Raw genomic sequence first — 57,537 nt, forward strand, 5'->3', positions numbered from 1 at the left:
GCAGCAGGCATGACTACCTTCAGGACGATGCCCGCCGACGGTGGACCGCTGCGCGTGAATGAACGCCGTACCGGCCCTTCTCTATGGTCTGCTCAGGTGGCCGCTTCAGGTGTGGGACCAGGAGCCGCGTCGGCCTCGGACTTGGCCTCGGCCGGCTGCTCGTCGGGGCGGCGCATGCCGATCCGGGCGCAGACCGCGGAGAGGATCGCGACGCCGGCCGCCCAGAGCCAGAACGTCTGGCCGACCTTGTCCCACAGCCAGACGCCGACGGCCGGACCGACCGCGTTGCCGAGACCGAAGACGCTCAGCATGGCGCCGGAGTACCGGCCGCGCAGGTGCGGCGGTGCGACCATGCCCGGGTAGGCGAACGTGGTCGGCGCCCCGATGATCTCCGACATCGTCCAGATCAGCGTGCCGATGATCAGCAGCACCGGGATCAGCGCGATCGCGTAGACGCCGTACCCGACCGCGACCAGGCCGAAGCCGGCGATGGCGGTCAGCCGCAGCGGCCAGGTCTGCACGTACTTGGTCGCCGGTACTTCGCACACCGCGACGACGACGGCGTTCGCCGAGACGACCAGGCTGTACCACCACAGGCTCAGGCCGTCGTCCACGATCGCCAGCGGGAGCACCGCGATGTACTGGCAGTAGACGATCGTCACCAGGAATACGGCGGCCAGGTAGAAGTCGTAGCGCCAGTCGGCCAGCACCGCACGGTAGCCCTGCTTCGGTTCTGCGGCCTTGGCCGCATCGGCTGCCGGGTCCCTGTCGGCCTTGCCGGGCAGGAACTTCCAGGCGATCGCGCTGTACAGGACGGCGGCGAACGCCTCGGCCCAGAACAGCAGGTTGTACGAGACCGACACCAGCGCGACACCGACGATCGGGGTCACCGCGGTGCCCAGGTTGATCGCCAGCCGGTACATCGCCATCGTCATCACGAGCTGGCCCGGCTTGGTCAGCTCGGCCAGCATCGCCTGCGCGGCCGGGCGGTTCAGCTGGCTCACGGTGCTGACCGTGAGGATCGCCAGCAGGATCACCCAGTAGACGTCGATGTACAGGATCGAGACGATCAGCGCGGCGGAGCCGAGCATGCTGATCAGCGTCGCCGCCCGGGCACTCAGCCGGTCGGTGAGCCAGCCGCCGACGAACGACCCCAGCACGTGGCCGGCGCCGTACACGCCGAGGGCGAAGCCGGCCTGGCCGGCGGTGAACCCGCGGTGCGTCATGAACAGCACCAGGAAGATCTGCAGGAAGGCGCCCAGCCGGTTGACGAAGACACCGAACAGCAGCGCCTTCGACGTGACCGACGTCTGGCGCCAGGTGGCGATGGCGCCGAGCCCTTCGCCTGGCTGCTTGGTCGTGCCCGGTTCGCGTTCTTCGCTCATCAGATGTTTCCCCTCGATGCCGGCGAGCGCCATGCTCCGGCAGGTCATTGCCGGAAGGCATTTGGTCCCGCAGGCTACCGCTCCGAGCGGCTCACGCACAGGGGTCGAAGCCAACAAAACAAGGCGTATCAGAGCCGGGCCGGCCACGCCTCTGATGAGGTGACGGCGACGCGTAGCCGAGCGCACGTGCGCTCTTGTCGACATGCCTGCAGCCAGGAGGATCGGACCTTATGACCACAGAAACGACGGAGGCCCTCCAGCGGATCCCGGACGACTTCATGCAGAGGCCGTACGAGATTCTCGAGCCGTACCGGAAGGCCGGCCGGGTGCACCACGTGATCTTCCCGCACGGCGCCGACGTCTGGCTCGTGACCCGGTACGCCGACGTGCGCGCGCTGCTCCAGGACCCGCGGGTGAGCAAGGACGGCCGGCGGATGAACGAGATGTTCGCCCGCCACACCGGCACCTACGTCGAGGACGAGAAGCCCGACGTCGGCTTCGACGACGAGCTGTCCCAGCACATGCTGAACAGCGACCCGCCCCGGCACACCCGGCTGCGCTCGCTGGTCAGCAAGGCCTTCACGCTGCGCCGGATGGAGGCCTTCCGGCCGCGCATCGAGCAGCTCGTCGACGACTACCTGTCCAAGCTCGAGGGCCGCGACGACGTCGACCTGGTCGGCGAGTACGCCCAGCCGCTGCCGATCGTGATCATCTGCGACGTGCTCGGCATCCCGTTCGAGGACCGCGAGCGGTTCCAGCAGTGGGCGGTCGAGCTGGTCGGCGCCGGCCACCCGGCCGAGGTGGTCGAGAACGCCTCGAAGAACGTGATCGAGTACGGCCACCGGATCATCGAGATGAAGCGCAGCAACCCGGCCGACGACATGGTCAGCGCGATGATCGAGGGCTCCCCGAACGGCGACCGGCTGTCCGACGACGAGCTCGTCGCGATGATCTTCCTGTACACGGTGGCCGGGCACATCACCTCCCAGCACACGCTGTCGAACGCCATCCTGAGCCTGCTCACCAACCCCGACGCGATGGCCCGGCTGCGCGGCGACCTGGAGATCATGCCGCAGGCGATCGACGAGCTGATGCGGTACGACGGCGGGGTCGGCGTGGCCACCTTCCGGTTCACCGCCGAGGACATCGAGATCGGCGACGTCGTGGTGCCGAAGAACAACATCCTGGCGCTGTCGATCCTGTCCGCGCACCGCGACGACGAGCAGTTCCCGAACGCGAACACGCTCGACCTGGACCGCCGTCCCAACGGCGTTCTCGGGTTCGGCCACGGTCCGCACTTCTGCATCGGCCAGCCGCTGGCCAAGCTGCAGACGAACATCGCGCTGACCCGGTTGCTGGAACGCTTCCCGGACCTGCGGATGACGGCGGACCCGAGCTTCCTGGAGTGGGAGCCGAGCACGCTGCTGCGCGGCATGCACCACCTGCCGGCCGCCACCATCCCGCCCAAGTCCTGAGATCCGAAGCAGGCAACGAGAACACCGCCCCGGCCGACTCGGCCGGGGCGGTGTCTCTTCGTTGCTCGGAAGCGGGAATCACTCCTCGACGTAGAACCAGTCCTCGGGGGTGATCAGGCCGTACGGGTTGACCGGTTCGACGCCGCGCAGGTTCTTCGCGACCTCGAACATCCGGTTCGGGAAGCCCGGCGACCAGATCGTCGGCACCTGCTCGGCGATGTAGTCCTGGTACTCGTACATCGCCTCCGGGTCGTCGCTGTGCACGGTCCGGTCGATCAGCTCGTCGGCCTTCGGGTCGCTGTAGTCGCCGAAGTTGCTGCCGCCACCGGTCGCGAACAACATCTCGCCGGTGAGGTGACCGTAGTACGACCAGCCGCCGTTCCAGGTGTTGATCTCCCACAGCCGCTTGCTCGGGACGTTCGGGCTGTGGTCCTCGGCCACCATCACCGAGCCGTACACCGGCTCCAGCTTCAGCTCGATGCCCGCCTTGGCCGCGTCCTCCTTGAACATCTCGAGCATCCGGGTCAGCGCGACCTTGCCCTCGACGTACCGGACCGTGAACGACAGCCGGTCGCCGATGTCGACGCCCTCGCCGGCGCAACCGGCCACCTCACCCGGCTGGACGCAGCCGGCCGGCAACGTGCTGGTGTCCCAGCCGTGCGCCTCGAGCAGCTCGCGGGCGGCGTCGACGTCGAACGGCATCGGCTCCTTGCGCTGCTTCGGCGACACGTGCGGGTTGGCCGGCGACGGCGGCACCGGCCCGTCCATCCGGTACGCGTTGCCGTGGTAGATCTCCCGGATCGCCCGGTCCTGGTCCAGGCACATCTGCAGCGCCTGCCGGACGTAGGTGTGCTTGTAGATCCGCGCCGCCGTCGAGTCGTTGTCGAAGTTGAACGGCATGTAGCGCACCACGAACAGGTCCTGCGGCACCAGCCGGTACTTGTCCGCGAGCGGGTCCGCGCCGTCGTCGGTGAGCCCCATCCCGAACGGCAGGTACCCGATCTGGATCCCGTCCGGCGCGTCCGGCCCGGCCTGCAGCCGCTCGTACATCAGCTCGTCGGTGTCGTTCTGCACCTGCCGGAACTCGTCCAGGTGCGGCTTGTTCGGGCCGGAGTACTTGTCGTTCGGGACGAAGGTGACCACGCCGTCGAGGGTGTAGCTCTTCAGCCGCCACGGACCGTTGACGACGCTCCAGACCGGGCTCTCGGCCCAGCCGCCCCGGAAGTGGTTCGCCTCGACCGTCCAGTCGCCGTTCTGCGAGACCAGGTAGTCGTAGACGGCCGGGATGTCGGCGACGTCGTACGACGCCCGGGCCGGTCCGTCCTCGGTCCGGTCCCAGGCCTTCGGCATCGGCGTGATCAGCGACAGCTGGTTCATCTCCACCCAGGTCTTGGAGTACACCTCCTGGAAGGTGAACCGGACCTTGTCCTCGGCAACCTTCTCGTACGACGTCAGGTTGTCCGGGAAGTAGCCGGGCACGTAGTAGCCGAGCCGGTCGCCCTTGACCGCCATCATGTTCACCCAGAACATCACGTTGTCGGCGCAGATCGGCTCACCGTTGGACCACTGCCACGGCTTCAGCGTGACGGTGACGCTGAGCCCGTCCTCGCTCCACTCCGGCGGGTAGGCCAGGCTCAGGTCGGGGTTCACCTCCGGCCGGCCCTGGTAGCCGAGCCAGTACAGCGGGCGGAACATCAGCACCTGGAACTCGTACAGGTTGCGGATGCCGATCCGCTCCCGCGGCGTGAACGGGAAGATGGCGGCCGGCGGGAAGCCGGGGTTGCAGGCCCAGGTGACCGTGCCACCCTTGATCGGCCGGCCGTCCTCGGACGGCTGGTCGGACTGCTGCTCGCTCAGCACAGTGGACATCCAGGTCACCTCTCGTCAGTTGAATCAGGCCGTCAGGCGGGGAGCCGTGGCCGCTAGGCGTACGTCGATCTGCGCGGCGAACTCGAACGCCGTCCGGATCGCCTCGTCGAAGGTCGGTCCGCTGGTGCAGAGGAAGCCGAGGATGTTGTTGCCGTCCGGCGGGCGCCGGACCACGTCACCCGGCTTCGCCGTGATCTTCAGGAAGAACACCCGGTCGGACTCCGACACCGCGGGCGGCACGGTGATCTCCTCGATCAGGCCGGGTCCGCCGATCAGGCAGGTGCCGGCCAGGTGCACACCGGTCGGGCGGTAATGGTGCACGTCGGGCTTGATCCCGGCAGCGACCGCCATCGTCGCGCGGATCGGGCAATACCCGGCACTCAGTCGGGCGAAGTAGTCCAGCCCGCCACCACCAGGTCGTACGGCGATCTCCAGCAGGTGCGGCTTGCCCTGGTGGAAACGGACCTCGGCGTGCATCACGCTGCGCCGTAGGCCCTGCGCATGCGCCGCCTTGGTGACGACCTCGTGCACAGCGGCCAGCTGGTCGGCATCGAGCGCGGTCGGCGCCCGGTGCGCGTCGTCGTCGAACGTGTTGCCCTCGATCGTGATCCGGTCGACGATCGAGCCCAGGTACACCTCGTCGTCCCAGGCGAGCGCCTCGATCTGCATCTCGTGCCCGTCCAGGAACGACTCGACCAGCAACCCGGCCGGCCCGAGGTCGATGCCGTCGGCCTCCATCCGGAGCCACGACATCTGCGCCATCCCGGCCAGCGCCTGCGGGAACGTGGTCCGCAGCTCGTCCGGGCCGTCGATCCGGAAGACGAAGTTGCTCGCGGCACCCAACGTCGGCTTGAGGATGACCGGGTAGCCGAACTCGCCGGCGGCCGCGAGCGCGGCGTCGACGTCCGGCGCCAACCGGAACCGGGGCACCGGAGCGCCACCGCGCTGCTGGGCCTCCCGCATCAGGAGCTTGTTCCGGCTGACCCTCGCCGCGTCCAGGCCGACCCCGGGCAGGCCGAGCGCCTCGGCCACCGCGGCGACCGTGAGCACTCCCGACTCGGAGAACGTGAGTACGCCGTGGAACTGCTCGGTGGCATGCCAGTCGCGAGCGACCGCGATGATGTCGTCGATGTGCTTCGAGCCGGCGATCCGGTAGCGCGGGGCCGGCCAGTAGTCCGGTTCGCCGAGGCCGTTGAGCACGAACAGGGTGCCGCCGAACTCCTCGACCTGGCGGTAGCGGGACTGGTAGTAGCCGGCGTTCTGCACGGCTTCGAGTGCGAGCAGCTTCATGGTCCTCTACTCCTCACCGACCGCGGCGAGGTGCCGCGGCCTGTCGACCGAGTCCAGGCCGGTCGGGCGGGGTGGCGCCCCGACGGCACGATCGGCGATCGCCCGCGCGATCTGCGGCGCGAACTTGAACGACATCCCGCCGCAGGCCGCGTACGCGAGAACCGTGCCGGCGCCGTACGTCGCGAGCATCGGTCCACCGCGCGTTCGCTCGGCGAGGTAGAAGCCGTCGGTGGAGTCGACCACCGCGGCAGGATCGAAGTCCGGGAACAGCTCGGAGAAGACGTCGACGAGGTGTGCGCGCCACTGGTCGGGCGTGACCCGGTCGGTCATCTCGTCGACCGGCCGGCAGGCGCTCGCGGCGCTCAACCGCAGCGGCGCGTCCGACTGTGGCACGGTCGGCATCAGCCAGGCATCGCGAGCAGGGCCGAGCCCGAGTACGGCGGGCATGCCGGTCGAGTCCCGAAACCACTTCGGCGCCCGGTACGACAGCACGGTCTGCCGGTACAGCGTGAGGTCGGAGGAGATCGCGGCAGGTACTAGCTCGCGGGACCACGGCCCGGCCGCCATCACCACCCGGTCGGCGGTATGGGTCCCGCCGTCGGCGCAGCGGATCAGAGCGCCCTGGTCGTTCTGACTGATCTCGACGACCCGCTTGTGCGGGTGCAGCCGGACCTCCGGCCGACGGCTCAGCCAGCGCGCCAGCGCGACCAGCGCGTGGTCGGCCAGGACCACGCCGGCCGTGGCCTCCAGTACGGCGCCGGTCCCGTCCGGGAACCGGATCCGCGGATACCGGCCCGCCAACTCGTCCGGGGACAGCGTCCAAGCCTTCGCGCCGGCCGCGGTGAGTACGGCGAGCTCGGCCGCAGCGTCCTGCACCGGCATCGCGGTGAGTGCGCCGGCCGGGTGGTAGAAGCGTGAGCCGACTTGGTCCTCGACGTCCATCCATCCGGCATGCGCTTGTGCGGCCGCCCGCGTCAGTGCCGGTTCACGGCGATGCAGCGCGCGGACCACACGGAGCCGGTCGTTCGAGGTGGCCGACGGCGAAGGGATCGGGCCCGCGTCGACGAGATCGACCGCGTCCACGCCGGCCGCGCGGACGCACTCGATCGCCGTCAGCAGTCCGATCACGCCGCCGCCGACCACGGTGATGCGCATCCGGGATCACCGGCCTCCGGCGAGCTCGCCGCCGGCCGGGCCGGCCGCGAGCAGCGGTGGCGCGAACGGCGTGACCTCGGCGACGTCGAAGGCTCCGGCGACCAGGGGCCCGGCGTCCGGCGAGTCGTCGAAGGCGCCGGCTCCACGTGCCGCGTCCGAGAGGTCGATCAGGATCGGTGACGCCAGCGCCAGCAGTGCCTTGACCTCGCAGAACAGGTCGCCCCAGCTCTCGGGCTGCTCGTCCAGCCCGACGCCGTCGAGTGCCGCCGCGCGCCGCCGCAACCGGTCGATCTGGATCAGCACGGTGTCGGCCGAACGGTTCAGGTTGAACGTCGGCATCTCGTAGCCGAGGTCGAACCGCTCGAGCATGATGGTGATCCGGCTCCGGGCAGCGTCCGACACCGGCAGCCGGCTGCTGTCGTCGCCGGCGTTGGCGATCGCCTTGGCGAGCGTCCCGGCCAGCTGGTTCCAGGGGCCGACCAGCCGCTCCTCGGCCATCTTGTCCAGGCCGGCCCGGCTGAACGTGGACCGCTGGTACTCCGGTGCGGTCAGCGCAAGGTAGAGCCGGGCGACATCGCGCGGCACCTCCTCGAGCAGCTCCTGCGGCGTCAGCACGTGTCCCTTGCTGGTGGAGAACTTCGAGCTCTCCAGCTCGTAGAACTCGTTGTTGATGATCGACTCCGGCCAGACGTACTTGTCGCCGTGCGCCATCAGCATCGCGATGTGCGGCAGGCAGAAGTAGTAGGCGTTGTCGAAGCCGAGGAAGTGAACGATCCGCAGGTTCTCCGCCTTCCGCCACAACTCACCCGGCACGGTGTCCCGGCCGAGTTTGTTCGCGGCGTACGACGTGGTGAACATGCCGGCCGGGATCAGCTCGAGCCAGGCGTTCAGCACCTGCCCCGGAACCTCCGGGAACGGCGCCTGGATGCCCCAGGACAGCGGGAACGTGATCGGCACGTCCTGCAGCGGCCGGGCCAGCAGTTCGGCGATCATCTGCCGGACGTGCGGCCGCCGGTGCGCGGCGAGCTTCTCGTGGTACGCCGTCAGTTGCTCGCGGTACTCCTCCAGCGGCAGCACCATGATGGTGGCCTCGCGATAGGTCAGCTTGTCGCTGGGGTCGATCGTCGAGTGCGGGTCGATCAGCTGGTCGTAGTTGTTCGGGTGGCAGCAGGTCTCGCACAGTCCGCCGCGGCTGGTCGTCAGGCAGACCGGGCAGTCGCCCTCGATCAGGCCCTCGACCATGAACTCGCCGGTCCGCTCCAGGTAGGGCAGCCGGACGGTCTTCAGCCGGAACACGCCGGCCGCGTGCAGCGCGCTGAAGTACTGCAGCACGGTGGCACGGTAGGTCTGGTCGAACGGGCCGAACCCGTCGATCGAGATGCCGATCGCGCTCAGCGCCTCCTGGATCCTCGCCGTCGAGCGCTTGCACAGCTCCTCCGGCGTGATGCCCTCCCGGCCCGCCGAGGCGACCACGTAGGTCTGGCTGTCGTCGGTCTCGGAGGTGAAGATGACGTTCCGGCCGCGGGCCCGCTGGTACCGCGCGTACACGTCGCCGGCCAGGTACGGCCCGGCGATGTGGCCGAGGTGCATCCCGCCGTTCGGGGTCGGGTTCGGACCGAGGACGAGGACGGGACGGTCGTCCTCGGACGGCAGCACACGGGTCATTCGCTGGCTCCTACTCGCTCGGCGGTCTCGATGGCCTCGGCGGCCTGGGCGTTCTCGGCGACGTTCGCGGCGGCCTTGGCGGCGAGCGCCTCGGTGTCCGAGCCGGCGTACTCGGCGAGGAACCGGTGGGACATCTCCGGGTCCCACCAGATGCTGCAGAAGACGAAGTCCTCGTCGTTGTGGTTGTGCACGCGGTGCAGCTGGCCGGGCGTGAAGTAGGTGACGTCGCCGGCCCGGAACGGCTGCCGGTCGCCGCCGCACTCGACGATGCACTCGCCGGAGACCGCGACGAAGATCTCCTGCTCGTGGTGGGTGTGCAGCTTGGACACCGTCCCCGCACGGCAGACGGCGTAGGAGACCTCGAACGGCGCGTTCAGCACCGGCCACGGCTGCAGTCGCTGCGTGTCCACGCCGTACTCGTGAAGCAGGTTGTCGCGGTCAAGCCGGGAGATGTGTACGACCATGGTTACCGTCCAGAAATCTGCTCGAAGGTGTTCGGACCGTCCTGGGTGTGCCGGGTCTCGATGACGGCCTTGTGCGGGTCGCCGGCCAGGATCAGGTCGATCACCGGCGCGCCACCGCCGCCGGGTGTCTGCACCGACCGGCTGTACAGCACTCGCAACTGGCTCGGCTCGAGGCCGCTGATCCGCTCCAGCTCGGCGGCCAGCTCCGGATCGTTGGACGCGCCGCCCAGCAGGCGGTGGATCTCGCCGAGGCGGGCGGCCAGGCTCGGGTGTTCGCGGTTCAGGAACCGCTCGAGCCCTTCGCCTTGTCCGGCGAACGGGGAGTACGTCATGCAGACCAGGTGCTCCTCGGTGAGCCCGAAGGTGTCCAGCGCGTACTCCTGGGCGGCGAGCCGCATCCGCTTCAGCGCGTCCGGGCTGTCGTAGCGGGCGCGCATCATCTCCACCAGCCCGTCCGGGATGTCCTTCTTGCGCATCAGGCCGAGCGCGAACTCGACGTACTCGGCCAGGCCCTCGTCGTACGAGCGCTGGAACAGGTGCTCGGCCTTCAGCCCGCGCAGGTGCGCCATCAGCGCCGGGTTCGCGCAGTCGGACTCGGTGAAGCTGAAGGCGAGGTCGTCGAACTGGAAGCCGAGGAAACCGGTCAGCAGGTCGAAGTGGTCGCCGGCCGCGTACGCGGTCTCGCCGTAGATGGTGAAGAACTTCAGCCGCTCCGGCACCTCGGTGCTGACCCGGCGGTCGGCGATCGCGTCGATCGCCTCCGGGCCGTGGATGTCGGCGAAGTACGACTGCGCGATGCCGTCGAGCTGGCCGAGCACCCGGCCGAAGCCGTTCTGGCCCTCGCGCCGGGCCGGCGCGGTCTTCAGCCGGCGCGACAGCCGGCCGACCCAGAAGGTGTACTGGCGCTGCTCCTGCGGCGAGTCGCCGGTGATCAGCACGTCGGCGCCGTCGCCGTACGCCGCCGCCAGGCCGAACGCGTTGAAGACGCTGAGGTTGCACGAGTTGCAGAACGTCGGCCGCCCGTCGGCGAACGTGCGGTGGCCGGTCATCAGGATGTCGAGCCGGTTCCGCCGTACGACGTGGTCGCGCTGCGGGGAGTCGACGTCGAACTCGCTGATCTCGTCGCCGTCCACGAGCAGCAGCTCGCAGTCTGGGTCGTCGTTGAGCCGCAGGGCGCGGTACTCGCGGTCGATGTTCTCCATCACGGCGCGCGGCATGCCGGCGTGCCGGTTGGTCGCCACCCGCATCCGGAACGTGCGGCCGTGCACCTTGTACAGGATCAGCTGCATCGCCCGGACGAAGGCCAGCATGTACGAGCTGTCCTTGCCGCCGCCGAACGCCACCAGGACGAGGTTCTTCTCCAGCTCCGGCCGGTGCGGCAGCTCGGCCTCGAGCCGGCCGCTGCAGCGCAACGCCTCGGCCATGATGTCGGGTGGCATCGCTGCTCGCAGACCTGCGAACGCCTGGTCCCGTGCCCGCGTCACGTCGTCGGCCGGGGCACGATCCAGTTCGAGTGTTGTCATCCGGCTCTCCCTCGAGGGCTGGGTGGTTCTCCCACGCGTTAGAGCCCGGACGGCCGCTCCGCTGATACAGCCGCGGGGACCCGGTCGCGGTGCGCGAGGATGTCGCGGCAGATCTCCTCGGCCCGCTGGGCCAGCACACTCAGCAGGGAGTCGGAGATGCCGTGGGTCTCCTCGTTGACGCCTTGGAGGTAGCAGGCCGCGGTGCTGTCGGCGCCGAGCTCCAGCCGGTACTGCCGGGAGACGTCGATCCGGTCCAGCTCGAGGCTGCTCGCCAGCTCGCGGACCATCCGCGGCATCCGGGTGTCGAAGCCGGTGCCCAGGAAGACCAGGTCGCGGTGCAACTCGGTGACGGCGCCGGTACGGCGGTCGGTCAGCTCCAGCACCACCTCGTCTCCGGCCTCGCGGGCGGCGGTGATGTCGACCATCGTGACGAGCCGCCGGTCGGTGCGCTCGTTGAACTGGTCCAGGTACAGGTCGGCGTACAGGTGCTCGAGCATCGGGGGAGTGACGACGGAGTAGTTGGTCCGGTACATCTCCCGCAGGATCTGCTCGCGCGCCGCGGGCGGGGCGTCGTAGAACTCGTCGACGTACGACGGGTAGTACAGCTCGTTGGTGAACTTGCTGGACTGGTCCGAGCTCAGCCCGATCGACCGCATCAGCCAGCTGATGTCGCTGTCCGGCAGGTCGTCGCGCAGGGCGCGGAACATCTCCGCGGCGCTCTGCGAGCTGCCCACCAGGGCGACCCGGTAGGGCAGCTCGCCGGACAGCTCGGCCACGCGGCGGCGGTAGTCGGTGCTGTGCACGATTCGGTTCGGCGGCAGGTCGGCGAGGACGGGCGGGATGTTCGGCTCACGGCTGCCGCCGTACACGAGGAAGCGGCTGCTGATCGCCTTACCGTCGGCCAGCGTCGTGAGCCAGCCCGTGACCGCTCCGGTCTCGTCCCGTCGCGGCGCCACCGCCACGCACTCGCGGCCGAGCTCGATCCGGACCCGGGTGAGCGACTCCGCCACCCAGCGCAGGTACTCGGCGAACTCGACCCGGTACGGCGTGAACGTGCTCATGTTGACGAACGAGTCCAGCCGCCCGGTCTCGTACAAGTGGTTCAGAAACGAGAACCGGCTCCGCGGGTCCCGCTGCGTCACCAGGTCCTTCAGGAACGACACCTGACTGGTGGCCCACGGCATCAACATCCCCGGCTGCCACTCGATCGCCAGGTTCCGGTCGATCAGCAGCGACCGCTCGGCCAGCTCCGGCGCCAACTCCTCGAGCGCCACCGCCAGCCCCAAGTTGGACGGCCCGGCCCCGATGGCCAGCAGTTCGACTTCCACCTCGGACAAAGACCCCTGCTCAACCATCAGCCCGCCTCGTCTCTCGCCATCACCTCCTTTCGAGAGCGCCCCGCCGGTCCCCGGTGATACACCGGTGGTTGCATCTTGTTGCGGTCCCGTGCGAGTGCTTTGCTGATGAGTGGGGGTGCGGTGCGGACGGGCTGGGTGCCCGCGATCACCGCAGCGGACGATGACCGATGGATCGAGTACGCCGTACCTCGTGGTGGAGACCGGATCGCACGAAGGGCAGCGGATCAACCTGACCGGCAGCCGCCTGACGGTCGGCCGGTCGACGGGCTGCGACGTACGGTTCGAGGACCCGTACCTGAGCCGCACGCACGCGGCGCTGTGGCAGCAGGGCGGTGTGGACTACGTCGAGGATCTGGGCTCGGCCGGCGGCACCTTCGTGAACGGGGAGGCGATCAAGGCGCCGCGGCGGCTGAACCCGGGCGACCACGTGACGTTCGCGGACCTGCGGCTGCGCTACCGCACCGACGGCGGCCCGCCGACCGCGGTCCGCTACGACGTCGGCGCTCAGCAGGCGCACACGATCAACAACGTGGCGCGGGACCAGTACGTCATCCAGCAGCGGGAGAACTTCTTCCGCGAGATCGCCGCCACGAAGACGAAGGCGCGGGGACTGATCTGGACCGGTGTCGTGGTGTTCCTGATCGGGCTCGGCATCGCCGCCGTCGGCTGGTACACCTACTTCGGCCAGATCCTGGACTTCTCGTCCGCCTCCGGCATGCCCACGCAGGACGACTTCAGCGGCTTCCTGGTGTTCGCGCTCGGCGGCCTGGTCAATCTCATCGGCATGCTGCTGATCGTCGCCGGGATCGTGCTGCACATCGTCGCCACCGCGCGCCGCCGCCGGGTCGACCGGGAACTACCGCCACCCCGCGGATGAGATGAGTCGCGATGACCTTCAACATCGGCAACCAGAACGCCGCCAACATCAACAACGTCGGCCGCGATCAGCACATCACCGGCGGCCAGACCGGCATCGTGGTGACACCGGAGCAGGCCCGGCAGGCCTTTGCCGACCTGCGCGCGGGCGTCCAGGCCACGCCGCTCGACCCGGCAACCTCCGCCGCTGCGCAGACCGAGCTCCACGAGGTCGAGACCGGCCTCAGCCGGCCCGAGCCCGATCGGCAACGGATCGCCGGGAGGCTCGAGCGCCTGACCCGCATCCTGATCGCCGCAGGCTCCCTGACCTCAGCCGCATCGGCCCTGTTCACCCCCCTCCGCACCCTGGCCCAGTGGCTGGGAGCAGCCGGGGCGCCGATTCTCGGCCTGCTCGCAGCACTGGTCTGACCGCTATCCGTTGAGTTTGGCCTTGAGGGCGGGAGACACGCTCTTGGCCAGGAGGTCGTCGCGGATGGTGTCGGCATTGCTGTTGGCGGTTGCCGCGAGGCCTCGGTCCGTGGCGGTCAGCATCGCTTCGAACCGGCGGTAGAGGGCGGGGTCGGTGGCGAGGTGGAAGGCGAGCTCCTGGCCGACCTGGCCGAGGTCGACCGGGACCTTGTCGGTGGTGGTGTTGAGGACGGTGGCCAAACCGGCGTTGAGTCCGTCGAGCGTCGTGACGGTGTCGCCGGCGTCGTAGAGGTGGCCGAAGGTTCTGCTTCCACCGCGGTCGACGGCCGCGTGCTCGTCCGCGGTCGGCGCGAGTGTGGGCACCGTGCGGCCGTTGGGGAGGGGCGCGGACAGGAGTGCGTCCGCGTCGACCAGGCCACCGCCGAACTGGCCGGTGGGCCAGCCGGGCATGGGCGCCGCGGTGGACCGGAGCAGTTGCAGGAAGGTCGGGGCGATCTTCTCCCGGCCGCCGCAGGCCTGGATGACGGTGTTGCGGCCGTGCTTCGACAGCCACAGTGCCGCGATTCCGGCGACGGTCGCGACGGCGTACGAAGTACCGGAGCCTTGAGTCACGTCGGCGCGATTGTCGTTCTTGTGCGCCTTCGCATGCCAGACCCGGTCGCCCGGCGCGGTGATGTCGACCGCGTGACCCCTCGACGAGCCGCTCCACGGGTTGCCCGCGGCGTCGCAGGCGGCGACGGCGACCACTTCGTCGTACGCGGCGGGGAAGACGACGAAGCGGACGCAGTTCCCGGCGGCCGCGAGCACGATGACGCCCTTGTTCCGGGCGTAGACGACGGCGTCGTGCAGGCGGTCGCTGCCGAGGCCGCCCATGCTCATGGAGATGACGTGGGCGCCGCGGTCGGCGGCCATCTCGATCGCGCGCGCCAGATTGAGGGTGTCGAGGACGACAACGCTGTCCGAGACGCGGTAGGGGATCAGCTTGGCGAACGGCGCGGTGCCTGACACACCGTTGTGCGCGTTGGCCTGGGGACTGACGATGACGCTCGCGGTCGCGGTCCCGTGGCCTGGCGTTCGCCAGGGCAGGCCACCTCTGAGCTCGTCCAGCGCGTCGCTGTCGTTGCGGAACAGGTCGAAGCCCTGGTCGGCCAGCAGGCTCGAGGCGATCTCCGGGTGCTTGCGGTAGCCGGTGTCCGGGTGACCGACGACCACGTCGAGGCCGGGTGGCTTGCTCGGGTCCGTGAAGTGATGGGACCAGGCCTGGACGACCTTGGTCATCGCCAGGCTCCACTCGTGCGGCTTCGCCTTGGCGAGGTCGTCCCCACTCCCGCAGAACCAGTCGGCCGCGCCGAACGCCGCGGCTTCCAGGCTTCCGTCGCCGGTGATCCCCCAGTCCGGGCGATCCGTGACCCAGGCTTTGAAGACCGGCTCGGCGCTGGCGATCCCGCGGTACGCCCGGAGCCGGTAGGTCCGGTCCCACGCGTCCGCGGCCTTCAGTGCGCCCTCCTCGGCGAACACCTCGAAGTAGTTGGTCCGGCCACCGTAGTTCCGCACCTGCCAGTGATCGCCGAGCTCGTCGGCGATCGCCTTGTCGAGCTTCGCCCGCGCGGCACCGCTCGTCGTCTTCACGGCGAAAGCCTGGAAGACCGGTTCGGCGTACTTCGTCCTTCGCCTCGCGACTCGTCCGTTCATCCGCTGCTGCGCCCCCCAACGCGACGTCGCCCTGGAAGAGGGCGTCCGGCACTTACCACAAACACCCAGGCGATTCGCCCTGTCAAGCTCAGCCGACGGAGGGGCCCAGGCCTAGGGATTGGGGAGTGCTGGAGTCGGGGGAGGGTTGGTGGAGGCCTTCGTCGAGGGCGCCGTACTCGGTCATCAGGGCGGGGCTGCCACCCCAGGGGGTTTGCTCCTCCGCGATCAGGGTGTTGGTGGTGAGCAGCAGGCCGGCGACCGAAGCGCCGTTCTGCAGGGCTGATCTGGCCACTCGGAGCGGGTCGACCACACCCATCTCGAGCATGTTGCCGTAGCGGCCTTCGAGGGCGTCGAAGCCGTCGTCCGGTCCGAGTTGCTCGATCCGCTCCAGCACCTCCTCGCCGGAATAGCCCGCGTTCGCCGCGATCAGGTACGCCGGCTCGCGCAACGCCCGCCGTACGATCTCGACGCCGATCGCGTAGTCGTCCTTCACCTCGAGGTCGTCGAGGGCCGACGCCGCGTGCAGGATCGCCACCCCGCCGCCCGCGACGATGCCCTCGGCCATCGCGGCCCGGGTCGCCGACAGGGCGTCCTCGACGCGGTGCTGGAGCTCCTTCAGCTCCGCGGGGGTCGGTGCGCCGACCTGGATCACCGCGACCTTGCCGGACAGCGCGCCGATCCGCTCGGTCAGCACGTCCTCGTCAACCCCGAACGTGGCCCGCTCCAGCTCGGCCCGCAGCTGGGTGAGCCGGAAGGCGACATCCTGCTCGTGGCCGGCGGACGCGATGATCGCCGTCCGGTCGGCGGTGACCCGCACCTGGTCGGCCCGGCCGAGCTGCTCGAGCGTCATCGTCTCCAGCGTGAAGCCCGAGTGCCGGCTGAGCACCGCGCCACCGGTGATCGCGGCGATGTCCTCCAGCTTGTGCAGCCGCCGGTCGCCGAAGCCCGGCGCCTTGACGCCGACGCACTGGATGTGGCCGTTGACGTGGTTGTGCACGAGCATGCTGAGGGCGGTGCCCTCGAGGTTCTCGGCGATGATCACCAGCGGCTTCGGCTCCCGCATCATCTTGTCCAGCAGCGGCATCAGCTCCTGCACCTTGGTGATCTTCTCGCTGCACAGCAGGATGTACGGGTCGTCGAGCACCGCCTGCAGACTGCCCGGATCGGTCACCATGTACGGCGACAGGTAGCCGTTGTCGAACTCGAAGCCCTCGACGAAGTCCACCCGCATCCCGTGCGCGGTCGACTCCTCGACGGTCACGATGCCGCCGGCGCCGACCGAGTGCAGGGCCTTCGCGATCACCGCGCCGACCAGGTCGTCGTCGTTGGCCGAGATCGCCGCCACCCGGGCGAAGTCGTGCTCGGTGACGACCGGGTGGGCGACCTCGCGCAGCCGGTCGACCAGCCGCGCGACCGCGAGGTCGATACCGCGCTTGACCAGGACCGGGTTGCCGCCGGAGCCGATCGCCCGCATGCCCTCGCGGACGATCGCGTGCGCGAGCACCGTCGCGGTGGTGGTGCCGTCGCCGACGATGTCGTTGGTCTTGATCGCGGCTTCCTTGACCAGCTGGGCGCCCATGTTCTCGAACTGGTCCTTGAGGTGGATCTCCCGGGCGATCGTGACACCGTCGTTGGTGACCACCGGCGAGCCGGTGATCTTCTCCAGGATGACGTTGCGGCCCTTCGGGCCGAGGGTCGATCTGACCGCCTCCGCCAACTGGTCCACGCCGGCCAGCATCAGCTCGCGCGCCTGCTCACCGAATCGCAGTTCCTTGGCCATGGCCCCTCCTCCTTGACTGCCCGGTCCGGGCGAACGGTGTGTCGGTTCGGTGCCGGTTCGGGTGCCGGCTGAGCGCGCTAGGGAACGAGGATCGCGCGGCCCCGCACCCGGCCGGCGTCGAGATCGGCGACGGCCTCGACGGCCGCCTCCAGCGGGTAGGTCCTGGTGTGCAGCGTGACCTTGCCGGCCTGGGCCAGCGCCATCAGCTCGGCCAGGTCGTTGTAGGTGCCGACGATGTTGCCGATGATGTTGCGCTCGGTGGAGATGATGTCCAGGGTCGGGATCTGCAGCTGGCCGCCGTACCCGATGACGAAGTACGAACCGCCCGGCGCGGTCATCGCGAAGCCGTCCGCCTCGGCGCCCTGCTCGGCGACGAAGTCGAGTACGACGTTCGCGCCCGGGCCACCGGTGAGCTCCTGCACCGCCGCCACGTGTTTGCCGTCAGCAACGATCGTGTGGTCGGCGCCGAGCTGCTCGGCGAGCTTGAGCGCGTCCGGGTTGCGGTCGACCACGACGATCGTGGTCGCGGTCAGCGCGGCCAGGCACTGGATGCCGATGTGACCGAGCCCGCCGGCGCCGATCAGCACGCAGGTCGTGCCGGGGGACAGCAGCGGGATCGCCTTGCGGACCGCGTGGTAGGCGGTGATGCCGGCGTCGGCCAGCGCCGCGACGTCCTTCGGCTGCGTCGACGGGTCGAGCTTCACGCAGGCCCGCGCGGACGTCAGCAGGTACTCGGCCATCCCGCCGTCGCTGTCCAGGCCGGGGAACGTGCTGAACGCACAGTGCATGTCGTTGCCGGCCCGGCAGGCCTGGCAGAGCCCGCAGGTCGGGGTCGGGTGCAGGATCACCGTGTCGCCGACCTGCACGTTGGAGACGGCCGAGCCGACCTCGTGCACCCACCCGGCGTTCTCGTGGCCGATCGTGTAGGGCAGTGCCGGAGCCATGGCCTCGGCCCACTGGCCTTCGATGATGTGCAGGTCGGTGCGGCACACGCCGGCGCCGCCGATCTTGACGACCACGTCCAGCGGGCCCTTGACGCTCGGCTCCGGGACGTCCTCGACCACCGGTTGCTGGTGGTATCCGTGCAGTCGAACGGCCTTCATTCCTGGTCCTCCTCCTCACCCGCACCGGTCGTTCCGTATCGGTGTCGCAGCATGCCCCGGCAGATGCCGGTGTTGGCCTCGATACCGACTCTGGTGATCCGTGCCTTGCCCAGGTGCAGCGACACCGCGGCACCGGTGACCGGGTCACCGGTGCCAGGGTCGACGAGCAGCGGAGCGGCCGGATCGGTCCGCAGGCCCAGCTCGGCCCGCCGCCGGCACAGCCGGTCCAGCTGTGCCGACGGGGGCAGGTCGCCGAGCGTCATCGTCGCCAGTGCCGCCGGGTCGAGGCCGGCGGCGAGCAACGGCCGGCACACCTGGTCGGTGCCGGCCAGCACCGCCTTCGCGACGAAGGTACGGCGCAACTCGTCCAGCTCCTCGACGGCCTCGCCCTCGAACGAGGCCACGAAGCCGGCCCGGGCCGCCACCCCGGCGTTGATCGCCGGCGCGGCGAAGTGGTCCTCCAGCGCCACGTCGGCACTGCGGACCTCGGGCAGCGCCGAGACCACGTCGTACGCGTCGGCGACCATCAGGAACGCGAAGTTGGGCGCGCAGAAGTACGTCGGCAGCCGGAGCCTGACGACGACGTCACCGGCTGCCGACACGACGCACGACGAGACGAACCCCAGCGTCGTGATGGGCTCGTCGAGCTCCGGGTCCCGCACCGCGTCGAGCGCGGTGAGGACCCGGGACCGCTCCGCGACCGCGGCCGTCATTACTGGGTGACCAGCTTCGCGTCGTCCTGGGCGGCGGGCTCGGCGTGCTTGAGTTGCAGCTCGTCCGGCACCTTGATGTCGTAGAGCTTCGCCGCGTTCAGGCCGAGGATCTTCTTCTTGCCCTCGACGCCGAGCCGCGGGTAGTCCGAGAACTCCTCGCTGTCCGGGAAGTCCCAGTCGACGAAGCCCTCGACCTGCCACTTCGGCTCCCAGATGGCGTAGTCGCTGCCGAAGGTCATCTTGTCCTCGCCGACCCAGAACAGCAGCTCGCCCATCACCTTGGCGAAGAACCGCGGCCGGGCGTGCATCAGGCCGCCGATGACGACGGCCAGGCCGGCGTACACGTTCGGCTCCTGGGTCGCCATGAAGCAGAAGTCCTCGATCCGCGGCAGCCCGACGTGCTCGACGATGAAGTTGAGCTCCGGGAAGTCCGTCGCCGCGTGGTCGATGTCCGCCACGTCGAACGCGTCCTTGTCCAGCGGCCAGATCGTCGGGCCCTTGTGGACGTGGATGTTCTTGATGCCGAGCTCCTGCGCCTTCGCCAGGTAGGTGTAGGCCGCCGGGTCGGTCAGCTTGTAGCCGCGCGAGCCGGCGTTCCACTCGGCGGTGTACAGCTTCACGCCGCGGGACCCGTACCGGTCGACGTTGCGCTTCAGCTCCTCCAGCCCGGCGTCGCCGTCACGCGGGTCGAACCGGGTGTTGTGCACGAACATGCCCGGGTGCTTCTCACCCAGCGCGGCGTTGCGTTCGGTGGTGTTGAACCCGTCGCGGTACCACTCCTTCAGGTACGTCGGCTGGAAGATCGCGACGTCCACGTAGCCGTCCTCGAAGACGTCCTTCATCAGGTCGTCCTCGGAGTACTTCATGAACTTCTCGATCGGCCAGTGGGTCTGGCTCGGCGCCAGACCCATGTACGCGTGGAAGCACTCGATCCAGCCCTTCGCGTACTGCTCCTGGCCCGGCACCCAGTTGTCGGGTGAGGCGTCCCAGAAGTGCATGTGGCTGTCGACCACGAAGTACTTCTCGCCATCCTTCTCGTACACGGTCGCCTCCAGGTGTTGTCAGACGGCCCTGAGGTCGAAGCCGAGGTAGTCGGCCGCGTCCTCGGGATTCGCGACCAGGATCGTCCGGTCGTCGGTGTGGATCATCCGGCCGTAATGCGTCGACATGTTCTCCTCGAACTCGGCCTGGTCGAAGTAGCCCGGCTCCTCGCCCAGCGCCTCGGAGATCTCGTCGTAGACGACCTCCATCTTGCCGACCGCGTCGACCCTGATCATCGACGGCAGCGGCGTCAGGGTGACGTTGTCCAGTTTGCCCATGACCTCGGCGACGACCTCCCCGACCTGGTTGTTCATCAGGGTGAAACCGCACTTGTTGGACGCGGTGCTGTCGGACTTGAACGGGCTCTCTGCGGTGGTGAAGGTGGTGCTCACTGTGCCAGCTCCTTCGGCTCCTCGAGGCCGAGTCCGACGACGATGCCGCTGAAGCGGCTCTTCGCCCGGTCCAGCCCGTCTTCGAATCGGGGTGGCTTGGTGTCCGGTTGCGACCACAGCGGCTGCAGCGTCCGGGCCGCCTCGATCGCCCGTGACGTCCACTCGGACAGCCAGTCCTGCAGGATCGCCTTGTTGTGGTCGGCGAACTCCCGGTCCGCGGTCAGCAGCTCGAACATCGCCTTGGTGTAGCGCAGGTCGCGCTCGGCGAAGTCGTACTCCGCCGCGCCGATCACCGTCGGTGTCACGAAGTCGCCGTTGCCGGGGGCGGCCTGCTGGACCAGCTGGCTGCGGAACAGCTCGCCGACGAGCGGTTCGAACACGACGTTCGCGGCGAAGATCGCCTCGCACCAGTCGTCGATCGCGGTCAGCCGCTCGGCCAGGTCCCGCACTCCCTGCCAGGCCGGGTCGGAGTTCCAGGTCTCCAGGTGCGCGCTGCCGTCGAAGTCGTCGAGCTCCTCGGACAGGGTCAGGTTGTACAGCGCCAGGTCCTGCGCCGCGCGGATCCGGTGCATGCTGTTCACCGAGATCGCGTTGTTGTGCATGTTGGTCGGCGCCCGCCGGTTCGCGTTCGCGAACAGGTACAGGCCCAAGCCGTGGTCCACGTGCATCCAGGCACCGACATGCTGCTCGATGAACCGGACCCAGTTGCGGTTCCACTGGTCGAAGGCCTTGGTCGCCTTGGCCGCCTCGACGTTCTGGGTGACCTGGCGGACGACGTTGGAGTTGTACCGGTAGAGCGTCATCTCCCATTCTTCGTTCGGGTCCCGGAACTCGTGCCAGCCGAGCGCCGGCCACTCGTAGCCCGTGCCGCCCGTGCCTGGTCCGCGTTCCGGCTCCGGCCGGTCCGATCCCCACGCCTTCAGCACGGTCCAGTCCAGCGGGTAGCCGCCGCGGCCGTCGGAGAACCCGTACAGCCAGCCTTGGCTGAGGTAGTGCCGCGGATCCGGCTGCACCTCGACCGTGACGTCCTCGTAGTGGCTCTGCTTGCGCTTCTGCGGGGTGTAGTAGTTGTACCGGCGGGCCGTCGAGTCCGGGAACACCTTGGCGCCGGCCTCGGCATCGGTGAAGACCGGCTTCGGCACACTCCGTTCCTGAGTGGTGTCCTGTGTGGTCGTCATCTGTTCTCTGCCCCCATCGCCTCGGGATCACCGGCCTCGCCGGTGGTGGTGAACTTGTCGTAGAAGATGCGCTTCTGCGCGACGCCCAGCCGTTCCAGCAGGGGTAGCGCGGCCTCGACCATGGGCGGCGGGCCGCACACGTACGCGTCGGCGCCGGCCAGGTCGTCTTCGTGCCGGGCGACGACGTCGGTGATCAGACCGACCTCGCCGTCCCATTCGTAGTCGCCGGCCGGCTCGGACAGCGCCGGAACGTAGCGGAAGTTCGGCAGCGTGGTGGACAGCGCCCTGAGCTCCTCGTCGAAGCACAGGTCACGCCGGGTGCGCGCGCCGTAGTAGTAGATCGTCGGCCGGTCGATGGCACGCTCGGCCATCGACCGCAGCAGCGCCAGCACCGGCGCCATCCCGGCGCCGCCGCCGAGGAACACCAGCCGTGCGCCGGGGTTGTCGCGCAGCGTGAAGACCCCGAACGGACCCGTCAGGTCGAGCCGGTCGCCGACGGCCAGCCGCTGGTCCAGGTACGACGAGAACAGCCCGCCCGGATAGATCTTGATCACGAACTCGAGCAGGCCCCCGTCCCGGCTGGACGTGTTCGCCATCGAGAACGACCGGGTGGCCGCGGACCCGGGCACCGCGATGTCGACGTACTGGCCGGGGAAGTACTTCAGCTCGCCCGGCTCCAGCAGCCGCAGCACCAGGTGCCGCATGTCGTGCGTGACCGCGGTGTTCGCGACCACCTCGGCGACGCCGGTCTGGATCGGCAGCCCCGAGCGGATCATGTCCTCGTCGTAGTTGAGCAGCTCGATGGTCAGGTCCTCGTACGGGTGCGCCCGGCAGAGCAGCGTGTAGCCCTCGTCCAGCTCGTACTCGGGCAGCGCGAACGTCGAGTAGCGGTCCAGCTCGATGTCGTCGCCGTCGAGCACGAACGACTTGCAGGACGAGCACTGGCCCTCCTTGCAGCCGTGCATCAGCATGACGCCCTGCTCGGCCGCGGCGCGCAGGATCGTCTGCTCCTCGTCGACCTCGATCTCGATGCCGACGGGTTCGAACCGTACGACGTGCTTGTCGCCCATGGGCTCCTCACAGCTGCGTTGACAGGGAGGGGACAGGGGAGAGGACCGGGAGGGCAGACTGGCCCTGCCCTCCCGCGTGGCGGTACGCCGGTCAGGCGTCGACCGGAGCTCTTCCGGCCGGCCCGCCGCGGACGTAGCGGGCTGCGAAGGCCGTCCGCTCGTCGTCGGTCATCTCGTTCAGCAGCACGTTCGGGCTCTGCAGGGGCGGGCAGCGCCGCAGGTGGTCGAGCGTCCACATCTTGTCCGGGTTCAGGTCGAGATGCGGTTGCGCGGTCATCGTCTTGCCGTCGTCACGGACGAAGCCCATGTCCTTGACCACGTCGGCCCAGTTCCAGCCGTGGTACAGCGTCTCCCACTCGCGGTGGCCGATCAGCTGGCCCATGTTCGGCGTCTGCCGGCCCTGGTACGTCGGCCGGAACGCCGTCTCGTCGGTCCACTTGCACATCTCGTGGCAGTAGGTCCGCCACTGGCCGTCGACCTTCGCCATCACCATGTCCTCACGGACCAGGCACGGCACCATGCACGTCCAGCAGCGGTGCGGGTACTCGTAGTCCACGTCCTCGAACACGATCGGGTGGTGACCGTTCGGCACCGAGAGCCGGTTGTAGTTCTCCCACCACTTGCCGTACTTGTCGTACCAGCCGGGGTACTTGTACTCGAACCACTCGAAGTCCTTGTCGGTCATCGGGTCGATCCGCCAGTAGTTCGCCAGCCAGCCGGTGGCGAAGAACTGCGCCACCTCGTGCACGTACCCCTTGTTCCAGATCTGGTTCCAGGCCTCCTCGATCAGGTCGTGCGGGATCTCGAGTCCGTACTTCTCCAGCGGCACCAGGTAGCTGCGGTAGTAGTCGTCGTAGATCCACCGGCGCCACATCTCGGCGTAGCTCTCGCGGTCCTTGCGGCGGTCCTTGGTGCCGTACTCGATGAAGGTGCCGATCGCCGCGTCGACGACCCGGTGGTTGTTCCACCACGCGTACCGCAGGTCGCGGGCCAGCAGCTGGTGGTTGCCCTCGTCGGCCAGCGCCATCAGCAGGGTCGCGTACCCGTTGCTGATGTGCCGTGACTCGTCGGACTGCACCGAGTGGAACACCGTCGGCAGCAGGTAGTCGCCGTTCGCGGCCGCCTCGGCGGGCATCGCGACGAACAGCGTGTTGGTGAACGCGGTCTCGGCCACGATGGTGAGGTAGATGCTCGCCGCCGTGATCGCGTCACCGGTGATGAAGCCTTCCGCGAACTGCCGGCCGATGGTCCCGCAGTAGTCGTTCTGGAAGTTGCGCAGGCTGGAGTTGAAGCCCGCCGGGTCGATGTAGTTGTTCATGTACAGGCGCTTGAGGTTCTGCTGGATCGTCGAGTGCCTGACCTCGTCGATCATCTGGATCGCCTGGCCGTTGTGCAACTCGGGGTTCGGCACGGTCCGGAACAGCAGCGGCATCGCCCGGGCCGCCGAGATCTCCGGCAGCGGGATGATGCTCAGGAACAGCTTCTGCCATTCCAGCCAGCGTTCCTGGACCTGGCGGAACATGTTGCCCCGGATCGCTCCGTCCGAGGCGCCGTACACGCGGTGGTCCTTCTCTTCCTGCATCGGGAAGTAGGACCGCAGGACCTGCTTCAGCGGGTCCTTCTTCTGAGCCTTCTGGAACGTGTAGTCGGTCCCGTACTGGGAGACGGGCTCGTGGTACGCAGGCTCCCAGGACAGCTCCTGGATCTTCTGGTGGGCCTTGGCCACACTCTGGCGACTCATGGCTCTCCCTCCCGTGGCTGTGGCCGCCGGATCGGCCCCCGCCGCGTCGGGCACGCGCTGCCGGACGCGGCCGCGGGGCCGCGGGCGTGGGCCCTCGGAGGCGAGCCCACGTCTTGCTCGTAGTTGCAGTACATCGCCACCGCATTCGCCGGGAGGTCTCAAATTGAGACCCTCGCGGTCAGGGGTCGCCGAGCGCGGCCTTCCGGAGCTCGGCGAGCTCGGCCTTGGTGTCCTGCAGGGGCCGGGAGTCCGCCTGGACGGACGGCCGGATACCGAGCGCGACGAGCAGGTCGGCGGCGGCCGCGCCCGGATCGCCGGTCGTCCCGAGCACGGGATGCAGGCCGGCGTCGACGAGCTGGTGGAAGACCGCGTTCACGATCGTCCACGGGTTGTAGGTCTCGACGGCCGGAATGTCGTCGTCCATCCGGCACCACCTCCGCACTTCGCATCAGACGCCATCGCGGCCGCCGTGGCTGTCTCAATATGAGACAGTCACATTCCCGCCAGAGACTAGGCTCTAGATGGCGATGCCATCTGTCGGGAGGCCTCGTGGACGAAGTGGCACCTGAGTCAGGCGACAGCCGGCTTGCCCAGGCCCGGCTGCGGTTCCTGACGTACGACGCGTTTCCGCTCGGCGACGTGCGCCGACCGGTCCTGGCCTCCTGGGTGCGTTCCCAGCGGTGGAACCTCCCGGCCGACCGGATCGACCTGCCGTACGTCGCGGACCCCGATCTCGAGCTGCCGCTGGCGCGCAGCGCGACCCCGGTGCTGAGCCGGCTCTACGAGCATCTGGCCGGGCAGCCGATCAGCGTGATCCTCACCGAACGCAACGGGCTGGTACTGCGCCGGCTCACCGCCGACGCCCAGCTGAAGCGGCACCTGGACCGGGTCCACCTCGCGCCGGGCTTCAGCTACTCCGAGCAGTTCGCGGGCACCAACGGCATCGGTACGGCGCTCGAGCGCGGCGGGCCGATGCACGTGTTCGGGCACGAGCACTACGCCGAGGACCTGGAGGACCTCGCCTGTGCCGGCGTCCCCATCAAGCACCCGATCAGCGGCAAGATCGTCGGCGCCATCGATCTCACCTGCTGGCGCAAGGACGCCGGATCGCTGCTGATCACGCTGGCCAAGACCACCGCGGACCAGATTCGCGCGGCGCTGCTGCAGGACAGCTCGGCCCGGGAGCAGGAGCTGCTCCAGGAGTACCTGCTGGCCGGCCGCCGCTCCAATGACATGGTGCTCGCGGTCAACGACGACTTGCTGCTGATGAACGCCTACGCACAGCAGAACCTCGACGGCAGCGATCAAGCGGCCGTCCTCGCGCACGCCGCCGACCTGCTGGCCCAGGCCGCGACCAACTCCCTGTCGATCGAGCTTCCGAGCGGGCGACGAGTGCGCCTCACCTGCCGGCGGGTGCCTGAGGACGGACGGGAGACCGGCGCCGTCATCCAGCTCACCGAGCAGACTGCCGGCCGCGGTCTGACGAGTGTGACGGCGCACCGGCCGCCACCACGCCCGGAGCTGCCCGGGATCGCCGGCCGGAGCGCGCCCTGGCTTGCGACCAGCCGGGCCGTGGACAACGCCTACCGCGCCGGGCACTGGATCGTGCTCACCGGCGAGGCGGGGGCCGGAAAGGTGGCGCTGGCCCGGGCGGCCCACCAGCAGAACAACCCGGGTGGGTTGTTCCACCTGGCCGATGCCGCCGAGGCGTCGGACAGCTTCGCGGACGATCTCGAGGCCGAGCTCGCCGACGACACAGTCCAGGCGTTGGTCATCCGGCACGCCGAACGGCTGGGGCCGGCCCAGCTCGACGAGCTGGCCGGCGCCTTGCAGAGCGGAGTCGAGCAGCGCGGGTTGAACCCGCCGTGGGTCGCGTTGACAGTGACGACAGGAGCCTCGAACGGGACCGATCTGGGCGAACTGTTGACGTTGTTCCCCATCACCGTCGATGTGCCACCGCTGCGGCACCACATCGGCGATGTCCGTCAACTGGTTCCGTTCTTCCTGAGCCAGTTGAGCCACGGAGACCTGAGCTGCTCGCCGGACGCGCTGCACCAGCTGCTGCGGTCGGCCTGGCCGGGCAACACCGCGGAACTGCATCAGGTCCTGAAGCAGGTCGTCCAGCACCGGCGCCGTACCGGTGTCATCGTGCCGGCCGACCTGCCCGCCGAGCTGCAGGCGACCAGCCGCCGCAGCCTCAGCCAGCTGGAGGCCCTGGAGCGCGACGCGATCATCCGCAGCCTCCTCGACAACAACGGCAACCGACGCGAGGCCGCCCGGTCACTCGGGATGTCCCGAGCCACCATCTACCGCAAGATCCACGACTACGGGATCCGCTGACCCGCCATTGCCTGTGCCTCGAGGAGGCGGAATCCGCAGGACCTGGCGATGGAGGCTGCCTGCTGAGCCGAGGTGGGGTCGTTGCGCGCGGTGGCCAGGGCGATGAGTGCCTCGGCCTCGAGGTACGGGTACGTGCCGCGGGCGATCGTGAGGCAATCCTCGATCCACTCGATGGCAGACGGCGCGTCGCCGAGCGTCAGGTAGGCCTCTGCCACGGTCGACGCGGTCTGCGCCTGGGCCTTCCGGTCGCGGACGACGATCGCGAGGTGGTGCGCTCGGAGTGCCGCCTGTAGTGCCGCGGCGCCGTCTCCGCGCTGGGAGTAGAGCCTCGCCCACTCGTCCAGCGTGGACAGTTCACCCCTGAGGTACGAGCGGTGCCGGTAAGCCTCCTGTACGTCGGTGAGCAGGTCAGCCGCCTGGTCCGCGGCGCCCAGCATTCGCAGGGTGGTCGCCAGGTTGCCGCGGATGGTGAGCGCCGACATCTCGCGACCGGTCTCGTCGATCCGGAGCGCGGCGGTGAACAGGTCGGCTGCCTCCTGCGGTTCGCCCTGGTAGAGGCGTGTCATGCCGAGACCGTTGAGCGCGATGGCGCGGACGTGGCCGTCCTTCTCGTCGTCGGTCAACGCCAGGGCGCGGCGCATCCACCGCTCGGCCTCGACGAGGTTGCCGCGTTCCTGCTGAAGCCACGCGATCTGGTGCGCCAGGTAGGCGGCGCCTGTGGTCCAGCCGACGGCTACGGCGAGGGCGTGACCGGCGAGGCAGTCGGACAGGGCTTCCTGTTCGCGTCCGATCGCACCGAACGCCTGACCCCGGTTCATGAGCATGGCGGCATGCGCCTGGTGGTCATCGGAGGTCGAGGCGGCGGCCATCCCGGCTTGTGCTGCGCGTAGCCAGCCGTCGGCGTCCCGGCGCATCAGGAAGTATCCCCGGAGCTGGTCGACGATTCGCCACGACAGCTCCTGGTCCTCCGAGCAAGTCGTCACGGTTGCCAGCAACGCCGGGAGCTCGTCTTCAAGCCACTCGAGTGCCTTGCTCTCCGAGCTGAAGAACCTGGTCGGCTCGGGGTGGGTGGCCAGCCGCACGAGGTGGGGATTGGCCCAATCGATGGCGGCGGTCACCGCTTCGGCGTACCAGGCATGCAGTCTCCCTTGCGCAGCTTCCGCGTCGGGGTCGTCGGCGAGCAGCTGCCGGGAGTAGAGGCCGAGCAGGTCGTGGAACCGGTAGCGGTTCTTCGTCTGCTGCAGCAGCATGTTGGCGTCGAGGAGCTCTTCCAGGACGCGTTCGGCCGCGGCCGCCGGCACCGCGAGCAGGATGCCGGTGCTGTCGGCACTGAAGTCGTCGCCGGGGTGCAGACTGCACAGCCGGAAGGCGAGCTGGGCCTCGGAGCTCAGGTCGGCGTAGCTGAGCTGGAAGCTGTTGAGCACGCTGGATTCGCCGAGGCTGAGCTCGGTCAGCCGCCGGTTGCCGTCGTCCAGGCGGCGGGCCAGGTCGGCGACGGTCCACCCTCGTCGGGCGGCGAGTCGGGAGCCTGCGATCCGAAGGGCGAGCGGGAGGCGGCCGCACGCTTCGGCGAGTGCGGTCACACCGTCGGACTCGGCCTCGACGAGCCCATGCGTAGCCGCGATGGCGGTGATCAGCCGGATCGCGTCGTTCTGGGGGAGCGGCTCGAGGTTCACCACGCCCGCCGCGGCCAGGTCCGGCAGTCGCCGGCGGCTGGTGACGATCACGTCGCTGCGGCCGGCCCCCGGTAGCAGCGGCCGGACCTGGGCCGCGTCCTGCGCGTTGTCGAGCAGCACCAGGATCCGGCGGTCGGCGAGCTCGCTGCGGAGCAGTGCGGCGGCTTCGGCTTCGTCGGTTCCGACCCGGCGGGCGGGCACGCCGAGGGCACGGAGGAAGCGGCCGAGTACCTGGATCGGGGCAGGCGTGGCGGTCGTGGCGCTGCCGTGCAGGTCGGCGTACAACTGACCGTCCGGGTATTCCGCACGGAGGCTGTGCGCGGCGGTCAGGGCCAATGCCGTCTTGCCGACGCCCGCGATTCCGTTGATCAGGACGACCCGGGAGGACAGGGCAGCAGCGCCGGCGAGCGCCGTACGGATCGTCTCGAGCTCGGCCGCGCGGCCGACGAAGTCCGGTGGTGCGGACGGAACCTGCTGGACGACCGATCGCGGCGCTGGTTGTGCCGGAGTCCCATTCTGCTGCCGGAGTACGTCGAGATGGACCGCGCGGAGCCGCTCACCCGGATCGATGCCGAGCTGTTCGGCGAGCGCGGACCGGATCCGGTCATAGGCCGCGAGGGCCTCGGCCTGGCGGTCCGCTGCCGCCAGCGTCTGGATCAGCTCGACGTGCAGCGGCTCGTCCAGCTCGTGGTGCGCGGCGAGGTTTCGCAGTGGCTCCAGCGCCCGTTCGGGATCGCCGAGCTCGCGGGCCAGCTCGGCGAGAGCCCTGGCGGCGGCGGTGCACTCGTTGGAGAGGGCGACGTAGAGCGGGCTGGTGACCATGGACTCCACGTCCGTCGCGCCACGCCACAGCGCCAGGGCGTCCGCAAGCATCGTGAATGCCTCGTCCGGCCCGGCGAGTGCGGCCTGGGCGGTCAAACTGCGGAAGGTCAGCAGGTCGAGCTCGCTGTCGCCGAGTGCCAGCCGGTAGCCGGTGGGGCCGCCGGCGACCACGGTCTGCTCGTCGCCCTCCAGCAGCCTTCGCAACCGCGCGATCCGGGTGTGCAGCAGATTCGCCGCGTTCTCCGGTACGGCGCGCGGCCAGAGGAGATCGATGAGCTCGTCCTGACCGACTGTCGTACCTGCCGCGAGAGCGAGCTTAGCCAGCAAGGTGCGTTGTGGACCGGAGTTGACGGTGACCGGGACGTCGCCCTGCCAGACTTCGAGCGGCCCGAGGATCGCGATCCGCACCGGCCCGGCGACGCCTGCGGTCGCACCGGTGCCCGATCGGCTCGCCTTCGCGGCGGCGTGCAGTTTCACGGCATCCCGTCGATTGAGCGCGAGGGCGGTGGTGATGGCCTCGATCGACTCTCGCTTCGGGCTTCGGGTCCGGCCCTGTTCCAGGTCGCGGATCGCGCCCGCGCTGAGCCCGGCCTGCTCAGCGAGCTCCCGCTGCGTCATCCCGCCGTCCTGCCGAAGCACCCGCAACAACGCCCCGAACCGCTCCGCAGATCTCCCGGACACGAAGAGCATCCTACGGACCCCGAGGAGCTCAGCCCGGCCTGATGCCGTACCGCTCACGTACCTGACCGACAGTTGGAACGCCGTTGAAACCCAGCGCATTCGCCCCGACGACGATCGCTCTGTCCTCGGTTGCGTACTCCTGCGGGGTCGCCCACCCGTCCTCGAGCCCAGGTGCTGCGGCGAACGCCCGCAGCACCGCCTCCATCACCCCCGCGGCCTCGTCCTTGGTGGCAGCCTCGACCACCAGTTGCCCGCGCTGCCAGCCGCCGCCGAAACCGAAGTTGCAGTCCCACTCCGCCGAGGTCACGCCGGGGACCGACGTCGCCGCCGCGCGGAACGCCTCCTCGCAGTCGGTGGCCTTTCCGGGCGAGCACGCCGTGACGGCCAGCATCCCGAGCGTCGACGCAAGAACAGCGGGTAACCACCGCATCTGCTGGATCACTCCTCGATCGTGTCTTGGCGGCAACAAGGGTAGTTGTTGTCTTCGGCATCGGTCTGCCCGTAGTCGGCCCGTACTTCGGCGGGCGGGTTTCAGGCTGCGGGGGCTGTTGCGACCGGATTGGTCGGCCTGCGGGATCGTACGGTCGCCGTCGTGAATCGTCATGTGGACCCGGCGAGCGTCCTGGGTGAGCAGGTCGCCAAGCGAGTCGAGCCGTTCGGGAACGGGGATCGGTACGTGCGCGCGGGGGAGTGGGCGCGGGCCCTGGCCTGGCTGGTGGATTTCCTGGTGGTTGCCCTGGGCATGGGCATTGGCGTGGTTGCCGTCGCGTTGGTGGACCTCCAGTTCGACCTCGGCAATGGAGCGTTGACGCTCGCCCTGTTCGGGCTCGTGGTCGGGTCTCCGCTCGGGTACGGATTGTTCTTCGGCAACGGCCGGGCCTTGGGCGGTGTCCTGGCCGGGACCCAGGTCGTCCGGCTGAAGGACGGCGGCCGGCTGGGCTTCCGGGCGCCGTGGGCGATGGTGGTCCGGATCTTGCTGCTCCCGCTCCTGATCGTCGGCGTGCTGCTCGGCACGCTCGGCGGCGGCGGAGGATCCCCGCCCGGCTCCTTCGTCAGGGGCAGCCTGGACGTCGACGCCACCCGTCGGCTCCGGGCATCACTTCACGCAGTTCCCAACTCGAACTAAGGATCTCTTCTGATGCGTAAATCGATCGTGGCCGCCGCAACGGCGCTGGCCGTCTCCGCGGCCGGAATCGTCGTCGCGGCCCGGCCCACGACCGCGGCGGTCGGCGACGTGCCGGCGGACTGCAGCGTGTTCACCACGGCGTACCGCTCCGACGGACAACGTCTCACCTATGTGTACGACGGTGGGACGACCAGCACCTCGGAGTACGCCAACGACAATCTCGGCTGGGTGCCGACGTCGTACCAGCAGATCGGCGCCTCCGGTGACGACACCGTCTTCCGCACCACCGGGTACGCCGCTCGCGCGGGCTCGGATCGGCTGTTCAAGGTGACCCGCGAGGGCCACCTGATCGACGGATCCTGGCGCATCATGGCGATGAGTGCCAGCCACATCGGGGTCGGATTCGCCGGAGCCCGCATCCTCGCCTCGGCGTCGCCGTACCTCTATCACGTGGCGGGCACCTCGCTGTACCGCTCCACGGAGAGCTACGTGAATGGTGTGCTGACGCTGTCGACACCGGTGAAGCTGGCCGGCAAAGGCTGGGACACGGTCAACACGCTGGTCTACGAGCGCAGCGGCGGCACCGGTACGGCGGCCGTCGACGTGCTGATCGGCACGAAGGCCAACGGCGAGCTGAAGGAGTGGCGGATCAACCGGGCCACCCCGACGACGATCAGCTCGAAGGTCCTGCGGTCGACCGGCTGGGGAGCCTTCACCACCCTCAGCACCGGCTCCTGCGACGCACACCCCGACGGCAGGGCGCTGCTCGGAATCACCGCCACCGGCCGGGTTTCGGTCCACTTCGACGCCAAGAAGACGGACGGCATCGGCACCGACATCAACTGCGGCTCGCTCGGCTCCCTCGGCTGGACCGCGAAGGCCTACGGGCAGTAGCCCGGTTCGGTCTGCGTGCACCCGGACGCCTCGGCTCCGAACGGTTCGGCATACTGGGATCGGTATACCAATGAGGCTGGGAGCGTGATGGCGCACAGCGGTGGGTTCGAGTCCGAGGCGGACCGGGTGACCCGGCGGTTGCGTGACGAGATCCTGGATGGCGTGCGCGGTCCCGGCGATCGACTGGTGGAGCGTGACCTGGCCGACGACCTCGGCGTGAGCCGGGTCCCGGTCAGGGAGGCCCTCAAGACGCTCGTCACGGAGGGGCTGGTCACGCTGCGGCCGCGGTCGTGGGCGGTGGTCCGGGAGTTCACCGATACCGACATCGCCGACCTGAGCGAGGTGCGGGCCGCGTTCGAGCCGTTGGCGTTCCGGTTGGCGGCGGAACGCCGTACCCGTGAGGGTTTGGAGCGGCTCAAGCGCGCTCTGGATCAGCAACTCGAAGCGGTGCGAGCGAACGACGCCGTGCGGGCCCGGCGGGCCGCGGGCGACTTCCACGAGATCGTGACCGAGCTGGCCTCGAACGACCTGCTGGTCGAGATCGAGCGCCCGCTGCGCAGCCGGATGCGCTGGCTGCTGGCCCAGCACGACGACCTCGCCGCGGTCGCGGAGCAGCACCGAGGCCTGTACGCCGCCATCGCAGGTCGCGATGTGGTCGAGGTTGAGCGTCTGGTCACGGAACACCTGGCCACCTCGCACGAACTCCAGCGAAGTCGGCTCCGGTAGTTTGGTATACCATTTGCGGCATGACTTCGTTGCTGCTTGCCAACGTCCGCCCATGGGGTGGCGACCCGGTCGATCTACACATCGCCGACGGCGTGATCACGGCGGTGCTGCCGACCGGCGGTGACGGCCCGGCGGGGGAGCGCGTTGACGGTCGCGGTCTGCTCGCGCTGCCCGGCTTCGTCAACGCGCACGCACATGTGGACAAAAGCTGGTGGGGTCAGCCCTGGGTCTCGTACGGCGGCGAGCCCACGACCCAGGGGCGGATCGCACACGAACGGGCCGAGCGGGCGAAGTACGGCATCCCCAGTGCAGCCGGCGCCACCGCGGTGCTGCGGGAGTTCCTCAGGCACGGTACGACGACGACCCGCACCCACGTGGACGTCGACCTCGGGGTCGGTCTCCGTGGCATCGAATGCGTCCGCGAGGCCGCTGCCACCCTCGACCACGCCGTCGCCATGGAGATCGTGGCGTTCCCGCAGGACGGCGTACTGCGGCGACCCGGAGTCATCGACCTGCTCGACCAAGCGGCTTCCGAGGGCGCGACCAGCATCGGCGGTCTCGACCCCGCGTCGATCGACCGCGACCCGGTCGGCCAGCTTGATGCCTTGTTCGCGATCGCCGAGCGGCGCGGGGTCGGGATCGACATCCACCTGCACGACGGCGGCGAGCTCGGCGCCTTCCAGTACGAGCTGATCATCGAACGCACTCGCTCCACCGGGCTGGCCGGCAAGGTGAACGTGTCGCACGGGTTCGCCCTCGGCGAGCTGTCGCCGGCCCGCCAGGATCAGCTGGTCGAACAACTCGGCGAAGCCGGCATCTCGTGGACGACGGTCGCCCCGGTCCGGTCCGCGCCGCTGCCGTGGCGCGCGATGCAGGAGGCGGGAGTCGCGATCGGTCTGGGTACGGACGGCATCCGCGATCTGTGGTCGCCGTACGGTGATGGTGACCTGCTTCGGGTCGCCCTCGGGTTCGCTCGGCTGCACGGTCTTCGCACGGACGAGGAGCTCGAGTACGCCGTCCGACTTGCAACCAGGTTCGTCGACCACGATGGCGGCACGTTGGCGCCCGGCGCGCGGGCGGACGTCGTACTGATCGATGCTCAACATGCGCCCGACGCGTTGGTCCGGGCTCCGCGGCGTGAGCTTGTGGTGGCCGGCGGGCGGATCGTCGTCCGCGACGGCGAGCTTGTCGGCTGAGCCACCGTTGCTCAAAACCAGTCGCGCGCCTGCCGTGGTCGGCCAGGCGCTGGGATCGTTGCGCGAGAACCGGCCGTTCCGGCTGCTGTGGTTCTCGAACCTCTTCTTCTTCGGCGGTGTCTGGACCCAGACCTTGGTGCTCGGCTGGCTCGCCTACGAGACCACTCGGTCCGATCTGCTCGTCGCGGTGTTCGCTGCTGCGCGACTCGCGCCGTTGCTGCTGGGGCCGTTCGCCGGTGCGGTCGCCGATCGCCACAACCGGGTACGACTGCTGGTCATCGCGTGCTCGTGGGCGCTCGTCACGGGCAGCGGGGTTGCTGCGCTGACGTCGCTGGACAAGGCGCCGTACTGGGTCCTGCTGGTCGGTGGGCTGGCGGTCGGTCTTGCGCAGTCGCCGTCCCAACCGGCTCGTGCCTCGCTGGTTCTCGACCTGGTCGGGCGGCGCAACCTCAGCAACGCGAACGCCCTGAACTCGATGGCGCTGAACATGACCCAGGTCATCGGCCCGGCGATCGGCGGCCTGATGATCAGCGGGCTGGGTGCGGCGGCGGCGCTGTGGATCTCCACCGTCTGGTACGCGATCTCGCTCGCCATGCTGCTGCCGTTGCGCGGTCTTGGGCACGTGACTCACGAGCACGCCGAATCGGCGGTCCGGATGGTCGTCGGCGGGCTCCGCGCGATCGTTCGGAACCGCCTCGCCAGATCGGTCCTGCTGGTCACGCTGGCGGCGAACATCTTCCTGTGGCCGATCTATCAGGCGTTCATGCCGGTCTTCGCGCACGAGTCGCTCGGCCTCGACGCCGCCGGGCTCGGCTGGTTGCTGACCTGCGGAGGTGTCGGCGGGCTGCTCGGATCGGTAGTGATCGCGGCGCTGGGCGACTTCCGCTGGAAGGGAGCGATGTTCCTCGTCGGCACCGCCTGCTGGGGAACCCTGTGGTCACTGTTCGCCCTGTCGACGAACCCGGCGACGTCGTTCCTCCTGATGGGCGGAATCGGCGTGATGAGCGCAGCCTTCGGCGTACTACAGACGACCTTGCTCTTGATGACCACCGACCCACACCTCCACGGGCGCGCCCTAGGCGTCCAGGAACTGGCCATCGGCATCATGCCCCTGGCATCCCTGGTCCTGGGTGCCCTTGCCAACCACTACGGCGTCGCCCTCACGACCTTCGCCAGCGCCCTGCTCCTCGTCGCCTCGACCCTCACCCTCACCGTTCGAACCCCCCAACTCCTGCGCTACGGCGTGTAGCGGGCGACGAGGGTGTCCATCGCTTCGTCGATGCTTGAGTCGATGCGGCGGCGGGTGGCGTCTTCGTCGTACCAGGTGATGATTTCGCGGGCGCCGGTTTCGAAGGGGATGGTGGCGACGTAGTCGGGGACCACCTGGCGGAGCTTGGTGTTGTCGAAGACTGCGGAGTGAGTCTTGTCGCCCAGGAGGCCGGCTCCCCAGCCAGGGTGTACGGCGGCGATCGCGTCCGAGGGGACGTGGACGATCTGGGCCTGCGTGCCGGCAGCGGTGGCTAGTGCGTTCGCGATCTGGTCCCAGGTGAGGACGTCGTCGGAGGTGATCTGGAAGGCCTCGCCCAGGGTGCGTGGGTGGCCGAGCAAGGGGACCAGTCCGCGGGCGAAGTCGCGGTGGTGGGTCAGGGTCCACAACGAGGTCCCGTCGCCGTGCACCACGACGGGCTGGCCGCGGCGCATCCGTTCGACGATCGTCCAGCCGCCGTCGAACGGGACCAGCGTGCGGTCGTAGGTGTGCGAGGGCCGCACGATCGTGACCGGGTAACCCTCCTCGCGGTACAGCGCGGTCAGCAGGTCCTCGCAGGCGATCTTGTTGCGCGAGTACTGCCAGAACGGGTTGCGCAACGGCGTCGACTCGGTGATCGGCAGCCGGTTCGGAGGCGTCTGGTATGCCGAAGCCGAGCTGATGAACACGTACTGGCCGACGTGTCCCCGAAAAGCGTCGGTGCGAGCCCGCACGTGATCGGGGGTGAACGCGACCCAGTCGACCACGACGTCGAAGTCCTGGCCGGCGAGAGCGGCCAAGGACGGCGGATCGTCGACATCGGCGGTGAGCTGCTTCGCCTCCGGCGGGAGTTGGCGGACCGAGGTCTGGCCCCGGTTGGCGACCGTGAGGTCCAGCCCGAGTTCGACGGCTCGCCAGGAGCAGGCCGAGCTGATGATTCCGGTTCCACCGAGAAAGAGAACGCGCATTCGGGCCACTCCAGGCGGGAGATGTGTAAGGTCGGCGTAGTTCAGAACTTGGAGAATGATAACAGTTGGGCCATCCTGTCCTTACAAATGGAGGTGCGTTGTGAGCAGTCTCGAGGGCCGCGTCGTCCTGATCACCGGCGCCGGTGGTGGTATCGGCTCGGCGACCGCTCGTACCGTCGTGACCCAAGGCGGGCATGCGCTGATCCACGACCTCGCGGGACCCGCGCTCGACGCCCTCGCCAAAGAGCTCGGTGACAGCGCCACGCCGCTGGTCGCCGACCTCACCGACCTGGTGGCGGCCAAGCAGCTCTGGTACGACGCTTGGTCCGTCAAGGGCCACGTCGACGTCCTGGTCAACAACGCCGGCGCCTATCCGCCCGCTCCGCTGGACGCCCCGCTCGAGGAATGGCTGAAGGTCTGGGACTTCTCGCTCGACCTGCATCTCAAGGCGCCCGCGGTCCTGTGCCGCGAGGCGGTGACGGCGTACGCCGGACGCGACCGGGGCGGCATCATCATCAACCTGGCGTCGCGCGCAGCGTTTCGCGGCGAGGACCCGGAGTACTGGCACTATGCGGCAGCCAAGGCCGGGGTCGTTGCGATGACGCGCACGATCGCTCGGCAGTACGGCCGCCAAGGTGTGACCGCCTTCGCAGTCGCCCCTGGGTATGTGGACACCGACCTGAACGAGCACTTCCGTGACACGGTCGGCGTCGAGGTCGCCGCGGAGCAGACCGGCCTGGGGGAGGTCGCGCAGCCGCAGGACGTCGCCAACATCATCGCGTTCCTGGCGAGCGGTCTGGCGAAGCATGCGACCGGCACCACGATCGATGTCAACGGAGCGTCGTATGTCCGTTGACACCAGCAGGGCGCGGATGAGTGCGGAGCTGTTCGTCAACGGGACCTGGACCGCAGGCAAGGCCGGCCGCCTGGACAATGTTGACCCAGGCAACGGCCGAACCGTCGGCGCAGTGTCGTTGGCGAGCACCGAGCAGGTGGCGGAGGCGATCGCGGCAGCCGAGGCTGCTTTCGCAGCGTGGTCCGCCACGCCGGCCGCGGCCCGGGGCGACATCCTGCGGCGAGCGGCAGGCCTGCTGGCGGATCGTGTCGAGGAGGCCACCGCGACGATCCTGCTGGAGACCGGGAAGACGGAGGCTGACGCCCGCGGTGAGATCGGCCGGGCCGTGGAGACGCTGCGCTGGAACGGTGAGCAGGCCGGCCGGGTGCAGGCCACGATGTTCCCGGGCGTCGCTGCCGGCTCACGCCGTACGTCGATGCCGACACCGCTCGGCCCGGTCGCGGTGATCACGGCCTGGAACTTCCCGGCGGTGCTGGCCACCCGCAAGCTCGGCGCTGCTCTCGCGGCCGGCTGCACGGTGGTGTTCAAGGCGTCGGAGTTCGCTCCGGCCACCGCGCGACTCGTCGTCGAGGTGCTGGCCGACGCGGGCCTTCCGGCCGGCGTCGTGAACCTGGTCTTCGGTGATCCGCAGGCGGTGTCGGAACAGTTGACCTCGTCCTCGTCGATCAAGGCATTGTCGTTCACGGGGTCGACGGCCGTCGGGAAGGCGTTGGCCGCGCAGGCGGCGCCGAACCTGATCCGCACCGTGCTGGAGCTGGGCGGGCATGCTCCCGTGCTGGTGCTGGACGACGCCGACGTGGATCACGCGATCGCCACGACTGCGGCCGCCAAGTTCGGTTCGGCCGGGCAGTCGTGCGTTGCGCCCTCGAGGTACTTCGTACACGAGTCCCGCTACCGGGAGTTCGTCGACAAGCTCACGGCCAAGGCGAAGTCCTACGTCCTCGGGCACGGCACCGAGGAGGGAGTCACGCTCGGCGCGGTCGCGCATCAAGGGCGTGTGGACGCTTTGGTCCGCCTCACCCGCGACGCCGTCGATCATGGGGCCGTCATCACCACTGGCGGCAGCCAAGCGGCCCGTGACGGGTTCTACTTCGAGCCGACGATCCTCGCCGGACTTCCACTCGACTCCAAGGCCACGATCCTCTCGGAAGAGCCGTTCGGCCCGATCGCGACCGTCTCCTCGTTCAGCACGGTGGACGAGGCGATCGATGCAGCCAACGCGGCGCCGTACTCGTTTGCGGCGTACCTGTTCACGGACAGCATGGCCGTGCGCGACGACGTCGTACGGCGACTGAACGCGTCGAACATCGGTGTCAACCAGTTGGCTCCCTCGCTGCCCGACGTACCGCTGGGTGGCCTGGGCAACTCCGGCTACGGCTACGAAGGCGGGATCGAAGGCATCCTCGCCTTCACCCAGCTTCGCCTCGTCTCCGAAACGCATGTCACCAGGGGAGAATCCCATGCTCGCCGATAACCACTCCTCCCTGGCGCACGTCCGCGACGTCGCCGCGACGACGCGTGAGCCCTATGCACTCGACGCGATCGACCTGGCCCTGCTGAAGATCCTGCTGGCCGACTGCCGTGCGTCGCAGCGCCAGATCGCCACCATGCTCGGCGTGTCCGCCCCCACCGTCGGTGAGCGGATGGCGCGACTCGAGCGCAACGGCGTGATCACCGGGTACCGCGCCCAGGTCGACTGGTCGGTGGTCGGCTACGGGCAGGTCGTGTTCCTCTCCATCGAAGCAGGCCCGGGGTACGACGTCGCCGCGATCATGGCCGCCCTCTGGGAACTGGCCGAAGTCGAAGACGTCACCCTGGTCACCGGAGACCTCGACCTCCTGATCCGCATGCGAGTCCGCGACTACGGCGAACTACGCACCATCCTGATGGACCAGATCTGGCGAATTCCAGGCATCCAACGCACGGCCACCCTCCTGTCCGTAGCCGACATGCCCCCCAAGGACTTCGGCCCCGCCCTCCTCACCAAACTCGACCAGGCAATCGCAGACTGACCGCGACCGGGGGATCGGCCAGGGCGTTCCACGGGCGCGACCGGGCTCGCCGGGGCGCGACGGTTGATGCCTACCCAAGTTCGGGAAGGGCGTGCTGCCATGGCTACGGACGACGGTGTGTGGGACGACTGGGTGCGTACCTACTTCGAGCGGGTCTACCGTCGCGCCTACCGCCTCACGGGCAACAGGCAGGATGCGGAAGACCTGGCGCAGGACGTCTTCGTCCGGGTGTTCCGGTACGTCTCGGCGCCCACGCCGGCGCTGCTGCATGTGATCACCACGAACCTGTTCATCGACCGGGCCCGGGCCAAGCGACGGATCAGGTGGGACCGGCTGGCCGACAACGACCAGCTGCCGGCGAGTGGCGAGGCCCCACCGCCGCAGATCGTCGAGGACCGCATCCTGGCGAGCGACGTGGTCGCGGCGCTGCAGGGGCTGTGCCCCGAGTACCGGGCCGTCGTGGTGCTCCGCGACATCGAGGGTCTGACCTACCGGGAGATTGCGTCAACGCTCGGCCTCAAGATCGGGACCGTGCAAAGTCGCATCCACCGCGGCCGCGCCGGGCTGCGGCACGCGCTCCCGCACCGGGCACCTCGCCAAGCTGCCTGATCAGGCTGCCTCAGCGGGCGGCGTTGAGTCCGTTGTCGCCGAGGAAGTCGGCGGCGACGGCCGCGGAGGATTCCTTGTCGACCTCGACGCGCTTGACCAACGTCTTGAGGATGTCCGTGGTCAGCTGAGCGCTGACCGCATCGAGCGTCTGCGTCACCTGCGGCGTCGCACTGGCCTCGGTGATCAGCGGGACGACCGCCTCGGACTGGATCAGGCCGCGCGGGTCGGTCAACGACACGAAACCGTTGGTTGTGATCGCGGATGCGGTGCTGAACAGGTTCGCGCAGTCGACCTTGCCGTCCCGGAGTGCCGCGACTGTCAACGGGCCCGACACGTCCAGCGGCTGGAACTTGGCGAACACGACGCCGTACACGTCCTTGAGGCCCTTGAAGCCGAAGCCCTCCCGCTGCGGCAACTCGGGCGGCCCGCCGAAGACCAGCTCGCCACTGACCGGGGCCAGGTCCTCCAGGCTGGTCAGGCCATGCTTCTCGGCGACAGCACGGGTGCAAGTGACCGTCTCCTGGTCCTGTGCCTTCGATGGCTTCAGCAACCGCAAACCCTTCGGCAGCGTCGCGTCGAGCTTGGAGACCTGTTCGCTGGTACCGGTGGCGCTCGCCTCGCCCTTGGACAGGTAGTTGAGCAAGGCGCCGGTGTACTCCGGCACGACGTTGATCTCGCTCCTCTCCATCGCCGGGAACAGCACCTCGCGGGACCCGATGTTCAGCTTGGTGCTCACCTCGAAGCCGGCTGCGCTCAGCGCACCGGCGTAGATCTCGGCGAGCAGCTCGTTCTCGGGGAAGTTGGCCGACCCGACGGTCAACCGGGGCCGCTGACCTGCCTCGCCGCTCGAGGAGTCGTCCGGTCCGATGACGCCGACCACTGCGTCGAGGACAAGCAGCACACCGACCAGAGCCACCACGAGCAGGACCAGCAACTTCTTCTTCATGGTTTCTCCTTGAGGCTGACGGAGCCGAGCAGGTATCCCGGCATCCGGCGACGCGGGCCGGCGGTGGGATCGAGGCGCCGTTGCAGGACGGCGAGGAGTCCGTCGAGCCCGAGTGCCAGGCCGGTGATGAGAAGCGCCCCGCCGGTGATCTGTGCGAAGTCGCGGTTGGCGTAGCCGTCGATGATGTAGCGGCCGAGCCCGCCGAGTCCGACGAAGGCAGCGACGGTCGCGGTCGCGACGACCTGAGCGGTCGCTGAACGCAGCCCGGTGAGGATCAGCGGTACGGCGAGTGGCAGCTCGACCCGGCGGAGGACCTGGGGACCGGTCATGCCCATGCCGACCGCCGCCTCCCGCGAGCCAGGGTCCACCGAGCGCAGCGCTGCATCGGTGTTCAACAGGATCGGCGGCAGTGCCACGAGCACCAGTGCCACGAGAACGGGCCAGACCGACAGCGGTTCGAGCTGGAACACCAGGACCACCACGCCCAACGTGGGGACGGCCCGCCAGTACGTGGCGACCGTGGTGGTGGGAAGACTGCCGCGACCGAGATGCCCGGTCAGCAGCCCCAGCGGTACGGCGATCGCGGCGGCGATCAGCACCGAGACGGCGGAGTAGATCACGTGCTCCAGCAGGCGGACCGGGATGCCGTTCGGTCCCGACCACATCGCGGGATCGGTGAGCCAGTCCAGGCAGGCCTCCATGTCACGACCGTGCTTTCAGCCATGGTGTGAACGTCCGCCCGGCCAGGACCAGAGACAGGTCCGCGATCACGGCGAGTACGACGGTCCCGGCCAATCCCGTCCAGATCTCCACCGGGTTGGCGACCTGGAAACCGTGGATGAGCAGCTGGCCAAGGCCGCCGCTCCCGACGAGGGCGCCCAGGCTGACCAGCGAGATCGTGGAGGCGGCCGCGGCCCGCAGCCCGGCGATCAGGGTCGGCACCGCCAGCGGCAGCTCGACGGCAAACAGCCGAGTCGCCGGCCGGTATCCCACCGCGGCGGCGGCATCGACGATGTCCCGCGGGACGGCGCGCAGTCCCTCGACCAGGTTGGCGACCAGGATGACCAGTGCGTACAGGGCCAGGGCGATCACGACCGGGGCGGCGCCGAGACCGACCACGGTGACCAGGACCGCGAACAGCGCAAGCCCAGGGATCGTGTACAGGGCGCCGATCACGACTCGGAGCCAGGGATAGACACTCGGCCACCGATAGGCGGCGACCCCCAACGGGAGGGCCACCACGACACTCAGCGCCAGCGCGGCGACGGTGATCTGGACATGCACCCGCATCTGCTCGAGCACGATGTCGAGGTTGTCGGCCAGCCACGACCAGTTCATCCCGCGACCGCCGTCTCGAGCAGGTGCGTGCTGAGGACCGGCCATGGCACCACACCCAAGAACGCGCCGCGACGGTCGAGGCGAACGGCGGCGCGGGCCGGGGAGGTGAGGGCCGAGTCGAGCAGGTCTCGCAACGACCCCGACGGTCCGACGCCCTGCACCGGCACGGGCAGGTGCGCGCCGGCGGTCACTGCCCGCCAGACCTTGGGCTGTCCGTCGGGGGTGAGCTCGAGCTGCCAACCCATCAGGCCCTCCGCTGGAACCGAAGCTGCAGGGACCTGGCCCGCCGAGCGCAGGGACAGCAGTTGCTGCCCGCGGCTGCTGCCGAGGAACGTGGCGACGAAGGCGTCGGACGGATTGGCCAGCAGGGTCTGCGGTGTCCCGGCCTGGACGAGTTGGCCGCCGGGTCGAAAGATCGCGATCTGGTCGCCCAGGAGCACTGCCTCGTCGACGTCGTGCGTGACGAGGATGACGGTCTTGCGAAGCTCGCGCTGCAACTGGCGAAACCCTTGCTGCAGGCCTCCGCGCCGTACCGGGTCGACCGCGCCGAAGGGCTCGTCCATGAGCAGCACGGGAGGATCGGCCGCCAAGGCCCTGGCCACGCCGACCCGTTGCTGCTGCCCGCCGGACAGTTGGCGCGGGTAGCGGTCGGCGACCTCGGCGCCCAGTCCGACGAGGTCCAGAAGCTCGCGGGCCCGGTCCCGCTGCCGTTTCTTCTCCCAGCCCAGGAGGCCGGGGACCGTCACGACGTTTTCGAGCACAGTGCGGTGCGGGAAGAGTCCTGCCTGCTGGATGACATAGCCGATGCCGCGGCGTAGCTCGTGCACCGGCAGGCCGGCCACGTTTCGGCCGTCCAGCGTGATCGTTCCGGCACTCGGTTCGACCAGCCGGTTGACCATCCGGAGCGTCGTGGTCTTGCCGCAGCCGGACGGCCCCAGCAACACGGTGATCTGCCCGTGCGGAACGCGCAGACTCAGCGCATCGACAGCGACGGTGCCATCGGCGAACCGCTTGGACACCTTGTCGAAGGTGATCATCGCAACCTCCCGCTCGCCCGGTACGGCGCTCGGCTGCCGGTGGGAACGGTGGCCTGGCTGATCGCCCAGGCGGCGTTGATCAGGCCGATGTGGCTGAACGCCTGGGGGAAGTTGCCGAGGAGCTCCCCGGTCCGGGCGTCGACCTCCTCGGCGAGCAGCCCGACGTCGTTCAGGTAGGCGACAGCTCGACGGAACACGGTCAGCGCCCGCTCGACCTGCCCGGACAGCGCCAGGGCCCGCGCCAGCCAGAACGTGCACAGCAAGAACGTGCCTTCGTCGCCGGCGAGGCCGTCCGTCGCCCGGTACCGGTACACCAAGCCGCGTGAATCGGTGAGGTCGCGCTCGACCGCGTCGATGGTGGCCAGCATGCGGGGGTCGTCGGCGGGCAGGAACCCGACGATCGCGAGCATCAGCGCCGACGCGTCCAGATCGGTGGAGTCGAGCGCGCCGGCGAAGGCGCCCAGCTCGTCGCTCCATCCGTCGCGCAGGACGAGCCGACGGATCGCCGCTCGGCTTCGGGCCCAGTCCTCGACGCGGTGTCCCGCCTCGAGCAGGTCCGCCAGCGCGATGGCCCGGTCCAGCGCGACCCAGCACATCACCTTGGAGTACAGGAAGTGCTGCCTCGGACCGCGCATCTCCCAGATCTCGTGGTCGCGCTCCGGCCACCGACGGGCGGCCGTGTCGGCGCACGCGACCAGAAACCCGGCGATGCCGGGGGTCAGCACGAGGCGGTCTCGCAGCCGGTGGGCGGCGGCGAGCAGTTCGCCGTAGATGTCGAGCTGACTCTGGTTCCAGGCCCCGTTGCCGACCCGTACCGGCCGGCTGCCGCACCATCCGTGCAGATGGGCCAGTTCCCGCTCGACCAGCTCGCGTTCACCGCCGACCCCGAACATCACCTGAAGATCGAGGAACTCACCGGCCGAGTGGGCCGCTGCTCCGGAGATGAACGTGAAGAAGTCGAGCGCCTCGTCGGGGCAGGCCGCCACCCAGAGCGCATCCAGCGTCAGGCTGGCGTCGCGCACCCAGCAGTAGCGGTAGTCCCAGTTGCGACGGCCGCCGATCTCCTCGGGCAGCGACGTCGTCGGGGCCGCGACGATCGCACCACTTGGCTGGTACGACAGCCCTTGGAGAACGCGGCCGCTGTGGTGAACCAGGTCGGCCCACGGGCCGTCGTACGTCTGGTGTAGCTCGGACCACGACCGCCACGCGGCGACCGTCCGACGCATGCCGTCGGCCAGCTCGGCCTGCGACCAGACGCGCGCCTCGGGATCATGCGCGAAGCGGTGTTGTACGCCGAACAGCATCGACTCGCCGGCGAACAGTCGCGTCCGGCCGCGCGCCACATCGGCGACTACCTCGAGAGGCAGCGGACAGGACAGGAACACCTCCTCGTCGCCGCGGCGAGCCGACACGCCGCCTGCAACCATCCTCAGCGTTGCCGGAGCCAGGGCGTAGCCAGGTCGAAGCCGGTACTCGAGCTCGATGTCCACCGACCCGGCCGTGCAGCTCACCCGGCGCACGAGCAGGTGCGGTACGTCGGTGCCGAGCCGATGACCGCCGTTGTCCTGGCCCAGGCACAGCGGGTCGGTCAACGTCACCGTCCCGGCCGCGGTGACGAACGTCGTCTCCAGGACCAGACTGGTGGCCAGATAGCGCCGGGACACGCTGAAGGCCGCGGTGGGTTTGATCGACCAGTGCCCAGCGTCCGCATCTAGCAGGCGTCCGAACACCGACGGGCTGTCGTACCGCGGCAGGCACAGCCACTCGACCGAGCCGGCGCTGTCCACGACAGCGGCGGTGTGTCGGTCGGACAGCATCGCATGGTGCGCGATCGGCGTACTCGACATGGCACAAGACGATGCCGCGCTGCGGCTGCGGCTCGCGCCCAGGGGACACCCCGGTCCTTCCCCGGTAGGAAGAGGTCAGGATGCTTCCTCGGCCAGGGTGCGGACGATGCCGGCCGGTTGCGCGTCGAGACGTAGCGCGGTGGTGACCAGGGCGGCGTGACTGAATGCCTGCGGGGTGTTCCCGAGATGGTGACCGGCGACGGGGTCGTACTCCTCGCTCAGCAGGCCGACGTCGTTGCGCAGGCCGAGGAGCCGCTCGAAGAGCGCGATCGCGTCGTCGCCGCGGTCCAGCTCGTAGAGTGCATCCGCCAACCAGAACGAGGTGGCCACGAACGCGCCTTCGGACCCGTGCAGGCCGTCCAGGTTCGGCTCACTCTCGCTGGTGGTGTAGCGAAGTACCAGTCCGTTGTGGGTGAGGTCGCGCTGGATCGTCTCGACGGTCGCCACGACGCGAGGATCGGACCAGGGCAGGAAGCCGTAGCGGGAGATCAGGAGTACTGAGGCGTCCAGGCGCGCGGAGCCGTAGGACTGTGCGAACGCCCGCAGTTGCGAGGAGAAGCCGCGGTCGAGGATCTCCGTGCGCAGGTGCGCCCTGAGCCTGCGGTGCCGGTCGAGCTCGTACGCCAAGGCCGTCGCATCACCCGACTCGGCGAAGGCGATGGCCCGATCGAGCCCTACCCTCGCCAGCAGCTTCGAGTGCAGGAAGTGCCGGCGTGGTCCGCGGATCTCCCACAGGCCGTGGTCAGGTTGGTGCCAGGTGCTGAGCAGACGATCCAGCATCCTCGCTACCAGCCGACGCTCCTCCGGCAGGACCGGTACGTCGGCATCGTGCGTTGCCAGCAGTACGTCGAGAACCTCACCCCACACGTCGTTCTGTTGCTGGACTGCGGCGGCGTTGCCGATTCGGACCGGTGCCGAACGGCGTGGCCGGGGAGCCAGTCCAGCGTCTGCTCGGGCAGGGAGGTCGTTGCGGCGGCCAGGATCCCGCCGGTCGGGGCGTACGTGAGCGCCTTCAGGAAGACCAGGGACTGGGTCACCTCGCCGGCCCACCGCCCCGTGTAGGTGCTGCGGCCGGACCAGTCCGTCCAGAACGCGTCTGTGGACGCCAGTTGCCCCGTCGGATCCGGGAGTGGCGCGTCCCCGCCGGTCGTGTGCGTGAGAGTGAACGACACCCGTGGCCTCAGGGTGGTGGCCATCGCCACCTCTCCCATGAGGCCCTCGACCAGCCGGATCACCTGGGACGCCGGTGAGGTGGGGTCCATGAAGTCCGTGACTCGGACCGCGCCGGCCTCGGTGATCCAGTCGGTCTCCAGGATCGACGTTCCGGATCGGTAGGACCGGCGGGCGCAGTGTCGGCCTGTCACGGGCGCCAACGCCCAGTGGCCGTGCTCGGCTGTGCCCAGCAGCGCGGCATGGATGGCCGGCGAGTCGAAGCGAGGCAGTGCCAGCCAGTCGATGGATCCGTCGACGCCGATCAGGGCGGCGGTGCGCAGGTCGCCGATCAATGCATAGTCCTCGATGTGAGCTGTCATCGTCGGTGCCTCTCGCTCGGCCGGCCTTCGGTGGACGTGCCGTGGTTCTCCACGGTCGTCCCGGACGGCGTCCGGCCGCGCCCGTGACACTCCCGGGTGGAACGACGGGCGATGTCCGGGTGTCGCCACCCCTGGTTTGTTGAACTAGGCTGACCGGATGGTCGAGCGGAAGGGCCGCCGCCGTACGTTCAGCGCCTTCGGCGACCTTCGCCGAATGCCGAGCGAGTACGAGATCGTCACCCAGGGACAGAAACTCGACGCTCCGGCAGAACCGAGCCTCCACCCGGTCGGCCTGCATTCGGCTGCGCAACCCGTCACGCCGTACTCCGCAGACCTGCTGACTGACCGAGAGCGGCCGGGATCAACTCCGTGCGATCGGATCCACCTTCTGATCCGGTCCGGCCGGATGCGGACCCGCTAGCTCGACGACCCGGGTGTCCCACGGGCGTTCCCATCCCGCGAGGGCGAGGAGCCGGTCGACGATCTCGGCGGTCAGTCCCCAGATCAGCCTGTCCCTGACCTGGAACGCCGGCAGGACGATCCCGCTCGGCCTGTGCAGCATCAGCCGGCCGGCCGGATCAGCCAGTTCGTCGACGCCGATCCGCTCGACCGCGTCGACCTCGCCTGGATCGATCGGTGTCACCGCGCGCGGCCGGAGCCACCAGGCAAGCACGGGAACGACCCGGAACCGGGTGGGTGGGATGAAGAGCTCGGGCAGCGTGGCGACGACTTCGACGTCGGCGGGCTGCACGCCGACCTCCTCCGCCGCTTCCCGGAGCGCAGCCGCGACCGGCCCTGCATCCAGGGCGTCGATGACCCCGCCAGGAAAGGCGGTTTGACCCGCATGCAGCCGCAGGCGCTCGCTTCGGCGGATGAACAGCAGGTCCGGTCCATCCGGTCCTTCGGCGAACAACACGAGTACGGCGGACCGCCTTCCGCCACTCGCCGGCGGCATCAGCGCCGGTGACGGACGCATCGTCGCGGCTGCGTCGGCCAGGTCGCGCAGCCACGACGGGACAGGCCTGGCTTCCACGGTTACGCGGACTGCCCTTGCCGCTCGCCAACGCGGGTCATGACTTCACCTTTGCATCGCGTCGGCAGGCCGTCGAGTCGCCGTCGGCCGGCAGTTCCCGCGGGATTGCCAGTACGCAAGGGACCTGACAGCACCGCGATACTGTGGTTCGATCCCGACAGGCCGCTCGGAAGGCGCCGCTGAATGGTTACGGGCTCAGGCGGTTCCCGCCGACACAGAGGCCCCGCGACGTTGCGGGGCCGGACCAGTGAGTTGCGCGTCCTCGCAGAGCTGGTCGAGGCCGTCCGGGCCGGCGACAGCCGGGTGCTCGTAGTCCGTGGTGAGCCGGGCGTCGGCAAGACCGCCCTGCTCGAGTCCCTGGCCACGCAAGCGCCGGGCTGCCAGGTGGCGCGCGCGGCCGGCGTGCAATCCGAGATGGAGCTGGCCTTCGCCGGCCTGCATCAGCTGTGCGCGCCCATGCTCAGCCGACTGGTTCGGCTGCCCACGCCGCAGCGAGTCGCGTTGCAGACCGCGTTCGGGATCAGCACGGGCCCACCTCCGGACCGGTTCCTGGTGGGCCTGGCCGTCCTGAGCTTGCTGTCGGAAGCGGCCGGGGACCAACCGCTGGTGTGTCTGGTCGATGACCACCAGTGGCTGGACAGCGCCTCGGCGCAGGCGTTGGAGTTCGTGGCCCGCCGGCTCGCGGCCGATCCGGTCGGCCTGGTGTTCGCGACGCGTGACTCCGGCGACGAACTGGCGGCGTTCCCCAGCCTGGCCGTCGAGGGGCTGCCGGTTAGTGACGCGCGGGCCTTGCTGGACTCGGTCCTGGCCGGGCCGCTCGACGCGCGGGTCCGGGACGGCATCCTCGCCGAGACCCGGGGGAACCCGCTGGCTTTGCTCGAACTGCCCCGGGGACTGACTCCCGCGGAGCTGGCGGGCGGCTTCGGCCTGCTGGGCGCACGGCGGCTGTCGGGCCGGATCGAGGAGAGCTTCCGCCGCCAGATCGAGGCGCTGCCGGAGCAGACCCAGCGCCTGCTGCGCTTGGCGGCGACCGATTCGTCCGGCGACCCTCTGCTCCTGTGGCGTGCCGCCGAGCAACTCGGGATTCCGATCCATGCGGGGGTGCCGGCGGTCGAGGCGGAGTTGATCGACTTCGGCGCCCAGGTTCGGTTCTGGCATCCGCTGGTGCGATCAGCGGCGTACCGATCCGCCTCGAGCCAGGAGCGGCAAGAGGCGCACCGCACGCTGGCCGCGGTGACGGATCCGCAGGTCGATCCGGACCGTCGCGCCTGGCACCTGGCGCAGGCGGCGACCAGCCCGGACGCGGCGGTGGCCGACGAACTGGAGCGCTCGGCGGACCGGGCACAGGCCCGCGGCGGCCTGGCCGCTGCGGCCGCGTTCCTGGAGCGCGCGGCGATGCTCACGCCCGACGCGGTCCGCCGCACAGAGCGGTTGCTTGCCGCCGCGCGGGCCAAGTCGGACGCCGGGGCCCTGGATGCTGCCCTGGGGTTGCTGCTCGCGGTCGAGGCCGGCACGATCGACGGGCGTCACGCAGCCGAGGTGGAACTGCTGCGCGGTCAGATCGCCTTGGACCAGCGGCGTGGCGGCGACGCCCATCGGCTGCTCCTGAGCGCGGCCAGGCGCATCCAGACGGTGAGCGTCGACCGGGCCCGCGCGGCGTACCTGGACGCTCTGGTGGCAGCGATCTGGGCCAGTGACCTCAGCAGCCCGAAGGTGCGGGAAGCGGCGGAGGCTGCCCGCAGCGCGCCACCTGGGCCTGCGCCGCCGCGAGTGCTGGACGTCTTGCTCGACGCCGTCGCGCTGCGTGTGACCGACGGCTACGCGGCCAGCGCTCCGGCTCTGACGCAGGCGCTGGACATGGCCCTGACGCTCGACGCCGGCCGTGGCGAGTTCGAGCGCTGGCTCCGGCTGGCCGGTGGCCGGATCAGCCAGATCATCGCGATGGAGGTCTGGGACCACGAGTCCTGGCACGCCTTGGCTGCGGCCCAGGTCCAGTTCTCCCGGAGCACCGGCGCGCTCATGCACTTGGCGTTTGCCCTCAACTACCTGGCCCGGTCCCACATCGTCGCCGGCAATCTGCTCACGGCCGAGCGTCTGATCGGAGAGGATCGCCTGCTCGCCGAGGCGACCGGGAACCCGCCGATCGCCGACACCGCGATGATGCTCGCGGCGTGGCGGGGTCAGGAGCAGGAGGCATCCGCCCTGATCGAGGCGACCGCGCGCGAGGCGACGGCGAAGGGTGCGGATCGGCTGGTCAGCCTCGCGGGCTACGCGAGTGCGGTGCTGCACAACGGCTACGGGCGGAGCGCCGAGGCGTATGCAGCCGCCCGCGAGGCGTTCGACCGCGAGCCGATGGGCTACGGATGTCACATCGTGCCCGAACTTGCCGAGGCTGCGGCCAGGACCGGCAACCCGCAGGTGCTCGAAGCCGCTCTGGCGTGGCTGTCCGAACGCACCCGCGTCACGCCGACCGACTGGGTGCACGGCGTCGAAGCCCGGGTCCGCGCGTTCCTGAGCGACGGCGACGCGGCAGAACAGTGCCACCGCGAGTCGATCGAGCTCTTGAGCCGGACGCGCGTCAGGACCCAGTTGGCCCGCGCGCATCTGCTGTACGGCGAGTGGTTGCGCCGGGAGAACCGGCGAGGCGATGCGCGCGAGCAGCTGCGAACCGCACACGAGATGCTGCAGTCGATGGGCGCCGACGCCTTCGCGGAGCGAGCCCGGGTCGAGTTGCTCGCGACCGGTCAGACCGTTCGCAAACGAGTCGACGAGACGAATCTTGCACTGACCGCCCAGGAGTTCCAGGTGGCGCGGCTGGCCAGCGACGGCCTGTCCAACCCGGAGATCGGCGCTCGGCTGTTCATCAGCTCGCGGACGGTCCAGTACCACCTGCGCAAGGTGTTCACCAAGCTCGACATCAGCTCCCGGACCCAGCTCCACCGAGCCCTTCCGAGCGATCCCGACCCGGTCCTGCCGCGCTAGCCGGCAGACCGGCCGGTCGACACTGGCCAGTCAGACTGTGCAGCTGGCGGACTCGATCGAGGCCCCCGCTTCCTGACGATGGCAGCGACGGAGCCACTCAGGCTCTCTGCGTCGAGGTGGGGAGTGAGCTCAGGTGCTGACCATTCCTTCGGGTGGACATTCCGGACACCGGCCACGCGGCCGGCACCGGGAGTGCGAGACGCTGGACAGGCTGGTCGCCGACGTGTGGACGGGCGCGGGCCAGATGCTCGTGGTGCGCGGCGAGCAGGGAGTGGGGAAGAGCACGCTTCTCGCCTACCTCGCGGAGCGGGCGTCCGGCTGCCTGGTCCTGCGGGCAGCAGGGCTCGAGTCGGAGCGGGAGCTCGAATTCGCCGGGTTGCACCAACTGTGTGCGCCGATCCTCGGCGGCCTGGCAGAGCTCCCCGACCCGCAGCGGGACGCGCTCGTCACGGTGTTCGGTTTGTGCGCCGGTGAGGTTCCCGATCGTCTGGTGGTCGGCATGGCCGTGATCGGCCTGCTGTCCGCTGCGGCCGCGGAACGCCCGCTGGTCTGCGTTCTGGACGATGCGCAGTGGCTCGATGCCGCGTCGGCGCAGGTCCTGGGCTTCGTGGGTCGTCGGCTGGTGGGGGAGTCGGTCGTGCTCGCCATCGCCGTAGGCGAGTGCAGCGAGGGGCCGGGCGACGACAGGCCACACCTGGCAGGAATTCCCGAGCTCGTCGTCGGCGGGCTGGCCGCCAGAGACGTGCACCACCTGCTGGACTCGACCGCCGTCGGTCCGCTGGACGAGCGCGTGCGGGAACGGATCGTCGACGAAGCTCGTGGGAACCCGCTCGCCTTGCAGCAGGCGATCGATGGGCAGGAACCTGACCACTTGGCCGGCGGTTACGGGCTGCCGCGGATCACCCTGCCTGATCGGATGGTGGACAGCTTCCGGCGACAGTACTTACTGCTGCCTGCCGCGACGCGGCAGCTGTTGCTGCTGGCCGCGGCCGATCCGACCGGAGATGCGGTCCTGCTGTGGCGGACGGCCGGCGAGCTCGGGATCACCGCCGCGGCGGTGTCGTTGACCGTGACGACGAGGCTCGTCGCCTTCGACGGGTACGTACGGTTCTGCCATCCGCTCGCCCGGTCGGTCGTCTACGAGGCGGCATCGTCGCAGGAACGCCAGGCCGCTCACCGAGCTCTCGCGGCTGCCACCGATCCGGGCACCGACGCTGACCGCCGCGCGTGGCATCGCGCGTACGCCGTCTCTGACCTTGACGAGGAGGCTGCCGCCGATCTGGAACGGACCGCCGACCATGCGATGGAGCGAGGAGGCTTGCCGGCCGTGGCCGCCTTCCGAGCGCGTGCCGCCGAGCTGACCGCCGATCGCGCCGGCCGTGCACGACGTGCGCTGGCGGCGGCGGAGGCGAAGTACCAGGCCGGCGCGCTGCGAGCGGCGCGCCGCCTGCTCGCCGTGGCGCGGGCAGGACCACTCGACGACCTGGCCAGGACTCAGATGCTGTTCCTGGACGCACAACTGACGGCCCACAGCGAGCCCGGACCGGACACGTCCGCAGAGCTTCTCGAAGCCGCCCAGCTCCTGGAGTCCGTTGAGCCCGATCAGGCGCGCGAAGCGTACTGCGAGGCATTCGACAACGCTCTGACCTTCGGCGGAACCGGGGGCGGTGTACTGGAAATCGCGGAGGCTGTGCAGGCAGCGCCGCAACCGACAGACGGACCTGGTCTGCTGCTGGAAGGTCTCGCCGTACTCACGAGCAAAGGACTCGTGGAGGGCGCGCCCGTGGTCAAGCGAGCACTCCGCGTCGTTCAGGATCAGGAGGCCGGTGCCGATGAAGGGATCCGTTGGTTGCTGCTCGCCTGCCGCGCGGCCCAGGAGGTCTGGGACGACAGGAGCTGGCATGCGCTGACAACGCGGCTGATTCAGCTCGCGCGCTCGGTGGGTGCACTGACAGTGCTGCGGCCGGCGCTCTTGTCGGGCTCGATGATCCAGCTGCTTGCCGCAGGATGTGACGCGGCCATGTCGATGACGCTGCAGGCCGAGGCGGTCGGGATCGCAACCGGTTGCCCGCTGGGACCGTACGGCCGGTTGCCGCTTGCTGCCTGGCGGGGCCACGACCTCGAGACCTCCAGGCTGATCGCCGAGACGACGATCGGGGTGCCGGCGGGCGGCGACGGGCATTGGCGCACAGCGCCGTACTGGGCCGAGGCAGTCCTCAACAACGGACTGGGACGGTACGACGACGCCCTGTCCGCAGCCACCCGTGGATGCGAGCGACAAGAGGAGCTAGGCCTCGCCACGTGGTCCTTGGTCGAACTCGTCGAGGCGGCTGCCCGGACCGGCGAAATGCAGCAGGCTACCGATGCTCTCAAGCGACTGCAGGCAAGGACCGAGGCCTGCTCCACCGACTGGGCACTCGGGATCGAAGCACGGTCACGCGCCCTGGTGAGCGAGGGGCAAGCAGCAGAAACTCTGTACCTGAAGGCGATCGACAGTCTGGGCCGCACTCTGGTCAGAGCGGACCTGGGCCGCGCCCATCTCCTGTACGGCGAATGGCTTCGGCGGCAGAGTCGACGCATCGACGCCCGGGTCCACCTACGAGCGGCCCAGGAGCTGTTCGTCGAGCTCGGGATCGACGGCTTCGCCGGACGGGCACGCCGTGAGTTGGAGGCGACGGGCCTCACGGTGCGCAAGCGGGCGTCTGTGGCGGACGACCTGCTGACCGCGCAGGAGGCGCAGATCGCCGGGATGGCGCGGGCAGGACGGACGAACGCGGAGATCAGCGTCGAGCTGTTCATCAGTCCACGCACTGTGGAGTGGCACATGCACAAGGTGTTCACCAAGCTCGGCATCACCTCTCGCAAACAACTGGGCGAGGCGTTGGCGCCGGCCGTCGTACGCGCGGCACACCTGGCGCCGGCCCGACCAGGGGCCGGACCGGGGGGTGACCCGGGCGCGACCGATGCCTCCCGGCGCTGAGACTTCTGGCTACCGACAACCGGCCACTGGAGGGCCTTCATGAACAGCACACAAGTGAGTAGCCAGAGCGAGACGACAGCGACTCCGTCCACCGGCGTCCAGTTCAGGCTCGAGGTCGTCGTCATCCCGGTCGCCGACTACGAACGCGCCAAGGCCTTCTACGTCGGCCTGGGCTGGCGCGTCGACGTCGATCTGGATCTCGACAACGGCTACCGGATGATGCACCTGACCCCGCCCGGATCCCACGTCTCGATCGTTTTCGGTACGGCGGTCACCGCTGCCCAGCCCGGGTCGCACGACGGGCTGCTGCTGGCGGTGGACGACATCGACGCCGCCCGCGACGAGTTCGTCTCGCGTGGTGTCGACGTCAGCGAGGTGTTCCACGACGCCGGCGGCAGCCTCGGCGGCGGCTTCCAGATCGGCAACTCGGGACGTGCGCCGGGGCACGACCCGGAGGGCCGCTCGTACGCGTCGTACGCCTCCTTCCACGACACCGAGGGCAACCGCTGGCTGCTGCAGGAGATCACCGAGCGGCTCCCGGGCCGAGTCTGACGACGGCAAGCTCTGAAAGGACACCACCGTGAATTCGTCTCCCGAAGAACCTCCTGACAACGACGACGCGGGCATTCGCCCCGGCGTCTCCCGCCGCGGCCTCGTCACCGGCGCCGCGGCAGCGACCGGCCTCTCGTTGATCGGTGGCTGGGGTTCGGCCGCCGCGGCTCCCGGGAAGGTGGCAGACGACTTCGGCTCGGTCGGCACGGCGCCACGACTCCCGGACGGTTTCACCAAGACGTTCAAGAGCCGGTTCGTGCTGGCGAACGGGATCCGCCAGCACGTTGTCATCGGCGGCAGCGGGCCGCCCTTGCTGCTCCTCCACGGCTGGCCGGAGAACTGGTACGCCTGGCGGTTCATGATGCCCACCCTGGCCCGGAAGTTCACCGTCATCGCACCCGACCAGCGCGGCATCGGGCTGACCGAGCGGACCCGGACCGGCTACGACGCGGCGACCCTCGCCAACGACGTGTCCGCGCTGATGACCAAGCTCGGCTACCCGCGGTACGCCGTGGTCGGCCACGACACCGGCTACATCGTCGGCTACGCGCTGGCCGCCGACCACCGCGACCAGGTGAGCCGCGTGGCCCTCGCCGAGATCCCCGGCCCGCCCGGCGTTCCGGACGACCCGAGCCTGTTCCTTCCCGACCCGGTCAACGACAAGGTCTGGCACATCCCGTTCAACCGCGTCAACGACGAACTGATCATCGACATGGTCCGCAGCAACGCGGACGGCTTCTACCGCTACGAGTACACGATTCAGAGCGGCGGGGTGCCGCTGCCCGAGTACGCGATCAAGTACTACATCAGTCTCTACAACCGCGACCGCGACGCGTTGCGGGCGACCTTCGGGCTCTACCGCGCCTGGTACGCCACCGTCGAGCAGAACAGGAACCGGAAGGCGACCCCATTGACCATCCCGGTCCTCGGCATCGGCGGAGAGAACAGCTGGGGCCCGCTCGCCGGCCAAGGAATGTTGCCCGCGGCGACCAACGTGCAGACCCTGGTCATCCCCGGCGTAGGCCACTGGCTGGCCGAACAAGCCCCCACCCAGATGCTGACCGCCCTCAACACCTTCCTCTCCACCTGACCGGCAACCCCCACTCCTCGGCCCAGCCTCCCTCCCGGGCTGCGCCGAGGCCGCCGAACCGCCCGCACGTGTTTGTCAGGAGGGGGTGATGACTACTTTGCCGAGGGCTTGACCTTTGCCGACGGTGGTGAGTGCGGTGGGGACGTCGTCGAGGGGGTAGGTGTGGTGGATGTGGATCTTGACGTCTCCGGTCGTGCAGAGGTCCGCGAGGGGCGTGAAGTGGGTCGGGCCTTCCTTGACTGGCAGGACGCCGATGGAGCGTCCGCTGAGGCGGCCGACCAGCCAGCCGGCTGTGAGTATGCGGAGGAGCGTCGGGACCGAGCCACCCACGCAGCGGTACTTTCCGCCGGGTGCCAATGCACGTCGGTAGGCGAACACCGACCGGTGGGCGACCAGGTCCAGGATCAGGTCGTAGGGAGGGGAGGTTTTGGTGAAGTCGTCGCGGCGGTAGTCGATCACCTCGTCCGCGCCGACCGACTGCATGAAGTCGAGTTTGGTGCTGTTGTCGACCGCGGTGACGTGAGCACCGAGCCGCTTGGCCAACTGGATCGCGAACGACCCCGATCCTCCGCCGGCGCCGTTGATCAGGAGACGGCGGCCCGCGGCGGCGGACTTCGTGCCCTGCAAGGCGATCGCGCCCGCCTGCGGGATGGTCGACGCCTCCGCGAAGCTGAGCTGAGCGGGCTTGGGGGCGAGTGCGGATTCGGGAGCGATCGCGTACTCGGCGAATCCACCTTTGAGCAGGAGGTTGTCGCCGTACACCTCGTCGCCCGGGCGGAATCGGGTCACTCCCTCACCGACCTCGTCGACCACGCCGGCGATGTCCGAGCCGAGCGTACGGCGCGCCGGCGTACGTAGGCCGCCGATCCGTGCGTAGGCGGGCGATCCGCGCAGGCACTCCCAATCGCTGAGGTTGATCGAGGTTGCGACGATCCTGACCCGCACTTGACCTGCGGCGGGGGAGGGCATCGGAACGTCCTCGACCCGGAGCACCTCGGGCCCGCCGTACCGCTCGTAGACGACCGCCTTCACGCCTGCCTCGCAACCCTTGCCGCAGCCGCCACCCCGTGCCGCGCGACTCCTCGACCGAGCCACCTCGCCAGCGCGGGACCCAACCCACCAACCCCACCCCAACCCCACCCCCGGCCAGGTTCGGATTCAACACCCACCTGCGAGTCGGCCCCCATGGTCATCCCCTCCCACCCTCGGTGACTGCGACGACGATACGCCCACGAACACCGTCAGGTCGTAGACGACGCCACCTGTTCGGCGAGGGTTGTTGTTACTTCGGTGGTGATTTGGATGGCTTGGGTTGCGAGGGGGGACTGGGTGACGCGGGACGGCCAGTGGAGGTGCATTTCGCGGGTGGGGGATGGGGTCAGCTGGTGGATGGTGAGGCGGTCGTCGGACCAGGCGTCGGATGCGTGCAGGGCCAGCCAGGGCAGTACTGCGGAGCCGATGCCTGCTCGCACCATCGACATGATGGTTTCGTGGCCGGGCGTTCGGAACACGATCCGTGGTCGTGCGCCCGTGGCGGCGAGCGTTCGTTCCAGCCAGGTTTGGTGGTAGGTGGACGGCCAGGCGACCATCGGGGCGTCGTCGAGCAGTTTCACCCGCACGGGACCAGCGGGGAAGCTGCCGGCCCTGGCGACCAGGAGGTACGGCTCGTCGAGCAGCTTCACCCGGTCGACGTCGCCGCCGACGGGTCCGTCGTGGAACAACAGATCGAGATCGCCGATCTGCGCGTCCTCCGGTTGTACGTCGTACAGCCTGATGTCGCAGCCGGGGTGCTCGTCGAGCAGCCGGCGGATGACGGCCGGGAGGATCAGGTTGGTGACGCTTTGGAAGGTGCCGATGTCGATGCGGCCGCTGCCGGCCTTGAAGCGGTCGACGGCGTCGGTCAGGGCTTCCGACTGCTTCAGCAGGCTGCGGCCGTGGGTCAGGACGACCTCGCCGAGTGGAGTGATCCGCACCGGCCTGGGACCACCGGGCCGGTCGAAGACGGCGCCACCGACGGCCCGCTCGAGCAGGGCGATCTGCTGGCTCACCGACGATTGGGTGTAGCCCAGCCGGGCCGCCGCTCGCCCGAACGTTCCCTCCTCGGCGATCGCGGCCATCGTCCTCAGGTGACGCAGTTCGAGGTCAGCCACAGCCAATAGCATAGCCGATGGCGATCGACTTGATCGATAACTATCGCTTTTCACGATGCACCGCAGAACCTAGCGTCATTGGCATGAGGACGCAGAATCTGGTCTGGGCGTTGGCCGCGACCCATTTCGTGGGTCGGGCCGGTGGAGTGGCGCGGCCGTTCCTGGTGCTCTACCTGACCCAAGAACGGCACCTCTCGCCGACGACGGCCGGCGCGGTAGTCGCGGCGATCGGTGTCGGCGACATCGGGTCGCAGCTACTGGGCGGCTGGCTGGGCGACCGCATCGGTCGCCGTCACACGATGCTGGTGGGGTTCCTGGGTGCAGCCGGCGCGCTGATCGCGCTCGGCTCTGCGGACACGACACCGGCGATCTGTGCGGCGGCCGCCGCTGTCGGGCTGACCTCAGAACTGTTCCGCCCGGCCGGATCGGCTGCCGTGGCCGACCTGCCGGCACGCGAGCGAGTCCGTGCCTTCGGCCGCCTCTTCTGGGCAGCCAACGTCGGCTTCACGGTCTCGACGGTGGCCGCTGGAGTCTTGGTCAGACACGGGTACGGCGTCCTGTTCTGGATCAACGCGGTGTCCGCAGTCCTCGCGGCGCTGATCGTATGGCGCCACGTCCCCGAGACCCACGCGCCGACGCCGCCGGCGACGAGACGCGCGCTGCTACCGGTCCTCATGCGCGATCCGGTGATGCTCGCCATGGCCGGCATCCACATCGTCT

49 protein-coding genes (1 of these 49 only partly in view) are annotated in these 57,537 nt (G+C 69.3%); 18 read left to right on the forward strand and 31 right to left on the reverse strand.

Going from position 1 to position 57,537, the window contains the following annotated elements; all coding sequences use genetic code 11:
- Positions 1–92: 92 nt before the first annotated feature.
- Positions 93–1,385 carry an MFS transporter gene (locus AB0H36_RS22890; RefSeq protein ID WP_360526703.1) on the reverse strand — a complete coding sequence of 431 codons (1,293 nt, stop codon included), beginning with the start codon at positions 1,383–1,385 and terminating at the stop codon, positions 93–95.
- Positions 1,386–1,615: 230 nt separating this feature from the next.
- Here AB0H36_RS22890 and AB0H36_RS22895 point away from each other — a divergent pair, with 230 nt between their 5' ends.
- Entirely contained in the window at positions 1,616–2,860 is a 1,245-nt protein-coding gene (locus AB0H36_RS22895) for a cytochrome P450 (RefSeq protein WP_360526706.1), read from the forward strand.
- A 78-nt stretch (positions 2,861–2,938) separates the two neighbouring features.
- On the opposite strand, the gene AB0H36_RS22900 is transcribed toward AB0H36_RS22895, so the two are convergent.
- Genes AB0H36_RS22900 through AB0H36_RS22930 form a run of 7 tightly spaced genes read right to left on the reverse strand, consistent with a single transcriptional unit; the run spans position 2,939 to position 12,154 of the window.
- The gene (locus AB0H36_RS22900) at positions 2,939–4,729 is read right to left on the reverse strand and encodes an ABC transporter substrate-binding protein (protein ID WP_360526710.1); all 1,791 of its coding nucleotides are present in this window, start codon (positions 4,727–4,729) and stop codon (positions 2,939–2,941) included.
- Positions 4,730–4,753: 24 nt separating this feature from the next.
- The gene (locus AB0H36_RS22905) at positions 4,754–6,019 is read right to left on the reverse strand and encodes an ATP-grasp domain-containing protein (protein WP_360526713.1); all 1,266 of its coding nucleotides are present in this window, start codon (positions 6,017–6,019) and stop codon (positions 4,754–4,756) included.
- A gap of 6 nt (positions 6,020–6,025) precedes the next feature.
- A complete protein-coding gene (locus AB0H36_RS22910) occupies positions 6,026–7,174 on the reverse strand; it encodes an FAD-binding oxidoreductase (protein ID WP_360526716.1) in 1,149 nt (382 codons plus the stop codon).
- Between the two features lie 6 nt (positions 7,175–7,180).
- A complete protein-coding gene (locus AB0H36_RS22915) occupies positions 7,181–8,839 on the reverse strand; it encodes a class I tRNA ligase family protein (RefSeq protein WP_360526719.1) in 1,659 nt (552 codons plus the stop codon).
- The gene (locus AB0H36_RS22920; RefSeq protein WP_360526722.1) at positions 8,836–9,303 is read right to left on the reverse strand and encodes a cupin domain-containing protein; all 468 of its coding nucleotides are present in this window, start codon (positions 9,301–9,303) and stop codon (positions 8,836–8,838) included. Before AB0H36_RS22920 ends, AB0H36_RS22915 begins: the two co-directional genes overlap by 4 nt.
- 2 nt (positions 9,304–9,305) lie before the next feature.
- On the reverse strand, positions 9,306–10,826 hold the full coding sequence (locus AB0H36_RS22925) for a PqqD family protein (RefSeq protein WP_360526725.1): 1,521 nt from the start codon (positions 10,824–10,826) through the stop codon (positions 9,306–9,308).
- A 38-nt stretch (positions 10,827–10,864) separates the two neighbouring features.
- Entirely contained in the window at positions 10,865–12,154 is a 1,290-nt protein-coding gene (locus AB0H36_RS22930) for a SidA/IucD/PvdA family monooxygenase (protein WP_360526998.1), read from the reverse strand.
- Between the two features lie 190 nt (positions 12,155–12,344).
- On the opposite strand from AB0H36_RS22930, the gene AB0H36_RS22935 reads away from it, so the two are divergent.
- Together AB0H36_RS22935 and AB0H36_RS22940 are read left to right on the forward strand one after the other, a co-directional pair.
- Entirely contained in the window at positions 12,345–13,061 is a 717-nt protein-coding gene (locus AB0H36_RS22935; RefSeq protein WP_360526728.1) for an FHA domain-containing protein, read from the forward strand.
- 11 nt (positions 13,062–13,072) lie between these two features.
- Positions 13,073–13,468: a hypothetical protein gene (locus AB0H36_RS22940; protein WP_360526731.1), complete on the forward strand. Its 396-nt coding sequence runs from the start codon at positions 13,073–13,075 to the stop codon at positions 13,466–13,468.
- 3 nt (positions 13,469–13,471) lie between these two features.
- On the opposite strand, the gene AB0H36_RS22945 is transcribed toward AB0H36_RS22940, so the two are convergent.
- The 10 genes from AB0H36_RS22945 to AB0H36_RS22990 all read right to left on the reverse strand — a co-directional run bounded on the left by AB0H36_RS22945 (position 13,472) and on the right by AB0H36_RS22990 (position 24,602).
- Positions 13,472–15,160, reverse strand: coding sequence for a S8 family serine peptidase (locus AB0H36_RS22945; RefSeq protein WP_360526735.1), 1,689 nt, complete (start codon positions 15,158–15,160; stop codon positions 13,472–13,474).
- An 88-nt stretch (positions 15,161–15,248) separates the two neighbouring features.
- On the reverse strand, positions 15,249–16,940 hold the full coding sequence (gene groL, locus AB0H36_RS22950; RefSeq protein WP_360526738.1) for a chaperonin GroEL: 1,692 nt from the start codon (positions 16,938–16,940) through the stop codon (positions 15,249–15,251).
- Positions 16,941–17,017: 77 nt separating this feature from the next.
- Positions 17,018–18,043: an NAD(P)-dependent alcohol dehydrogenase gene (locus tag AB0H36_RS22955; protein WP_360526741.1), complete on the reverse strand. Its 1,026-nt coding sequence runs from the start codon at positions 18,041–18,043 to the stop codon at positions 17,018–17,020.
- On the reverse strand, positions 18,040–18,756 hold the full coding sequence (locus AB0H36_RS22960; RefSeq protein WP_360526744.1) for an iron-sulfur cluster assembly protein: 717 nt from the start codon (positions 18,754–18,756) through the stop codon (positions 18,040–18,042). Before AB0H36_RS22960 ends, AB0H36_RS22955 begins: the two co-directional genes overlap by 4 nt.
- On the reverse strand, positions 18,756–19,799 hold the full coding sequence (locus AB0H36_RS22965) for an amidohydrolase family protein (RefSeq protein ID WP_360526747.1): 1,044 nt from the start codon (positions 19,797–19,799) through the stop codon (positions 18,756–18,758). Before AB0H36_RS22965 ends, AB0H36_RS22960 begins: the two co-directional genes overlap by 1 nt.
- An 18-nt stretch (positions 19,800–19,817) precedes the next feature.
- Positions 19,818–20,189: a propane 2-monooxygenase effector subunit MimD gene (gene mimD / locus AB0H36_RS22970; protein ID WP_360526750.1), complete on the reverse strand. Its 372-nt coding sequence runs from the start codon at positions 20,187–20,189 to the stop codon at positions 19,818–19,820.
- Complete coding sequence (locus AB0H36_RS22975) at positions 20,186–21,367, reverse strand: hypothetical protein (RefSeq protein ID WP_360526753.1); 1,182 nt, start codon at positions 21,365–21,367, stop codon at positions 20,186–20,188. The genes mimD and AB0H36_RS22975 overlap by 4 nt, the downstream gene beginning before the upstream one ends.
- A complete protein-coding gene (locus tag AB0H36_RS22980) occupies positions 21,364–22,437 on the reverse strand; it encodes a 2Fe-2S iron-sulfur cluster binding domain-containing protein (protein WP_360526756.1) in 1,074 nt (357 codons plus the stop codon). Before AB0H36_RS22980 ends, AB0H36_RS22975 begins: the two co-directional genes overlap by 4 nt.
- Before the next feature lie 91 nt (positions 22,438–22,528).
- Entirely contained in the window at positions 22,529–24,178 is a 1,650-nt protein-coding gene (locus AB0H36_RS22985) for a hypothetical protein (protein WP_360526759.1), read from the reverse strand.
- Positions 24,179–24,356: 178 nt separating this feature from the next.
- Positions 24,357–24,602: a hypothetical protein gene (locus tag AB0H36_RS22990; protein WP_360526762.1), complete on the reverse strand. Its 246-nt coding sequence runs from the start codon at positions 24,600–24,602 to the stop codon at positions 24,357–24,359.
- Positions 24,603–24,727: 125 nt separating this feature from the next.
- Here AB0H36_RS22990 and AB0H36_RS22995 point away from each other — a divergent pair, with 125 nt between their 5' ends.
- Entirely contained in the window at positions 24,728–26,518 is a 1,791-nt protein-coding gene (locus AB0H36_RS22995) for a GAF domain-containing protein (protein ID WP_360526765.1), read from the forward strand.
- Here the strand turns inward: AB0H36_RS22995 and AB0H36_RS23000 are convergent.
- Positions 26,503–29,697, reverse strand: coding sequence for a BTAD domain-containing putative transcriptional regulator (locus AB0H36_RS23000; RefSeq protein ID WP_360526768.1), 3,195 nt, complete (start codon positions 29,695–29,697; stop codon positions 26,503–26,505). The two genes, AB0H36_RS22995 and AB0H36_RS23000, sit on opposite strands and share 16 nt — an antisense overlap.
- Before the next feature lie 28 nt (positions 29,698–29,725).
- The gene (locus AB0H36_RS23005) at positions 29,726–30,127 is read right to left on the reverse strand and encodes a hypothetical protein (RefSeq protein WP_360526771.1); all 402 of its coding nucleotides are present in this window, start codon (positions 30,125–30,127) and stop codon (positions 29,726–29,728) included.
- A gap of 162 nt (positions 30,128–30,289) precedes the next feature.
- Between AB0H36_RS23005 and AB0H36_RS23010 the strand changes: the two genes are divergently transcribed.
- The 5 genes from AB0H36_RS23010 (at position 30,290) to AB0H36_RS23030 (ending at position 34,888) form a co-directional block, all read left to right on the forward strand.
- Complete coding sequence (locus tag AB0H36_RS23010; RefSeq protein WP_360526774.1) at positions 30,290–30,823, forward strand: RDD family protein; 534 nt, start codon at positions 30,290–30,292, stop codon at positions 30,821–30,823.
- A gap of 12 nt (positions 30,824–30,835) precedes the next feature.
- Complete coding sequence (locus AB0H36_RS23015) at positions 30,836–31,717, forward strand: tachylectin-related carbohydrate-binding protein (RefSeq protein ID WP_360526777.1); 882 nt, start codon at positions 30,836–30,838, stop codon at positions 31,715–31,717.
- A gap of 87 nt (positions 31,718–31,804) precedes the next feature.
- Complete coding sequence (locus AB0H36_RS23020) at positions 31,805–32,443, forward strand: GntR family transcriptional regulator (RefSeq protein ID WP_360527001.1); 639 nt, start codon at positions 31,805–31,807, stop codon at positions 32,441–32,443.
- Positions 32,444–32,463: 20 nt separating this feature from the next.
- Positions 32,464–33,639, forward strand: a complete 1,176-nt coding sequence (locus AB0H36_RS23025) for an amidohydrolase (RefSeq protein ID WP_360526780.1) — start codon at positions 32,464–32,466, stop codon at positions 33,637–33,639.
- 7 nt (positions 33,640–33,646) lie between these two features.
- On the forward strand, positions 33,647–34,888 hold the full coding sequence (locus tag AB0H36_RS23030) for an MFS transporter (protein WP_360526783.1): 1,242 nt from the start codon (positions 33,647–33,649) through the stop codon (positions 34,886–34,888).
- Here AB0H36_RS23030 and AB0H36_RS23035 read toward each other — a convergent pair.
- Entirely contained in the window at positions 34,876–35,853 is a 978-nt protein-coding gene (locus AB0H36_RS23035) for an SDR family oxidoreductase (protein ID WP_360526786.1), read from the reverse strand. The genes AB0H36_RS23030 and AB0H36_RS23035 overlap by 13 nt on opposite strands.
- Positions 35,854–35,953: 100 nt before the next feature.
- Between AB0H36_RS23035 and AB0H36_RS23040 the strand changes: the two genes are divergently transcribed.
- The 4 genes from AB0H36_RS23040 to AB0H36_RS23055 all read left to right on the forward strand — a co-directional run bounded on the left by AB0H36_RS23040 (position 35,954) and on the right by AB0H36_RS23055 (position 39,330).
- Positions 35,954–36,709, forward strand: a complete 756-nt coding sequence (locus AB0H36_RS23040) for an SDR family oxidoreductase (protein WP_360526789.1) — start codon at positions 35,954–35,956, stop codon at positions 36,707–36,709.
- Positions 36,699–38,183, forward strand: a complete 1,485-nt coding sequence (locus tag AB0H36_RS23045) for an aldehyde dehydrogenase family protein (RefSeq protein WP_360526792.1) — start codon at positions 36,699–36,701, stop codon at positions 38,181–38,183. The genes AB0H36_RS23040 and AB0H36_RS23045 overlap by 11 nt, the downstream gene beginning before the upstream one ends.
- Complete coding sequence (locus AB0H36_RS23050; RefSeq protein WP_360526795.1) at positions 38,170–38,721, forward strand: Lrp/AsnC family transcriptional regulator; 552 nt, start codon at positions 38,170–38,172, stop codon at positions 38,719–38,721. The genes AB0H36_RS23045 and AB0H36_RS23050 overlap by 14 nt, the downstream gene beginning before the upstream one ends.
- A 99-nt stretch (positions 38,722–38,820) precedes the next feature.
- Positions 38,821–39,330, forward strand: a complete 510-nt coding sequence (locus AB0H36_RS23055) for a sigma-70 family RNA polymerase sigma factor (RefSeq protein ID WP_360526798.1) — start codon at positions 38,821–38,823, stop codon at positions 39,328–39,330.
- A gap of 10 nt (positions 39,331–39,340) precedes the next feature.
- Here AB0H36_RS23055 and AB0H36_RS23060 read toward each other — a convergent pair whose 3' ends face one another.
- The 8 genes from AB0H36_RS23060 to AB0H36_RS23095 all read right to left on the reverse strand — a co-directional run bounded on the left by AB0H36_RS23060 (position 39,341) and on the right by AB0H36_RS23095 (position 47,063).
- The gene (locus AB0H36_RS23060) at positions 39,341–40,276 is read right to left on the reverse strand and encodes an ABC transporter substrate-binding protein (RefSeq protein WP_360526801.1); all 936 of its coding nucleotides are present in this window, start codon (positions 40,274–40,276) and stop codon (positions 39,341–39,343) included.
- The gene (locus AB0H36_RS23065) at positions 40,273–40,977 is read right to left on the reverse strand and encodes an ABC transporter permease (protein WP_360526804.1); all 705 of its coding nucleotides are present in this window, start codon (positions 40,975–40,977) and stop codon (positions 40,273–40,275) included. The genes AB0H36_RS23060 and AB0H36_RS23065 overlap by 4 nt, the downstream gene beginning before the upstream one ends.
- Position 40,978: 1 nt before the next feature.
- The gene (locus AB0H36_RS23070; protein WP_360526807.1) at positions 40,979–41,614 is read right to left on the reverse strand and encodes an ABC transporter permease; all 636 of its coding nucleotides are present in this window, start codon (positions 41,612–41,614) and stop codon (positions 40,979–40,981) included.
- Complete coding sequence (locus AB0H36_RS23075; protein WP_360526810.1) at positions 41,611–42,651, reverse strand: ABC transporter ATP-binding protein; 1,041 nt, start codon at positions 42,649–42,651, stop codon at positions 41,611–41,613. Before AB0H36_RS23075 ends, AB0H36_RS23070 begins: the two co-directional genes overlap by 4 nt.
- Positions 42,648–44,498 carry a glycoside hydrolase family 15 protein gene (locus AB0H36_RS23080; protein ID WP_360526813.1) on the reverse strand — a complete coding sequence of 617 codons (1,851 nt, stop codon included), beginning with the start codon at positions 44,496–44,498 and terminating at the stop codon, positions 42,648–42,650. Before AB0H36_RS23080 ends, AB0H36_RS23075 begins: the two co-directional genes overlap by 4 nt.
- Positions 44,499–44,573: 75 nt before the next feature.
- On the reverse strand, positions 44,574–45,401 hold the full coding sequence (locus AB0H36_RS23085; protein WP_360527005.1) for a glycoside hydrolase family 15 protein: 828 nt from the start codon (positions 45,399–45,401) through the stop codon (positions 44,574–44,576).
- A complete protein-coding gene (locus AB0H36_RS23090) occupies positions 45,284–46,030 on the reverse strand; it encodes a trehalase-like domain-containing protein (protein WP_360526816.1) in 747 nt (248 codons plus the stop codon). Before AB0H36_RS23090 ends, AB0H36_RS23085 begins: the two co-directional genes overlap by 118 nt.
- 361 nt (positions 46,031–46,391) lie before the next feature.
- A complete protein-coding gene (locus AB0H36_RS23095) occupies positions 46,392–47,063 on the reverse strand; it encodes a CoA pyrophosphatase (protein ID WP_360526819.1) in 672 nt (223 codons plus the stop codon).
- 183 nt (positions 47,064–47,246) lie between these two features.
- Here AB0H36_RS23095 and AB0H36_RS23100 point away from each other — a divergent pair, with 183 nt between their 5' ends.
- The 4 genes from AB0H36_RS23100 (at position 47,247) to AB0H36_RS23115 (ending at position 54,667) form a co-directional block, all read left to right on the forward strand.
- A complete protein-coding gene (locus tag AB0H36_RS23100) occupies positions 47,247–50,045 on the forward strand; it encodes an AAA family ATPase (RefSeq protein WP_360526822.1) in 2,799 nt (932 codons plus the stop codon).
- Between the two features lie 133 nt (positions 50,046–50,178).
- Positions 50,179–53,025: an AAA family ATPase gene (locus AB0H36_RS23105; RefSeq protein WP_360526825.1), complete on the forward strand. Its 2,847-nt coding sequence runs from the start codon at positions 50,179–50,181 to the stop codon at positions 53,023–53,025.
- A 39-nt stretch (positions 53,026–53,064) separates the two neighbouring features.
- Complete coding sequence (locus tag AB0H36_RS23110; RefSeq protein ID WP_360526829.1) at positions 53,065–53,577, forward strand: VOC family protein; 513 nt, start codon at positions 53,065–53,067, stop codon at positions 53,575–53,577.
- Positions 53,578–53,605: 28 nt separating this feature from the next.
- Positions 53,606–54,667, forward strand: coding sequence for an alpha/beta hydrolase (locus AB0H36_RS23115; RefSeq protein ID WP_360526832.1), 1,062 nt, complete (start codon positions 53,606–53,608; stop codon positions 54,665–54,667).
- A gap of 75 nt (positions 54,668–54,742) precedes the next feature.
- On the opposite strand, the gene AB0H36_RS23120 is transcribed toward AB0H36_RS23115, so the two are convergent.
- Both AB0H36_RS23120 and AB0H36_RS23125 read right to left on the reverse strand, forming a co-directional pair.
- Positions 54,743–55,699, reverse strand: a complete 957-nt coding sequence (locus tag AB0H36_RS23120) for an NAD(P)-dependent alcohol dehydrogenase (protein ID WP_360526835.1) — start codon at positions 55,697–55,699, stop codon at positions 54,743–54,745.
- A 209-nt stretch (positions 55,700–55,908) separates the two neighbouring features.
- On the reverse strand, positions 55,909–56,817 hold the full coding sequence (locus tag AB0H36_RS23125; RefSeq protein ID WP_360526838.1) for a LysR family transcriptional regulator: 909 nt from the start codon (positions 56,815–56,817) through the stop codon (positions 55,909–55,911).
- An 83-nt stretch (positions 56,818–56,900) separates the two neighbouring features.
- Between AB0H36_RS23125 and AB0H36_RS23130 the strand changes: the two genes are divergently transcribed.
- Positions 56,901–57,537, forward strand: partial view of an MFS transporter gene (locus AB0H36_RS23130; protein WP_360526841.1) — the 5' portion only. 560 nt of this gene lie beyond the right edge of the window; only the first 637 of its 1,197 coding nucleotides appear in the window; its start codon is at positions 56,901–56,903; its stop codon lies beyond the right edge, outside the window.

The sequence above is a fragment of the Kribbella sp. NPDC050820 genome, from assembly GCF_040653975.1.
Classification (GTDB): domain Bacteria; phylum Actinomycetota; class Actinomycetes; order Propionibacteriales; family Kribbellaceae; genus Kribbella.

Excerpts from the sequence above, each read along its gene's own strand:
- AB0H36_RS22890 (WP_360526703.1), bottom strand. The coding sequence starts at position 1,385 with ATGAGCGAAGAACGCGAACCGGGCACGACCAAGCAGCCAGGCGAAGGG.
- AB0H36_RS22895 (WP_360526706.1), top strand. The coding sequence starts at position 1,616 with ATGACCACAGAAACGACGGAGGCCCTCCAGCGGATCCCGGACGACTTC.
- AB0H36_RS22900 (WP_360526710.1), bottom strand. The coding sequence starts at position 4,729 with ATGTCCACTGTGCTGAGCGAGCAGCAGTCCGACCAGCCGTCCGAGGAC.
- AB0H36_RS22905 (WP_360526713.1), bottom strand. The coding sequence starts at position 6,019 with ATGAAGCTGCTCGCACTCGAAGCCGTGCAGAACGCCGGCTACTACCAG.
- AB0H36_RS22910 (WP_360526716.1), bottom strand. The coding sequence starts at position 7,174 with ATGCGCATCACCGTGGTCGGCGGCGGCGTGATCGGACTGCTGACGGCG.
- AB0H36_RS22915 (WP_360526719.1), bottom strand. The coding sequence starts at position 8,839 with ATGACCCGTGTGCTGCCGTCCGAGGACGACCGTCCCGTCCTCGTCCTC.
- AB0H36_RS22920 (WP_360526722.1), bottom strand. The coding sequence starts at position 9,303 with ATGGTCGTACACATCTCCCGGCTTGACCGCGACAACCTGCTTCACGAG.
- AB0H36_RS22925 (WP_360526725.1), bottom strand. The coding sequence starts at position 10,826 with ATGACAACACTCGAACTGGATCGTGCCCCGGCCGACGACGTGACGCGG.
- AB0H36_RS22935 (WP_360526728.1), top strand. The coding sequence starts at position 12,345 with ATGACCGATGGATCGAGTACGCCGTACCTCGTGGTGGAGACCGGATCG.
- AB0H36_RS22940 (WP_360526731.1), top strand. The coding sequence starts at position 13,073 with ATGACCTTCAACATCGGCAACCAGAACGCCGCCAACATCAACAACGTC.
- AB0H36_RS22945 (WP_360526735.1), bottom strand. The coding sequence starts at position 15,160 with ATGAACGGACGAGTCGCGAGGCGAAGGACGAAGTACGCCGAACCGGTC.
- groL (WP_360526738.1), bottom strand. The coding sequence starts at position 16,940 with ATGGCCAAGGAACTGCGATTCGGTGAGCAGGCGCGCGAGCTGATGCTG.
- AB0H36_RS22955 (WP_360526741.1), bottom strand. The coding sequence starts at position 18,043 with ATGAAGGCCGTTCGACTGCACGGATACCACCAGCAACCGGTGGTCGAG.
- AB0H36_RS22960 (WP_360526744.1), bottom strand. The coding sequence starts at position 18,756 with ATGACGGCCGCGGTCGCGGAGCGGTCCCGGGTCCTCACCGCGCTCGAC.
- AB0H36_RS22975 (WP_360526753.1), bottom strand. The coding sequence starts at position 21,367 with ATGACGACCACACAGGACACCACTCAGGAACGGAGTGTGCCGAAGCCG.
- AB0H36_RS22980 (WP_360526756.1), bottom strand. The coding sequence starts at position 22,437 with ATGGGCGACAAGCACGTCGTACGGTTCGAACCCGTCGGCATCGAGATC.
- AB0H36_RS22985 (WP_360526759.1), bottom strand. The coding sequence starts at position 24,178 with ATGAGTCGCCAGAGTGTGGCCAAGGCCCACCAGAAGATCCAGGAGCTG.
- AB0H36_RS22990 (WP_360526762.1), bottom strand. The coding sequence starts at position 24,602 with ATGGACGACGACATTCCGGCCGTCGAGACCTACAACCCGTGGACGATC.
- AB0H36_RS23005 (WP_360526771.1), bottom strand. The coding sequence starts at position 30,127 with ATGCGGTGGTTACCCGCTGTTCTTGCGTCGACGCTCGGGATGCTGGCC.
- AB0H36_RS23015 (WP_360526777.1), top strand. The coding sequence starts at position 30,836 with ATGCGTAAATCGATCGTGGCCGCCGCAACGGCGCTGGCCGTCTCCGCG.
- AB0H36_RS23020 (WP_360527001.1), top strand. The coding sequence starts at position 31,805 with ATGGCGCACAGCGGTGGGTTCGAGTCCGAGGCGGACCGGGTGACCCGG.
- AB0H36_RS23025 (WP_360526780.1), top strand. The coding sequence starts at position 32,464 with ATGACTTCGTTGCTGCTTGCCAACGTCCGCCCATGGGGTGGCGACCCG.
- AB0H36_RS23035 (WP_360526786.1), bottom strand. The coding sequence starts at position 35,853 with ATGCGCGTTCTCTTTCTCGGTGGAACCGGAATCATCAGCTCGGCCTGC.
- AB0H36_RS23045 (WP_360526792.1), top strand. The coding sequence starts at position 36,699 with ATGTCCGTTGACACCAGCAGGGCGCGGATGAGTGCGGAGCTGTTCGTC.
- AB0H36_RS23050 (WP_360526795.1), top strand. The coding sequence starts at position 38,170 with ATGCTCGCCGATAACCACTCCTCCCTGGCGCACGTCCGCGACGTCGCC.
- AB0H36_RS23055 (WP_360526798.1), top strand. The coding sequence starts at position 38,821 with ATGGCTACGGACGACGGTGTGTGGGACGACTGGGTGCGTACCTACTTC.
- AB0H36_RS23060 (WP_360526801.1), bottom strand. The coding sequence starts at position 40,276 with ATGAAGAAGAAGTTGCTGGTCCTGCTCGTGGTGGCTCTGGTCGGTGTG.
- AB0H36_RS23065 (WP_360526804.1), bottom strand. The coding sequence starts at position 40,977 with ATGGAGGCCTGCCTGGACTGGCTCACCGATCCCGCGATGTGGTCGGGA.
- AB0H36_RS23070 (WP_360526807.1), bottom strand. The coding sequence starts at position 41,614 with ATGAACTGGTCGTGGCTGGCCGACAACCTCGACATCGTGCTCGAGCAG.
- AB0H36_RS23075 (WP_360526810.1), bottom strand. The coding sequence starts at position 42,651 with ATGATCACCTTCGACAAGGTGTCCAAGCGGTTCGCCGATGGCACCGTC.
- AB0H36_RS23080 (WP_360526813.1), bottom strand. The coding sequence starts at position 44,498 with ATGTCGAGTACGCCGATCGCGCACCATGCGATGCTGTCCGACCGACAC.
- AB0H36_RS23090 (WP_360526816.1), bottom strand. The coding sequence starts at position 46,030 with ATGACAGCTCACATCGAGGACTATGCATTGATCGGCGACCTGCGCACC.
- AB0H36_RS23100 (WP_360526822.1), top strand. The coding sequence starts at position 47,247 with ATGGTTACGGGCTCAGGCGGTTCCCGCCGACACAGAGGCCCCGCGACG.
- AB0H36_RS23110 (WP_360526829.1), top strand. The coding sequence starts at position 53,065 with ATGAACAGCACACAAGTGAGTAGCCAGAGCGAGACGACAGCGACTCCG.